General features: G+C 71.6%; 53 protein-coding genes and 5 tRNA genes (2 of these 58 cut by a window edge). 22 read left to right on the forward strand and 36 right to left on the reverse strand.

Features of this window, described 5'->3' with window-relative positions:
- Positions 1-243: the 3' portion of a bifunctional DNA primase/polymerase gene (locus tag ACFYQQ_RS36070; RefSeq protein WP_355793679.1), read on the forward strand. It extends 420 nt beyond the left edge of the window; only the last 243 of its 663 coding nucleotides appear in the window; its start codon lies beyond the left edge, outside the window; it ends in the stop codon at positions 241-243.
- 108 nt (positions 244-351) lie between these two features.
- Here the strand turns inward: ACFYQQ_RS36070 and ftsY are convergent, their stop codons facing one another.
- Entirely contained in the window at positions 352-1,557 is a 1,206-nt protein-coding gene (gene ftsY / locus ACFYQQ_RS36075; protein ID WP_355793681.1) for a signal recognition particle-docking protein FtsY, read from the reverse strand.
- A 364-nt stretch (positions 1,558-1,921) separates the two neighbouring features.
- Here ftsY and ACFYQQ_RS36080 point away from each other — a divergent pair, with 364 nt between their 5' ends.
- Positions 1,922-2,902 (forward strand): LLM class flavin-dependent oxidoreductase, encoded by a 981-nt coding sequence (locus ACFYQQ_RS36080; RefSeq protein ID WP_356243157.1) that lies wholly within the window; start codon positions 1,922-1,924, stop codon positions 2,900-2,902.
- A gap of 78 nt (positions 2,903-2,980) precedes the next feature.
- On the opposite strand, the gene ACFYQQ_RS36085 is transcribed toward ACFYQQ_RS36080, so the two are convergent.
- The 4 genes from ACFYQQ_RS36085 to ACFYQQ_RS36100 form a co-directional block, all read right to left on the reverse strand.
- Entirely contained in the window at positions 2,981-4,393 is a 1,413-nt protein-coding gene (locus ACFYQQ_RS36085) for a sugar porter family MFS transporter (RefSeq protein ID WP_355791950.1), read from the reverse strand.
- Positions 4,394-4,742: 349 nt separating this feature from the next.
- The gene (locus tag ACFYQQ_RS36090; RefSeq protein ID WP_388906754.1) at positions 4,743-8,411 is read right to left on the reverse strand and encodes an AAA family ATPase; all 3,669 of its coding nucleotides are present in this window, start codon (positions 8,409-8,411) and stop codon (positions 4,743-4,745) included.
- A 207-nt stretch (positions 8,412-8,618) separates the two neighbouring features.
- Positions 8,619-8,819: a hypothetical protein gene (locus ACFYQQ_RS36095; RefSeq protein ID WP_355791117.1), complete on the reverse strand. Its 201-nt coding sequence runs from the start codon at positions 8,817-8,819 to the stop codon at positions 8,619-8,621.
- Between the two features lie 380 nt (positions 8,820-9,199).
- A complete protein-coding gene (locus ACFYQQ_RS36100) occupies positions 9,200-9,481 on the reverse strand; it encodes an acylphosphatase (RefSeq protein WP_355791120.1) in 282 nt (93 codons plus the stop codon).
- A gap of 142 nt (positions 9,482-9,623) precedes the next feature.
- Between ACFYQQ_RS36100 and ACFYQQ_RS36105 the strand changes: the two genes are divergently transcribed.
- A complete protein-coding gene (locus tag ACFYQQ_RS36105; RefSeq protein ID WP_356172015.1) occupies positions 9,624-10,574 on the forward strand; it encodes a CAP domain-containing protein in 951 nt (316 codons plus the stop codon).
- A 140-nt stretch (positions 10,575-10,714) separates the two neighbouring features.
- Positions 10,715-11,041 carry a hypothetical protein gene (locus ACFYQQ_RS36110; protein WP_388906767.1) on the forward strand — a complete coding sequence of 109 codons (327 nt, stop codon included), beginning with the start codon at positions 10,715-10,717 and terminating at the stop codon, positions 11,039-11,041.
- A gap of 36 nt (positions 11,042-11,077) precedes the next feature.
- On the opposite strand, the gene ACFYQQ_RS36115 is transcribed toward ACFYQQ_RS36110, so the two are convergent.
- Complete coding sequence (locus ACFYQQ_RS36115; protein ID WP_355786451.1) at positions 11,078-11,512, reverse strand: NUDIX hydrolase; 435 nt, start codon at positions 11,510-11,512, stop codon at positions 11,078-11,080.
- Positions 11,513-11,697: 185 nt separating this feature from the next.
- Positions 11,698-12,285 (reverse strand): flavodoxin family protein, encoded by a 588-nt coding sequence (locus tag ACFYQQ_RS36120; RefSeq protein ID WP_355786449.1) that lies wholly within the window; start codon positions 12,283-12,285, stop codon positions 11,698-11,700.
- Between the two features lie 132 nt (positions 12,286-12,417).
- Between ACFYQQ_RS36120 and ACFYQQ_RS36125 the strand changes: the two genes are divergently transcribed.
- Entirely contained in the window at positions 12,418-12,843 is a 426-nt protein-coding gene (locus ACFYQQ_RS36125; protein ID WP_355786446.1) for a helix-turn-helix domain-containing protein, read from the forward strand.
- Between the two features lie 71 nt (positions 12,844-12,914).
- Here the strand turns inward: ACFYQQ_RS36125 and mutM are convergent, their stop codons facing one another.
- The 8 genes from mutM to recG all read right to left on the reverse strand — a co-directional run bounded on the left by mutM (position 12,915) and on the right by recG (position 20,285).
- Complete coding sequence (gene mutM, locus ACFYQQ_RS36130; protein WP_355786444.1) at positions 12,915-13,775, reverse strand: bifunctional DNA-formamidopyrimidine glycosylase/DNA-(apurinic or apyrimidinic site) lyase; 861 nt, start codon at positions 13,773-13,775, stop codon at positions 12,915-12,917.
- 63 nt (positions 13,776-13,838) lie between these two features.
- Complete coding sequence (gene rnc / locus ACFYQQ_RS36135) at positions 13,839-14,720, reverse strand: ribonuclease III (RefSeq protein WP_355786442.1); 882 nt, start codon at positions 14,718-14,720, stop codon at positions 13,839-13,841.
- A 19-nt stretch (positions 14,721-14,739) separates the two neighbouring features.
- Positions 14,740-14,913: a 50S ribosomal protein L32 gene (gene rpmF, locus ACFYQQ_RS36140; protein WP_006139588.1), complete on the reverse strand. Its 174-nt coding sequence runs from the start codon at positions 14,911-14,913 to the stop codon at positions 14,740-14,742.
- Positions 14,914-14,915: 2 nt separating this feature from the next.
- Positions 14,916-15,569, reverse strand: coding sequence for a YceD family protein (locus ACFYQQ_RS36145; RefSeq protein ID WP_355786440.1), 654 nt, complete (start codon positions 15,567-15,569; stop codon positions 14,916-14,918).
- Between the two features lie 134 nt (positions 15,570-15,703).
- On the reverse strand, positions 15,704-16,780 hold the full coding sequence (locus tag ACFYQQ_RS36150) for an ATP synthase F0 subunit B (RefSeq protein ID WP_355786438.1): 1,077 nt from the start codon (positions 16,778-16,780) through the stop codon (positions 15,704-15,706).
- A gap of 110 nt (positions 16,781-16,890) precedes the next feature.
- Positions 16,891-17,370, reverse strand: a complete 480-nt coding sequence (gene coaD / locus ACFYQQ_RS36155) for a pantetheine-phosphate adenylyltransferase (protein WP_355786456.1) — start codon at positions 17,368-17,370, stop codon at positions 16,891-16,893.
- 26 nt (positions 17,371-17,396) lie between these two features.
- The gene (gene rsmD, locus ACFYQQ_RS36160; RefSeq protein ID WP_356171928.1) at positions 17,397-17,984 is read right to left on the reverse strand and encodes a 16S rRNA (guanine(966)-N(2))-methyltransferase RsmD; all 588 of its coding nucleotides are present in this window, start codon (positions 17,982-17,984) and stop codon (positions 17,397-17,399) included.
- Between the two features lie 93 nt (positions 17,985-18,077).
- Positions 18,078-20,285 carry an ATP-dependent DNA helicase RecG gene (gene recG / locus ACFYQQ_RS36165; RefSeq protein WP_355788536.1) on the reverse strand — a complete coding sequence of 736 codons (2,208 nt, stop codon included), beginning with the start codon at positions 20,283-20,285 and terminating at the stop codon, positions 18,078-18,080.
- Between the two features lie 161 nt (positions 20,286-20,446).
- Here recG and ACFYQQ_RS36170 point away from each other — a divergent pair, with 161 nt between their 5' ends.
- Complete coding sequence (locus tag ACFYQQ_RS36170) at positions 20,447-22,291, forward strand: HSP90 family protein (protein ID WP_355788533.1); 1,845 nt, start codon at positions 20,447-20,449, stop codon at positions 22,289-22,291.
- A complete protein-coding gene (locus ACFYQQ_RS36175) occupies positions 22,288-25,254 on the forward strand; it encodes a tetratricopeptide repeat protein (protein ID WP_388906776.1) in 2,967 nt (988 codons plus the stop codon). The genes ACFYQQ_RS36170 and ACFYQQ_RS36175 overlap by 4 nt, the downstream gene beginning before the upstream one ends.
- Before the next feature lie 9 nt (positions 25,255-25,263).
- Here the strand turns inward: ACFYQQ_RS36175 and ACFYQQ_RS36180 are convergent, their stop codons facing one another.
- Positions 25,264-27,084 (reverse strand): DAK2 domain-containing protein, encoded by a 1,821-nt coding sequence (locus ACFYQQ_RS36180; RefSeq protein WP_388906779.1) that lies wholly within the window; start codon positions 27,082-27,084, stop codon positions 25,264-25,266.
- 258 nt (positions 27,085-27,342) lie between these two features.
- On the opposite strand from ACFYQQ_RS36180, the gene rpmB reads away from it, so the two are divergent.
- Entirely contained in the window at positions 27,343-27,528 is a 186-nt protein-coding gene (gene rpmB / locus ACFYQQ_RS36185) for a 50S ribosomal protein L28 (RefSeq protein WP_004924906.1), read from the forward strand.
- Positions 27,529-27,714: 186 nt separating this feature from the next.
- Here rpmB and ACFYQQ_RS36190 read toward each other — a convergent pair whose 3' ends face one another.
- Positions 27,715-28,680: a thiamine-phosphate kinase gene (locus ACFYQQ_RS36190; protein ID WP_355785655.1), complete on the reverse strand. Its 966-nt coding sequence runs from the start codon at positions 28,678-28,680 to the stop codon at positions 27,715-27,717.
- 206 nt (positions 28,681-28,886) lie between these two features.
- On the opposite strand from ACFYQQ_RS36190, the gene ACFYQQ_RS36195 reads away from it, so the two are divergent.
- Both ACFYQQ_RS36195 and ACFYQQ_RS36200 read left to right on the forward strand, forming a co-directional pair.
- Positions 28,887-29,120 (forward strand): Lrp/AsnC ligand binding domain-containing protein, encoded by a 234-nt coding sequence (locus ACFYQQ_RS36195; RefSeq protein WP_121406178.1) that lies wholly within the window; start codon positions 28,887-28,889, stop codon positions 29,118-29,120.
- Between the two features lie 20 nt (positions 29,121-29,140).
- Complete coding sequence (locus tag ACFYQQ_RS36200) at positions 29,141-29,632, forward strand: DUF3515 domain-containing protein (RefSeq protein ID WP_355791001.1); 492 nt, start codon at positions 29,141-29,143, stop codon at positions 29,630-29,632.
- A gap of 16 nt (positions 29,633-29,648) precedes the next feature.
- Here ACFYQQ_RS36200 and ACFYQQ_RS36205 read toward each other — a convergent pair whose 3' ends face one another.
- The 3 genes from ACFYQQ_RS36205 to ACFYQQ_RS36215 form a co-directional block, all read right to left on the reverse strand.
- Positions 29,649-30,806, reverse strand: a complete 1,158-nt coding sequence (locus ACFYQQ_RS36205) for a D-alanine--D-alanine ligase family protein (RefSeq protein WP_356171914.1) — start codon at positions 30,804-30,806, stop codon at positions 29,649-29,651.
- A 153-nt stretch (positions 30,807-30,959) separates the two neighbouring features.
- Positions 30,960-31,970 (reverse strand): NAD(P)H-dependent glycerol-3-phosphate dehydrogenase, encoded by a 1,011-nt coding sequence (locus tag ACFYQQ_RS36210; RefSeq protein ID WP_355784670.1) that lies wholly within the window; start codon positions 31,968-31,970, stop codon positions 30,960-30,962.
- Complete coding sequence (locus tag ACFYQQ_RS36215) at positions 31,967-32,737, reverse strand: lysophospholipid acyltransferase family protein (protein WP_355784667.1); 771 nt, start codon at positions 32,735-32,737, stop codon at positions 31,967-31,969. The genes ACFYQQ_RS36210 and ACFYQQ_RS36215 overlap by 4 nt, the downstream gene beginning before the upstream one ends.
- Positions 32,738-32,880: 143 nt before the next feature.
- Here ACFYQQ_RS36215 and cofC point away from each other — a divergent pair, with 143 nt between their 5' ends.
- Complete coding sequence (gene cofC, locus ACFYQQ_RS36220; protein WP_388906784.1) at positions 32,881-33,549, forward strand: 2-phospho-L-lactate guanylyltransferase; 669 nt, start codon at positions 32,881-32,883, stop codon at positions 33,547-33,549.
- 75 nt (positions 33,550-33,624) lie between these two features.
- Complete coding sequence (locus ACFYQQ_RS36225; protein WP_388906787.1) at positions 33,625-33,828, forward strand: hypothetical protein; 204 nt, start codon at positions 33,625-33,627, stop codon at positions 33,826-33,828.
- An 85-nt stretch (positions 33,829-33,913) separates the two neighbouring features.
- Here the strand turns inward: ACFYQQ_RS36225 and ACFYQQ_RS36230 are convergent, their stop codons facing one another.
- From ACFYQQ_RS36230 to leuC, 4 genes are all read right to left on the reverse strand, one after another.
- Entirely contained in the window at positions 33,914-34,588 is a 675-nt protein-coding gene (locus ACFYQQ_RS36230) for an HU family DNA-binding protein (RefSeq protein ID WP_355790782.1), read from the reverse strand.
- Positions 34,589-34,725: 137 nt separating this feature from the next.
- Positions 34,726-34,956, reverse strand: coding sequence for a hypothetical protein (locus ACFYQQ_RS36235; protein ID WP_355790779.1), 231 nt, complete (start codon positions 34,954-34,956; stop codon positions 34,726-34,728).
- A 277-nt stretch (positions 34,957-35,233) separates the two neighbouring features.
- Entirely contained in the window at positions 35,234-35,827 is a 594-nt protein-coding gene (leuD, locus tag ACFYQQ_RS36240; RefSeq protein ID WP_355790776.1) for a 3-isopropylmalate dehydratase small subunit, read from the reverse strand.
- 6 nt (positions 35,828-35,833) lie between these two features.
- Positions 35,834-37,267 (reverse strand): 3-isopropylmalate dehydratase large subunit, encoded by a 1,434-nt coding sequence (gene leuC, locus ACFYQQ_RS36245; RefSeq protein ID WP_355790773.1) that lies wholly within the window; start codon positions 37,265-37,267, stop codon positions 35,834-35,836.
- Between the two features lie 191 nt (positions 37,268-37,458).
- Here leuC and ndgR point away from each other — a divergent pair, with 191 nt between their 5' ends.
- A complete protein-coding gene (ndgR, locus tag ACFYQQ_RS36250) occupies positions 37,459-38,175 on the forward strand; it encodes an IclR family transcriptional regulator NdgR (protein WP_028806673.1) in 717 nt (238 codons plus the stop codon).
- 287 nt (positions 38,176-38,462) lie between these two features.
- On the opposite strand, the gene ACFYQQ_RS36255 is transcribed toward ndgR, so the two are convergent.
- Positions 38,463-39,074 (reverse strand): DUF4188 domain-containing protein, encoded by a 612-nt coding sequence (locus ACFYQQ_RS36255; protein WP_356171902.1) that lies wholly within the window; start codon positions 39,072-39,074, stop codon positions 38,463-38,465.
- A gap of 81 nt (positions 39,075-39,155) precedes the next feature.
- Between ACFYQQ_RS36255 and ACFYQQ_RS36260 the strand changes: the two genes are divergently transcribed.
- Positions 39,156-39,800, forward strand: a complete 645-nt coding sequence (locus tag ACFYQQ_RS36260) for a MerR family transcriptional regulator (protein WP_355792840.1) — start codon at positions 39,156-39,158, stop codon at positions 39,798-39,800.
- Positions 39,801-39,849: 49 nt separating this feature from the next.
- Here the strand turns inward: ACFYQQ_RS36260 and ACFYQQ_RS36265 are convergent.
- The 9 genes from ACFYQQ_RS36265 to ACFYQQ_RS36305 all read right to left on the reverse strand — a co-directional run bounded on the left by ACFYQQ_RS36265 (position 39,850) and on the right by ACFYQQ_RS36305 (position 43,949).
- Positions 39,850-39,922, reverse strand: a tRNA-Glu gene (locus tag ACFYQQ_RS36265).
- A 20-nt stretch (positions 39,923-39,942) separates the two neighbouring features.
- A tRNA-Gln gene (locus tag ACFYQQ_RS36270) sits at positions 39,943-40,014 on the reverse strand.
- A gap of 21 nt (positions 40,015-40,035) precedes the next feature.
- Positions 40,036-40,108, reverse strand: a tRNA-Glu gene (locus ACFYQQ_RS36275).
- A 62-nt stretch (positions 40,109-40,170) separates the two neighbouring features.
- A tRNA-Glu gene (locus ACFYQQ_RS36280) sits at positions 40,171-40,243 on the reverse strand.
- A gap of 42 nt (positions 40,244-40,285) precedes the next feature.
- Positions 40,286-40,357: transfer RNA gene (locus tag ACFYQQ_RS36285), tRNA-Gln, on the reverse strand.
- A gap of 91 nt (positions 40,358-40,448) precedes the next feature.
- Positions 40,449-41,183, reverse strand: coding sequence for an HAD family hydrolase (locus ACFYQQ_RS36290; protein WP_355795648.1), 735 nt, complete (start codon positions 41,181-41,183; stop codon positions 40,449-40,451).
- 117 nt (positions 41,184-41,300) lie between these two features.
- Positions 41,301-42,776, reverse strand: a complete 1,476-nt coding sequence (gene gltX / locus ACFYQQ_RS36295; RefSeq protein ID WP_355793606.1) for a glutamate--tRNA ligase — start codon at positions 42,774-42,776, stop codon at positions 41,301-41,303.
- Positions 42,769-43,557, reverse strand: a complete 789-nt coding sequence (locus ACFYQQ_RS36300) for a fumarylacetoacetate hydrolase family protein (RefSeq protein ID WP_355793608.1) — start codon at positions 43,555-43,557, stop codon at positions 42,769-42,771. The genes gltX and ACFYQQ_RS36300 overlap by 8 nt, the downstream gene beginning before the upstream one ends.
- 203 nt (positions 43,558-43,760) lie before the next feature.
- Positions 43,761-43,949, reverse strand: a complete 189-nt coding sequence (locus ACFYQQ_RS36305; RefSeq protein WP_355793610.1) for a hypothetical protein — start codon at positions 43,947-43,949, stop codon at positions 43,761-43,763.
- A 597-nt stretch (positions 43,950-44,546) separates the two neighbouring features.
- Between ACFYQQ_RS36305 and ACFYQQ_RS36310 the strand changes: the two genes are divergently transcribed.
- The 8 genes from ACFYQQ_RS36310 (at position 44,547) to ACFYQQ_RS36345 (ending at position 55,045) form a co-directional block, all read left to right on the forward strand.
- Entirely contained in the window at positions 44,547-48,317 is a 3,771-nt protein-coding gene (locus ACFYQQ_RS36310; RefSeq protein ID WP_388906795.1) for a nitrate- and nitrite sensing domain-containing protein, read from the forward strand.
- Between the two features lie 9 nt (positions 48,318-48,326).
- Entirely contained in the window at positions 48,327-48,740 is a 414-nt protein-coding gene (locus ACFYQQ_RS36315) for a roadblock/LC7 domain-containing protein (protein WP_010984127.1), read from the forward strand.
- 111 nt (positions 48,741-48,851) lie between these two features.
- On the forward strand, positions 48,852-49,250 hold the full coding sequence (locus tag ACFYQQ_RS36320) for a DUF742 domain-containing protein (RefSeq protein WP_059131717.1): 399 nt from the start codon (positions 48,852-48,854) through the stop codon (positions 49,248-49,250).
- On the forward strand, positions 49,231-49,809 hold the full coding sequence (locus ACFYQQ_RS36325) for an ATP/GTP-binding protein (protein WP_356171890.1): 579 nt from the start codon (positions 49,231-49,233) through the stop codon (positions 49,807-49,809). The genes ACFYQQ_RS36320 and ACFYQQ_RS36325 overlap by 20 nt, the downstream gene beginning before the upstream one ends.
- 364 nt (positions 49,810-50,173) lie before the next feature.
- A complete protein-coding gene (locus tag ACFYQQ_RS36330) occupies positions 50,174-53,374 on the forward strand; it encodes a nitrate- and nitrite sensing domain-containing protein (RefSeq protein ID WP_356171887.1) in 3,201 nt (1,066 codons plus the stop codon).
- A 10-nt stretch (positions 53,375-53,384) separates the two neighbouring features.
- Positions 53,385-53,798: a roadblock/LC7 domain-containing protein gene (locus ACFYQQ_RS36335; protein WP_030948713.1), complete on the forward strand. Its 414-nt coding sequence runs from the start codon at positions 53,385-53,387 to the stop codon at positions 53,796-53,798.
- Between the two features lie 94 nt (positions 53,799-53,892).
- Positions 53,893-54,483 carry a DUF742 domain-containing protein gene (locus ACFYQQ_RS36340; protein ID WP_355786605.1) on the forward strand — a complete coding sequence of 197 codons (591 nt, stop codon included), beginning with the start codon at positions 53,893-53,895 and terminating at the stop codon, positions 54,481-54,483.
- A complete protein-coding gene (locus ACFYQQ_RS36345) occupies positions 54,464-55,045 on the forward strand; it encodes an ATP/GTP-binding protein (protein ID WP_121406158.1) in 582 nt (193 codons plus the stop codon). Before ACFYQQ_RS36340 ends, ACFYQQ_RS36345 begins: the two co-directional genes overlap by 20 nt.
- A 158-nt stretch (positions 55,046-55,203) precedes the next feature.
- On the opposite strand, the gene ACFYQQ_RS36350 is transcribed toward ACFYQQ_RS36345, so the two are convergent.
- Both ACFYQQ_RS36350 and ACFYQQ_RS36355 read right to left on the reverse strand, forming a co-directional pair.
- On the reverse strand, positions 55,204-55,395 hold the full coding sequence (locus ACFYQQ_RS36350; RefSeq protein WP_356171884.1) for an acyl-CoA carboxylase epsilon subunit: 192 nt from the start codon (positions 55,393-55,395) through the stop codon (positions 55,204-55,206).
- Positions 55,396-55,452: 57 nt separating this feature from the next.
- A protein-coding gene (locus tag ACFYQQ_RS36355) for an acyl-CoA carboxylase subunit beta (RefSeq protein ID WP_356243188.1) crosses the window boundary here: on the reverse strand, positions 55,453-55,939 show its end. Its footprint extends 1,106 nt past the window's final position; only the last 487 of its 1,593 coding nucleotides appear in the window; its start codon lies off the right edge, out of view; the stop codon is at positions 55,453-55,455.

Genomic DNA, 55,939 nt, shown 5'->3' on the forward strand with positions numbered 1-55,939 from the left:
GTCGCCCCGGGCGCCGCCGCCGAACTGCCCCGGTTGCTCTACCGCATGGGCTGGGACGACGCGGACCTCGACCTGCACGGCCTCGGCCCCGGTACGTACGTCACCGCCCCGCCCTCCGACCGCGGGGGCCTCGGCCCGGTCCGCTGGCTGCGCCCGCCCGCGCTGGACTCGGCGACCCGGCCGCCACAGGCACGGCTGCTCCTGGGGACCCTGGCGTACGTGGCCCACCGCTCACGCGTCTAGGACCGCACAGCGAAGCGCCCGTCCCCCACCGCAGCCTGGGGACGGGCGCTTCTCCGCGCACCTGCCGAGGCGGGTGCGTCCTGTCCATCCGCCGGTCTCAGCGGGTGGTCACTCTCCGATAAGGGCGTCAACGAACGCCTCCGGCTCGAACGGCGCCAGGTCGTCCGCGCCCTCGCCGAGGCCCACCAGCTTGACCGGCACGCCCAGCTCGCGCTGGACGGCGATGACGATGCCGCCCTTGGCGGTGCCGTCGAGCTTGGTCAGCACGATGCCCGTGATGTCCACGACCTCCGCGAAGACCCGGGCCTGCACGAGACCGTTCTGCCCGGTCGTCGCGTCGAGGACGAGCAGCACCTCGTCGAGCGGCGCGTGCTTCTCGACGACGCGCTTGACCTTGCCGAGCTCGTCCATGAGGCCGGTCTTGGTGTGCAGACGCCCGGCGGTGTCGATGAGGACGACGTCGGCGCCGGTCTCGATGCCCTCCTTGACCGAGTCGAAGGCCACGGAGGCGGGGTCGCCGCCCTCGGGACCGCGCACGGTGCGGGCGCCGACGCGCTCGCCCCAGGTCTGGAGCTGGTCGGCGGCGGCGGCACGGAAGGTGTCGGCCGCGCCCAGCACCACGTTCCTGCCGTCGGCGACGAGCACCCGGGCGAGCTTGCCGGTGGTGGTGGTCTTGCCGGTGCCGTTCACCCCGACGACCATCACGATGCCCGGGGTGTCGAGGTTCGAGTCGGTCTTGACCTCGCGGTCGAACTCGGGGACGAGGAGCGTGAGCAGTTCCTCGCGCAGCAGGCCGCGGAGCTCCTCGGGCGTGCGCGTGCCGAGCACCTTCACGCGCTCGCGCAGCCGCTCGACCAGCTCCTGTGTGGGCTGCACGCCGACGTCGGCGGTGAGCAGGGTGTCCTCGATCTCCTCCCAGGTGTCCTCGTCGAGGTGTTCGCGCGCGAGGAGCGTGAGCAGCCCCTTGCCCAGCGCGTTCTGCGAGCGGGAGAGCCGGGCACGCAGCCGCACGAGGCGTCCGGCGGTCGGCTCCGGGATCTCGATCGGGGGTGCGACCGTCGGGGGCTCCTCGACGGCGACGGGCGCCGAGGCCGAGCGGTCCGGAAGGTCCACCTCCTCGATGGTTCTGCGCGACTCGTCGCGCGGTGTCTCGGCCTCGTCGCCGACGTGCGGTTCGGCCGGAGGGGCGGTGATGTCGGGCGTGGAGGGCGGCGGCGGGGGCAGCTGCTTGCGCTTGCGGCTGCCGACGACGAGCCCGCCGAGCGCGCCGATCACGACCACGGCGATGACTACAGCAAGGATGACGGTTTCCATAACCTCCTCAGTATCGGCCATGGCCCTCCGGGGAGCCCAGCCTGTGACGCCCGCCCGGGCGCCGGGCCCCGCGGCGTCCCGCCAGCCGGTGCCGTGCCGGGCCGCCGATCGGGGCCGCCGGTCCCGGTGCCCGGCTCCCCCGCCGTCCCGGGCGCGCCGCCGCCCCGGCGGCCGGGAGGACCCGGGCCGACGCGTACGGGTGCGAGGCGCGGCGCGGCGAGAAACAGACACGAGTGCCGTGGCGGGTACGCGAGCGCCGAGCCGGTACGCGAGCGGCGACGCGCACCCCTGGCCGTCTGACGCCCCGTCAGCTAACGTCCCCCTGCACCGGCACCCCGCCCGCCCGGCGAAGGGGGACTTCTCCATGCCCGTCACGGTCGTACGCTTCAACCTCGTCGAGCCAGACGCCACGCCCGCGTCGCTGAGCGCCCGCTACCGGGCGGCTGTCGAGATGGCCGCGTATGCCGACGACCGCGGGATCAGCACCGTGCAGACCGAGGAACACCACGGCGTCGCCAACAACTGGCTGCCCTCCCCGTTCACCTTCGCGGGGGCGGTGCTCGGCGCGACGCGGCGCCTCGCGGTCACCGTCTCGGCGGTGATCGGCCCGCTGCACGATCCGCTGCGGCTCGCCGAGGACATCGCCGTACTGGACCTGCTGAGCGGCGGCCGTCTGGTGACGGTGGCCGGCATCGGCTACCGGCCCGAGGAGTACGCCCTCTTCGACGTGGACTGGAAGCGGCGCGGCGCCCTCCAGGACGAGCTCCTGGAGACGGTGCTGAAGGCGTGGACCGGCGAGGAGTTCACGTACCGGGGCCGTACGGTTCGGGTCACCCCGCGGCCGTACTCCGACCCGCATCCCCTGCTGCTGGTCGGCGGGTCCTCGAAGGCGGCGGCGCGGCGGGCCGCCCGGCTGGGGCTGCCGTTCTTCCCGAGCGCGCACCTGCCGGAGCTGGAGGCGTACTACAAGGACCGGCTGGCCGAGTACGGGACCGAGGGCTGGACCATGATGCCGTCCGCCGTGACACCCCTGCTGCACATCGCCGAGGACCCGGACCAGGTGTGGGCGGAGTACGGCGAGCACTTCCTGCACGAGGCGCGGACGTACGCCTCCTGGCAGTCCGGCGGCATCCGCTCGGCGGTGAAGTCGGGGGCGACGACCGTCGACGAGCTGCGCGGGGAGGGCGTGTACCGGATCCTCACGCCCGACGAGTGCGTGGCGCAGCGGCTGGACACCCACGTGCTGCACCCGCTGTCGGGCGGGATGCCCGTGGACGAGGGCTGGCGCAGCCTGCACCTGTTCTGCGAGAACGTACTGCCCCGGCTCACTGACCTCACGGTCTGAGCCGGGGCGGTACGCCTTCACGGATACGGGGAGAGGGGCAGCGGGGACTTGGCCACTCCCCCCCGAGACTCGGGGCGGTCAGCCCATCTCCTCCAGGGCCTTGCCCTTGGTCTCCTTCACGAACTTGAGCACGAAGGGGATGGAGAGCGCGGCGAAGATCGTGTAGATCACGTAGGTCGCGGAGAGGTTCCAGTCGGCCAGCGACGGGAAGCTCGCAGTGATGGCCCAGTTGGCGATCCACTGCGCGGAGGCGGCGACGCCGAGCGCGGCGGCGCGGATCCGGTTCGGGAACATCTCGCCGAGGAAGACCCAGACGACGACACCCCAGGAGAGGGCGAAGAAGAGCACGAAGACGTGGGCGGCGATCAGGGCGACCCAGCCCTGGGTGGTCGGCAGCTTGCCGTCGACCAGGTCGAACGAGAAGGCCCAGGCCTCCAGGGCGAGACCGACGACCATACCGGCGGAACCGATGAGCGCGAGGGGCCTGCGGCCGACCCGGTCCACGAAGATCATGGCGATCACGGTGCCGATGATGTTGATGATCGACGTCGTGAACGAGTAGAAGAACGACTGCGAGGGGTCGACGCCGACGGACTGCCACAGCGTGGAGGAGTAGTAGAACGCCACGTTGATGCCGACGAACTGCTGGAAGACCGAGAGGCCGATACCGATCCAGACGATCGGCAGGAAGAAGAACTTGCCGCCGAGCAGGTCCTTGAAGGTCGACTTGTGCTCGCGCTTCATGGCGAGCTCGATCTCGGCGACGCGGGCGTCCAGGTCGACGTCCTTGCCCTCCACCTCGGCGAGCACCTCGCGGGCGCGGGCATCCTTGCCGGCGGAGATCAGGTAGCGCGGCGACTCGGGGATCGCGAAGGACAGCAGGCCGTAGAGGACGGCGGGCACGACCATCACGCCGAGCATGACCTGCCAGGCCTCCAGGCCGAGCAGCTCACCGCGCTGGTCGCCGTCGGCGGCGTTCAGGATGCCCCAGTTGACCAGCTGGGAGATCGCGATGCCGATGACGATCGCGGCCTGCTGGAAGGAGCCGAGCCGTCCGCGGTAGGCGGCGGGCGCGACCTCGGCGATGTAGGCCGGGCCGATCACGGAGGCCATGCCGATGGCGAAGCCGCCGACCACGCGCCAGAAGGCCAGGTCCCACAGGGCGAAGGGCAGCGCGGACCCGATGGCGCTGACGGTGAACAGCACGGCGGAGATCTGCATGCAGCGGATGCGGCCGATGCGGTCCGCGATGCGGCCCGCGGTCGCGGCGCCGATGGCACAGCCGATCAGCGCGATGGCGATGACCTGGGCCAGGGCCGCGGAGCCGACGTCGTAGCGGCTGCGGATGGCCTCGACGGCACCGTTGATGACAGCACTGTCGTAGCCGAACAGGAAGCCGCCCATCGCGGCCGCCGCCGCGATGAAGATGACGTGCCCGAGATGATCGGGGTGAGCCGTCCTGGCTCCTGACGCCTGCGCTGTGCTGGTCACGTGAACTCCTCGGGCCACCGGCCTCACTGCCGGGGGTGGGGGCGAGCCCTTCAGTGGTCCTACCAGTGGCGCACACCTTCGCGCCGCCCACCACCTGAAGGTAAAAACAACGTTGCAGAGCCTATGCCTTCAAGTTTCGAAGTCAATAGTCGCTTGCTGTGAATTTTTTCCCTGCACGTGCCGGACTTGCATTCAAGAGTTGAACTCAATCCGACGGCATGGTTCGTCTACCCCGAGGCGCCGAGGACAAGCGGGGTGGCGGGGCGCGACATGGTGGAGGGGCCGCGGGAGGCGGACGGCACCGTGGTTCCGCCTTCGGCGGGCGGGCTTCGTCCGCGCGGCGCCGGGTTCAGCGCAGGCGCTGGCTGATGACCTTCGAGACGCCGTCGCCCTGCATCGAGACGCCGTACAGCGCGTCGGCGACCTCCATCGTGCGCTTCTGGTGCGTGATCACGATGAGCTGCGACGCCTCCTGGAGCTCCTGCATGATCCGGATCAGCCGCTGGAGGTTGGTGTCGTCGAGCGCCGCCTCGACCTCGTCCATGACGTAGAAGGGGCTGGGCCGCGCCTTGAAGATCGACACGAGCAGCGCGACGGCGGTCAGCGACCGCTCGCCGCCCGACAGCAGGCTCAGGCGCTTGACCTTCTTGCCCGGGGGACGCGCCTCGACGTCCACACCCGTGGTGAGCATGTTGTCGGGGTCGGTCAGGATCAGCCGCCCGTCCCCGCCGGGGAAGAGCCGGCTGAAGACGCCCTCGAACTCGCGGGCCGTGTCCCGGTAGGCCTCGGTGAACACCTGCTCGACGCGCTCGTCCACCTCCTTCACCACCTGGAGGAGATCGGCGCGCGTCTTCTTGAGGTCCTCCAGCTGCTCGCTGAGGAACTGGTGGCGCTCCTCCAGCGCGGCGAACTCCTCCAGCGCGAGCGGATTGACCTTGCCGAGCTGCTGGTACGCCCGTTCGGCGGCCTTGAGCCGCTTCTCCTGCTCGGCCCGGTGGAACGGCCGGGGCCGGTTGCGCGGGTGCTCGGGGTCCTCGGGCAGCTCCTCGCCCTCGGCCGGGAGGGAGGGCGGCACGAGCTGCTGCGGTCCGTACTCGGCGACGAGCCCCTCCGGCTCGACCCCGAGCTCCTCCAGCGCCTTCGACTCCAGCTGCTCGATCCGCAGCCGCTTCTCCGCGCCGAGCACCTCGCCGCGGTGCACCGAGTCGGTGAGCTTGTCGAGCTCCCCCTTCAGCTCCCGGCCGGTGCTGCGTGCCTCGGCGAGCTCCCGCTCGTACCGGGCCTTGGCGGCGTCGGCGGCGGTGCGCTCCTCCTCGGCGCGGGCGAGGGAGACCTCGACGTGCGCCAGGAGCTGGCGTGCGCCGGACGCCACGGCACCGGCGACCGCCGCCTCGTGCCGCAGCCGGGCCCGCCGCTGCTCGGCACGCGCGCGTGCCTCGCGTTCGGCCCGTGCGGCCCGGTCGAGTCCGTCGGCCCGCCCGGCGAGCCCCTTGACCCGCTCCTCGTGCGTACGCACCTGGAGCCGGGCCTCCATCTCGGTCTGCCGCGCGTTGGCGCCGTCTGCCGCGAGCCGGTCCCGTACGGAGGTGTCCGGTTCCTCCTCCACCGGCAGCTCCTCGGCGACGGCCAGTCGCTCGGCGAGTTCCTCCGCCTCCTCCACGGCCCGGTCGAGCGCTTCCTGCGCCCGCGCGGTCGCCGCGGCGCTGCGCTCGGCCTCCCCGGCGGCTCCGCGCGCCTGCCCGGCCAGCCGGCCGAGCTGCTGCGCGACGGACGACTTCTCGCGCTCGGCGGCCCGTCGCCGCTCCCCCAACTCCTCGACCAGCGCGGCCCGTTCCGCCCGCAGTGCGGTGGCGCGGCGCTGCGCCTCGCCGAGTTCGTCGCACCGTACGGCGAGCTCTTCCAGCTCCGCCGCGGCCTCGTCGACGGAGGCCTGCACCTCCAGCAGACTCGGTGCCCCGGCGGAGCCGCCCTGCGCGAAGTGCGCGCCCAGCAGGTCACCCTCGGCGGTCACCGCGGTCAGCTCGGGACGGGCGTACACCAGGTCCTCGGCGTCCTCCAGCGTGCCGACGACGACGATCCCGCGCAGCAGCCGCCGCACGGCGGGCATCAGCTCGGCGGGCCCCCGGACGAGATCGGCGGCGTACGGCGGTCCGCCGTGCCGGATCGCGTCCTCGTCGGCACCGGCCACCGCGGCCTCCCGCCCACCGGAGTCCACGGGGGACGGCTCTCCGGTGCCGTCCGCGGCACCGTCCCGCAGTACGTCCGCGCGCGCGGCGTCGCCCGCCGGCGGTTCCTCGGGGGCGCCCGCGAGCAGCAGGGCCGCGCGACCGGCGTCCTGTTTGCGCAGCAGGCGGATGGCCTCCGCGGCCGAGGCTGGCGTGGTCACGGCGATGGCGTCCGCCGCGGCGCCGAAGGCCGCGGCGAGGGCGACCTCGTGTCCGGGGGCGACGTTGAGCAGTTCGGCGGCGGGGCCGAGCAGGCCGCCCAGCCGGTCCTTCGCGCCGAGCAGCGCGCCCGTGCCGTCCTTGCGGCGCAGCCCGAGGGCGAGGGCGTCGCGGCGGGCCTGGGTGGCGGCGCGTCTGCGTTCCGCCGTCGTGAGCGCCTCGCGGGCGGCCGTGAGGTCGGCCTCCGCCTCGGCGAGGGCGGCCTTGGCCGCCTCGTGCCGTTCGGCCAGTTCCTGGTCGCCCGCGTCGAGGCCGTCAACCTCCGCCTTCAGCTGCTCGTACTCCTCCTGCGCCGCGACCGCCCGCTCCTGCGCCTCGTCGCGGCCGGCGGCCAGGCGGTCGATCTCGGCCTGGGCGGACGCGGCCCGCGAACGGGCGGCGTTGACCTGGCCGTTGAGCCGGGCGAGACCCTCACGCCGGTCGGCGATGGCGCGGGCGACGTCCCTGAGGCGGCGTTCCTCGACGGCGAGCTCGCGCTCCAGCTCCGCCCGGTGCGCGACGGTGTCCTCCAGGGCGTGCTGGGCCGCCTCCAGGGCCGCTTCGAGCTCGGCCTCCTGCTCGCGGATCCGGGCGGCCTCGCGCTCCAGGTCCTCGGGGTCGCGCCCGCGCCGTTCCTCGGCGGGAGCGGACGTGGCGCTCTTCACGCGCGCGTCGGCCAGCGAGACGGTGCCGCGCACCCGCTCGGCGAGCTGGGAGAGTTCGTACCAGGTCTGCTGGGCGCGCTGGAGGCGCGGGGCGAGCCGCCGGACCCCGTCCTCCAGCAGGGACTCGCGCTGAAGGGCCTTCTTCAGTTCGGCCTCGGCGCTCTCCTTGCGTTCCTTGAGGGCCGCTTCGTCGGCGATCTCGGCCCGGAGCGCCTGGCGCAGCCGCACGAGGTCGTCGGCGAGCAGCCGCAGCCGCGCGTCCCGCAGGTCGGCCTGGATGACGGCGGCGCGGCGGGCGACGGCGGCCTGGCGTCCCAGCGGCTTCAGCTGTCTGCGGAGTTCGTCGGTGAGGTCCTGCACGCGCGCGAGGTTCGCCTTCATCGCGTCCAGCTTCCGCAGCGCCTTCTCCTTGCGCTTGCGGTGCTTGAGGACGCCGGCGGCCTCCTCGATGAAGGCGCGCCGCCCCATGGGGTCGGCGTGCAGGACGGAGTCGAGCTGGCCCTGGCCGACGATGACGTGCATCTCGCGGCCGATGCCGGAGTCGGAGAGCAGTTCCTGGATGTCGAGGAGGCGGCAGGTGTCGCCGTTGATCTGGTACTCGCTGCCGCCGTTGCGGAACATGATCCGCGTGATGGTGACCTCGGCGTACTCGATGGGGAGGGCCCCGTCGGAGTTGTCGATGGTCAGGGACACCTCGGCCCGGCCGAGCGGCGGGCGCCCGGTGGTGCCGGCGAAGATGACGTCCTCCATCTTGCCGCCGCGCAGCGACTTCGCGCCCTGCTCGCCCATGACCCAGCTCAGCGCGTCCACGACGTTGGACTTGCCCGAGCCGTTGGGTCCCACGACACAGGTGATGCCCGGCTCGAACCGCAGCGTGGTCGCCGAGGCGAACGATTTGAACCCGCGGAGGGTCAGGGCCTTGAGGTGCACGCCGCCGGACTCTACCTTTCGCGCCCGTCTCACTCCATGAACGCGCGGTTTCACCCATGAACGTGCAGGGCACACCATCCGTTAAGAGAGTGGGGGTGCGTGGGGGGCAAGAAGAAGGGACGCCGGAGAGGCGTCCCTTGCAATTCTGACAGCGCGGCGGCCGACCGGTACTGCTTCGACCACTGCTGTCGTAGTGCGGCCCAGCGATCAGGTGAGCGCAGGCTCCGCCTGGGGTACGTCGATGCTCTCAAAGGAGTCGTGAGAAGCGGCAGCCGCGAGCGCGTCCTTCTCGGCCTGAATCCGTACGAGCTCGGATTCGAGGTCCTGGACGCGCTGCTGGAGCCGTCGCATCTCGGCGATGAGCCGCGGGTCGGAGCCGCCGACGTAACCGAGAAGCGCCTTTGCCATGATGGATGGTCCTCCACACTGAGTGACCGACCGAAGCGGTGTGGGTCGTGAGGGAATCGCACCCGCGATGCTTGACACTCTTGAGTTCTGCTGCCGTTCCTACATGCCAAACAGCTAAGGTGCGCGGGGCTTTCAGAGTCTCACCAAAAAGTTTGACGGTCAACACGATCACGCCCCGTATCGGCGGGCGACCCGGGGGCACGCGGCCCCGACCGGGCGGCGCGACGACTCCTGCGGGGCCCTCAGGGCGTGGAGATCAACGTCAATGGCGGAGCCTGCCATGACGAGCCGTTCTTGGCAACCACCAGGTCATTCCCGCTCCGGACGGGCTCCGGTGGCGGCGCCGGGACGCCGCTTCGCCGGGGTCGCCGGCGTCTCCGTCAGCGGATGGCGAAACCGTCGTAGATGCCGCGGGGCGTGTCCCATATCTCAGTGACTCCGTCCACGCGCCCGGGTGTGTCGTCCCCGCGGAGCCACTCCAGGAGTCCGTCGCACGCCTTGCGGGGGCCCTCGGCGACCACCTGGACGCGTCCGTCCTCCAAATTGAGAGCAAAACCACTCAGCCCGCCGATCTCCAGGGCCCTGGCACGCGTGAACCAGCGGAAACCCACTCCCTGGACCCTGCCGCGCACCCATGCGACGAGCCGCACATCCTCGTTCATGAGTGCACGCTAACCGGACAATGTCCCTCGGAGCACCTCCTCCCCCTGCGCCATGGGGTACCGTCCCGACCCAATGAGTCTCATGTGAAACTCACTCGTTCGAGTGAGTGATGGTGACCGCAAGGACGAGGAAGGCCAGGAGATGGGACGCCACCGACGCTCCGCCGCCGGCGCCGCCGCCACGGGCCGCGCCACCGGTGTCACGGACACGCACCGGGTACACACGGAGAGCTACGGGCCGGAGAACCTGTACGGCTACGCCGCAGTGGCCGACCTCCCGCAGAACGCCGCCGCGCGCTCGCACCGCAAGAAGAAGGCCGGGGCGCCGGTGCGCACCGGTCTGCTCGGGGTCTCCGCGGCCGTCGCGCTGGGGACCGTCGCGGTGGCCGCCGGCGTGCTGCCGGGCAGCGACAACTACTCGGTCGGCGGCGGCAACGCCTCGGACAAGGTCCAGGCCGCCGACTCCCCGTCCGGCCTGGAGACCGAGCAGGGTGGCTCGACCGCCGCCGCGGAGGACCGCGAGGACACCGGCACGAGCCGTGACGCCCAGCGCTCCGTCTCGCCCTCCGCCGCTCCGTCCAAGACGGCCGAGAAGCCGTCGGCGACGCCGTCCGAGAAGCCTTCCGAGAAGCCCGGCAAGTCGCAGGCGACGAAGAAGCCCGGCCAGGCCGCCACGAAGGCGCCCAGGAAGCCCGCCCCGGCGAACGTGTCGGCCGAGACGGCCGCCGAGACCGCGGTGCTGAAGCTCGTCAACGAGGAGCGGGCCAAGGTCGGGTGCAGCCCGGTGGCGGCCAACAGCGGGCTGTCCGAGCTGGCCGCCGCGTTCAGCGAGGACATGGCCACGCGCGGCTTCTTCGACCACACCGACCCGAGCGGGGCCTCGCCCTGGGACCGGGCGGCGAAGGCCGGCATCACCGACCTGGGCGGCGAGAACATAGCCCGGGGCCAGGCCACCGCCGAGGCGGTCATGGAAGCCTGGATGAACAGCCCCGGCCACCGCGCCAACATACTGAACTGCGACTTCAAGACCCTGGGAGTAGGCGCCCACTTCGGCTCCGGCGGCCCTTGGTGGACGCAGGACTTCGGCTACTGAGCCACCCGCGGAACACGGCCCGGACCCCTGCGGCCCCCTGCCGCGTCCGGGCCGACCGCACGCTTCCCTCGGGGCGCGGCGGCCTGGTCCGCCTTCCAGAGCCGGGCGGGATGTCGGAGCCCGGTGAGAGCGTGTCCGGCGTGGAGACGCCCACAGCTCCTTGTGACGGGGACGAAGAGCACGCCGTCATCGCCCGCTTCCGCCTTGCCGCCGACGGTTTCGGCGACGCCGATCAGCGCGAACGGATCTACGAGGCCGAGGACGCCCTGACCGTGGCGGTCGGGGAAGCCGGAGCCGGAGAGTTCGACGGCAACGAGTTCGGGCAGGGCGAGGCCGCGCTCTACGCCTACGGGCCGGACGCGGATCGCCTGTTCAAGGCGATGGAGCCCACCCTTCGCGACCTGCCGTTCAGGCCGGCGCACGTGGTGCTTCGCCGAGGCGACGGTGAGTCCCGCGTCGAACTGTGAGACGGTCCCGAGACCGTCGGCGACCGTCCGGACCCGTCAGACCCCCCACCCCTTCGCCTCCTCACGCAGGTAGTCGGCGAGTTCGGGTGGATGCAGTTCGAGCGCTGCCACGGCGGACGCGACCAGGGCGACCCGGACCGGTGCGAAGTCGCCCAGGTCGGGATCGTCGAGTTCGGGGCCCCCGCGGCGGCTCGCATCCGTGTCCAGCACGTCCGCCCGGAAGTAGTGCTGGACGACAGTGACCTTCTCGCCCGGTTCGGTCAGCGTCAGGAACTCGGTGGCGGGGCCGATCGTGGCGCCGATCTCTTCCATGACTTCACGGCGCAGAGCCGCTTCGAGGTCGGCGTCGCCGGGCTCGACCCCTCCACCCACGGTCGTCCAGTACGGGGAGCCGCCCGGCCATCCCCGGCGCAGGAAGACCAGGCAACCGTCATCGAACAGGACCGCGCGAACGTTGTGACGGACCTTCATGGGCCGAAGGTAGGCCCGGCCCCGTGCCGGGCGGTAGCAGTCCCGCGGCCCTAGGCCCCGGGCCCGGTCGGACCGAGGTCGGACTCCGGGGCCGCAAGCTCCCGCGTATCGCGGCCCCCGGGCCCGCCCCCGCATCCGCGAAGTGAGGCGGGGCACCCCCTACCGAGGCCCCCCGCCCGCGCGCGTCACGCGGCTGCCGTGCGGCCCAGGGCGAAGACTCGCGCCGTCTGCGCGACCCGGCGGCCCAGGTGCTCCGCCGTCGCGACGTCGGACTTGTGGACGCCCTCCGGGCCCTGGTCGTTGTTGGACTGGGCGGCGGCGCCGGCGAAGAAGCCGAGGCGGTTGAGGTCGTTCTCGGAGGCGGTGCTGCTGTTCCAGCCGGGGAGCAGGCCGAGGCTCACCCAGTTCATGCCGTGCTGCGCGGCGAGCGTCTGGAAGAACTGGAGCGTGTGCAGCTTGTCGCCGCTCTTGGACGCGGAGTTGGTGAAGCCGGCCGCCAGCTTGTCCTTCCAGTCCTGCCCGAACCAGCGCTTCGAGGACTCCTCGGCGAACGCGTGGAAGGCGCCGGACGCGGTGCCCATGTACGTGGGCGAGCCGAAGACGATCGCGTCCGAGGCGTCGAGCAGCGCCCACTGCTCCTCGGTGATCTCGTCGACCTTGACCAGGTGGACCTCCGCTCCGGCGTCGGCGGCGCCGGCACGGACGGCCTCGGCGAGGACGGCGGTGTGGCCGTACCCGGAGTGGTAGGCGATGGAGACAACAGGGGTCGTCACGATGGGCTCCTGTGGTGAGGGAGACGGGAGCGGCCGGGATCGGCGCCGCTCCTCGGCGATGACGAAAGGAAAGCACTAACTTCTAGTTAGCGCAACCGACCAGTTAGCGCTGCGGCGCAGTATGCTGACTCCATGGAATCCATCGCGCAGGCAGCCAAGGCCGCGGAAGGCGTCGAGTCCCCGGGCCTCGCGTACGACGTGTTCGCCCGCAGCTGCCCGTCCCGGGGCACGCTGGAGCACGTCACCGGCCGCTGGGGCGCGCTCACGCTCGGGGCGCTGCACGAGGGCTCGTTCCGCTTCAACGAACTGCGCCGCCGCGTCGACGGCGTGAGCGAGAAGATGCTGTCCCAGACGCTGCACGCCCTGGAGCGGGACGGTCTGGTGCACCGCGAGGCCCAGCCGACCAACCCGCCGCGCGTGGACTACGAACTGACGCCGCTGGGCCGCGAGGTCGCCGAGCGCCTGCTGACGCTCATCCACTTCGTGGAGGGCCGCATGGACGACGTACTGGAAGCGCGCGGGCGTTACGACGAGACGCGCGGCGCCACAGCCGTCTGAGAGTCGGCACGCGTGCCGACGGGGCCCGTCGACTCGCGTCGCTCACGCGGAGCCCGGCTCCCCCGCGCCGTTCAGACCGTGACGCGTGGCGCCCGCTGGCACTTGGGGCAGAAGTAGCTGGACCGGTTCATCCAGGCGCGCCTCCGCATCGGCGTGGCACAGCGCCGGCAGGGCAGGCCCTCACGTCCGTACGCGTCGAGCGAGCGGTCGAAGTAGCCCGACTCCCCGTTCACGTTGACGTAGAGGCTGTCGAAGCTGGTGCCTCCGACCGAGAGGGCCGCGTTCATCACGTCCCGTACGTGGCCGAGGAGTTCGGCGGTGCGCGGGCGGGTGAAGCCGGCCGTGGGGCGCTCGTAGTGGATGCGGGCGCGCCACAGCGCCTCGTCCGCGTAGATGTTGCCGACGCCACTGATCAGCGACTGGTCGAGCAGCGCCCGCTTGATGGTCGTACGGCGTCGGCGCAGCGCCTCGTGGAACGCCGCGTCGTCGAAGAGCGGGTCGAGGGGGTCGCGCGCGATGTGGGCGATGACGTCGGGCAGCCCGTCGGGGGTCGTCTCGTGCAACGAGAGCCCGCCGAAGGTGCGTTGGTCGACGAAGCGCAGTTCGGTGCCGAGGTCGTCGGCGAAGCGGACCCGGATCCGCAGGTGCTTCTCGTCGGGGGCTTCGTGCGGCTGTACGAGCAGCTGGCCGCTCATGCCGAGGTGGGCGAGGACCGCGGTGCCGGTGGTCTCCAGCGGGATCCACAGGTACTTGCCGCGGCGGCTCGGGACGCCGACGCGCTGCCCCTGGAGCCGGTGGGCGAAGTCCTCGCCGCCCGCGGTGTGGCGGCGTACGGCACGCGGGTGCAGCACGTGGGCCTCGGCGACGGTGCGGTGGGCGACCCACCGTTCCAGTCCTCGCCGGACGACCTCGACCTCGGGCAGTTCGGGCATGTCTGCTCCCCGCACACCATGACGCCCGCCCCCGTGACAGGGGCGGGCGCTCGGTGTGACTCGTCAGGCGGACGCCGAGGAGGCGTCGGCGTTCCCCTCGGCGTGCTCGACGGCTTCGTCAGCCGCCGATTCGGCCTTGTCCGCGGCCTGAGCCTCGGCTTCGGCCTTCGCGACCTCGGCCTGGGCCTCGGCCGCCGCCTTCTTGCGTTCGTCCGAGGCGGAGCGGATGGAGCGCCACGCGGACTCCGCGGCCTGCTGCTCCGCCTCCTTCTTGCTGCGGCCGGTGCCGGTGCCGTACGAGACGCCTCCGACGCGGGCGGCAGCAGTAAAGGTCTTCTCGTGGTCCGGCCCCGTCTCCGAGACCAGGTACTCGGGAACCCCGAGGCCCTCGGTCGCGGTGAGTTCCTGGAGACTGGTCTTCCAGTCCAGGCCGGCACCCAGATTCGACGACTTTTCGATCAGGGGATCGAAGAGCCGGTGGACGAGTTCGCCCGCCGCCTCGAGCCCCTGGTCGAGGTAGACCGCGCCGATCACCGCTTCGAGGGTGTCGGCGAGGATGGACGCCTTGTCCCGGCCGCCCGTGCCTTCCTCGCCCCGGCCCAGCCGGATGAAGGAGCCGAGGTCGAGCCCGCGGCCCACCTCCGCCAGCGCACGCGAGTTGACCACCGCGGCCCGCAACTTGGCCAGCTGGCCTTCGGGCAGGTCGGGGTGGGTGCGGTACAGCGTGTCCGTGACCACCAGGCCGAGCACGGAGTCCCCGAGGAACTCCAGGCGCTCGTTGGTGGGCAGGCCGCCGTTCTCGTACGCGTAGGAACGGTGCGTCAGTGCACGCACCAGAAGGGCGGACTCCAGCTTGTAGCCGAGCCGCCCTTCCAGAAGCGTGTGGGACGAGGCTGTGTTGTCCGCCTTTTTCTTGGCGTTTGAATCCGCCTTGGCGTCAGACATCAGACCTCTCACCGGCCGCTCAGACCTCGAGGACCTGGCGCTTGTTGTAGGTGCCGCAAGCGGGGCACGCGATGTGCTGCAGCTTGGGCTCGTGGCAGCGCTCGCACGCAACCAGGGTGGGGACCGCAGCCTTCCACTGCGACCGGCGGTGGCGCGTGTTGCTGCGCGACATCTTCCGCTTCGGAACAGCCACGGCTACTTCTCCTGCTTCTCGTCGGCGCGTGCTGATCGAGGCGCGCCGCCGCTCATCTCGTCCTTCTCGCCATCTTCGAGTGAACCGGCGAGTCCCTGCAGTGCCGCCCAACGGATGTCGACGGCGTCGTGGTGGTGGCCCGGGTCGTCAGCCAGCCGTGCTCCGCACTCGGAACACAGGCCTGGGCAGTCTTCCCGGCACACCGGCTGCATCGGCAGTGCGAGCACCACCGCATCCCGCAGCACGGGCTCGAGGTCGAACAGGCCGTCCTCGATGAAGAGAGTGTCCTCGTCTTCCTCGGCGTCGTCGGCCGGCTCCGCTTTCACACGGCCCCGGTCATCGGCGTCAGGGTACGAGAACATCTCCTGGAATTCCGCTTCGAGCTCCAGCTCGAGCGGCTCCAGACACCTTACGCACTCCCCCTTGGCCGATGCACGGGCGGTGCCTGTGACAAGCACCCCTTCCATGACCGACTCCAGGCGGAGGTCCAACTCCACCGGGGCGCCTTCCGGCACTCCGATGACTCCCTGGATGCCCAGATCCGCGGGAGCGTCGATCGAACGGGTCAGGCGCTGCAGCGCGCCAGGACGCCGCCCCAGCTCGTGTGTGTCGAACACAAGAGGGTTGCGGTGGTCGAGGCGGGCGTTCAGAGCCATTCCTGCTTTCGATCTTCGATGTGGGGAGCGCCGCCCTGATCTTCCGGGCAGCTCTGATCGCGGACGTACACGCGACCGAAGAGCCAGGATACTGGACCATTCGCTCACGGCCCAATCCGGTGCGTTCGGGGCCCTCAGTGGCCGCCGCGCCCCTGCTCGTAGGCCCGCAGCTGCTCCGCGCTGATCATGCCGGTGTCGAAGAGGCTGGTCTCGTCGAGGGCCTGGGCCTGCGGCTGCTGGTACGCCTGCTGGTCCTGGTCCTGCCCGTACGCGGACTGCTGGTCCTGGCCGTACGCGGGCTGCTGGTCGTAGCCCTGCTGCTGGTAGCCGTAGGGGTCGGCCTGCTGGTAGCCGTACGCGTCCTGCTGGCCGTACTGCTGCGGGTAGCCGTACGGATCCGACTGCTGCTGCTGGTAGGCGTACGCCTCCTGCTGCTGCTGGTAGGACGGCTGGGCCGGCACCTCGGGCGCCTGGGCGGGCTGCTCGGGGGCGTCGGAGAGGTCCGCGAGGCCGGCCAGGTAGTCCGCGTCGCTGGTGTGCTGGACGGCGGTCCCGTCGTCCGTGAGGGAGCCGAGGTCGTCGCTGGCGATGCGGCCGTGCAGCTTCTGGCGGCCCCGGCCGACGGCCTCCAGGGTCTTGGCGAGGACAGCCTCGAAGGCACCGAGCTTGACCCCAACGTACTCGTCCGCGGCGCGGCGCAGCGTCTCCGGGTCCTGGCTGCGCTCGGGGGCGTCCTCGTCCTCGTAGCCCTGCTCGTCGAGGCCGGGCCCGGTGCCGAGGAGCTTCTCGCGGCCGCGGCCGACGGAGCCGAGGGTCTTGGTGAGGACGACCTCGAAGTTGGCGAGCTTGGAGTCGACGTAGTCGTCGGCCTCGGCGCGGATCTCCTCGGCCTCCTGGCGGGCCTCGGCGAGGATGCGGTCGGCCTCGTTCTGGGAGCGGCGGGCGACCTCGGTGTCGGAGATCAGAGAGCCGCGCTCGGCGTGCGCGTTCTCGATGATCCGCTCGGCCTCCTGGCGGGCCTGCTCGACCAGCTGCTCGCGGCCGCCGATCAGCTCCTGGGCCTGGGCCAGCGAGCCCGGCAGGGCCTGGCGCAGCTCTTCGAGCATCGAGAGCAGTTCGGCGCGGTTGACCACGCACGAGGCCGACATGGGCATGGAACGGGCGCCGGAGACCGACGCGACGATCTCATCGAGCTTCTTCTGCACGTCCACCGTGTGCTCGCCACTCTCTACAGCTGTGATGGAGACGGACGGGTCGACTGTACGACCACTCCCGCCACCTCCGACACCGGGTGACGGGCCGTCAGCTCCCGGCGGCCGTCTCAGCTCTGCGCGAGGCGCTCGGTGAGGGCTTCCAGGACCAGCGGCGGGACCAGGTGCGAGACGTCGCCGCCCCAGGCCGCCACTTCCTTGACCAGGGAGGAGGACAGGAAGCTGTAGGTGGGGTTCGTGGGGACGAACAGCGTCTCGACGCCCGACAGGCCGTTGTTCATCTGGGCCATCTGGAGTTCGTAGTCGAAGTCGCTGACGGCGCGCAGCCCCTTGACGATGGCCGGGATGTCGCGCTGCTTGCAGAAGTCGACGAGCAGGCCATGGAAGGACTCGACCTCGACGTTCCCGAACTCGGCGGTGACCTGGCGGATCAGGTCGATCCGCTCGTCGATCTCGAACAGGCCCTTCTTGGACTGATTGATCATCACCGCGACATGCACCACGTCGTACAGCTTGGAGGCGCGGGCGATGATGTCGAGGTGTCCGTTGGTGATCGGGTCGAATGACCCGGGACAGACGGCGCGGCGCAACTGAGGTCCCTCGCTCTCCGGTCCGGTCATCGTGCGTCTTCGCACGTAGAGGCGGCGCGACCGTACCAAAACGTTCCCTCGCCGTAACGACGGCTCCGGAGCGCCTCGAAGCCGTCCGGCCACCCGAATTCGCCGCCTCTGGTGCTGCGCTCCACGGTGACGAGCGCATCGTCCGCGAGCCAGCTTTCCGTACGGAGTGTGAGCAGGATCTCGCGAAGATCGTCGTCCGAGACGGCGTACGGCGGATCGAGGAACACCAGGTCATAGGGGTCGGCCGGGGCCGCACCGCGGATGATCTGCTCCGCTTTGCCCGATCTGACCTCGGCGCCGGGCAGCGCCAGCGACGCGACGTTCTCCCGAATCACCCGGGCCGCCCGCGCGTCGGCCTCGACGAGGAGGGTGTGGGAGGCGCCGCGGCTCAGGGCCTCCAGGCCCACCGCGCCCGAGCCGGCGTACAGGTCGAGGACGCGCTCGCCGTCCAGGGGGCCGCCGAGGAGGGACTGCCAGGTGGAGAAGAGGCCCTCGCGCGCCCGGTCGGAGGTGGGGCGGGTGCCGGTGCCCGGCGGGACGGCCAGACGGCGTCCGCCGGCCCGGCCGGCGATCACGCGGGTCATCTCTTTCGTCCTTCGTGCGTGGGGGCCTTCGCGGGCGGGGTGTGACCGCTCCAGTCTGTCAGCCCAGGCCGCGGCGGCGCGCTCCGACCTCGCTCAGCCCTTGTCCAGGTACTGCTCGCGCTCCTCGTCGAGCAGGGCGTCCAGCGCGGTGCGCAGGCCGGGAAGGCGCTCCAGCTCCGGATCGGCGGCGACGACCGCGGCCGCCTCCTCGCGGGCCTCGGCGATGATCTCCTCGTCGTCGATGACGGTGAGCATGCGCAGCGAGGAGCGGACACCGGACTGGGCCTGGCCGAGGACGTCGCCCTCGCGGCGCTGCTCCAGGTCGATGCGGGAGAGCTCGAAGCCGTCGAGGGTGGACGCCACGGCGGTCAGCCGCTGTCGGGCCGGGCTCGCCTCGGGCATCTCGCTGACCAGCAGGCACAGGCCGGGTGCGGAGCCTCGGCCGACCCGGCCGCGCAGCTGGTGCAGCTGCGAGACGCCGAAGCGGTCGGCGTCCATGATCACCATGGCGGTGGCGTTCGGCACGTTGACCCCGACCTCGATGACCGTCGTCGCGACGAGGACGTCCGTCTCGCCGGCGGCGAAGCGGCGCATCACGGCGTCCTTGTCGTCGGGCGGCATCCTGCCGTGCAGGACCTCGACCCGCAGTCCCTGGAGCGGGCCCTTGGCGAGCTGGTCGGCGATGTCCAGGACGGCGAGCGGCGGGCGCTTCTCGGCGTCGTCCTCGGGGGACTTCTTCTTCGCCTTGCCCTCCTCCTCGTCGCCGATGCGCGGGCAGACGACGTACGCCTGATGGCCGTTCGAGACCTCCTCGCGCACCCGCTCCCAGGCGCGGGCCAGGAAGTGCGGTTTGTCGGCGGCCGGGACGACGTGGCTGGCGATGGGTGAGCGGCCGGCCGGGAGCTGGTCCAGCACGGAGGTCTCCAGGTCACCGAAGACGGTCATCGCCACCGTGCGGGGAATGGGGGTGGCGGTCATGACCAGCAGGTGCGGGGGCTGCTTGCCCTTGCCGCGCAGGGCGTCGCGCTGCTCGACGCCGAAGCGGTGCTGCTCGTCCACCACGACCAGGCCCAGGTCGTGGAACTGCACCTTGTCCTCGATCAGCGCGTGGGTGCCGATGACGATCCCGGCCTCGCCGGTGACCAGGTCCAGCAGGGCCTGCCGCCGGGCCGCCGTGCCCATGGAGCCGGTGAGCAGCACGACCTTGGTGGAGTCCTCGGCGCCGCCGAGCATCCCGCCCTCGGCCAACTCTCCCATCATCTCCGTGATCGACCGGTGGTGCTGCTGGGCGAGCACCTCGGTGGGCGCGAGCATCGCCGCCTGGCCCCCCGCGTCGACCACGGCGAGCATGGCGCGCAGGGCGACCAGGGTCTTTCCGGAACCGACCTCTCCCTGGAGGAGCCGGTGCATCGGGTGTTCGGTGGCGAGGTCGCCGAAGATCTCCGCGGAGACCTTCCGCTGGCCGTCGGTGAGGGTGAACGGCAGCTTGGCGTCGAAGGCCGTGAGCAGGCCGTCGGGCCGCGGTCTGCGGGCGACGGCGGGGAGCTGGGCGTCCGCGTGCCGGCGGCGGGCCAGTGCGACCTGGAGGACGAACGCCTCGTCCCACTTCAGGCGGGCGCGGGCGTCCTCGACGTCCGCCTTGGTGTGCGGGCGGTGGATCTTGAGGAGGGCCTCGGGGAGGGAGACCAGGCCGCGGCCCTCCCTGAGGGAGTCCGGCAGCGGGTCGACGGCCTCCTGGGCGCTCGGCAGGACCGTCTGCACGGCCTTCGCGATCTTCCAGGACTCCAGCTTGGCGGTGGCCGGGTAGAGGGGGATGAGGGAGCCGGCCCAGGTGTCGACCGTCTCCGCCGCCTCGTCCCCGTCGCCGCGCAGCAGCTCGTAGGCGGGGTGGGCGAGCTGGAGGCGGCGGTTGAAGACGGAGACCTTGCCGGAGAACATCGCGCGCGTGCCCGGCAGGAGGTCCTTGTGCGGCTTGTGCACGCCGTTGCCGAAGAAGACGAGCTGGAGGCGGCCGCTGCCGTCCGTGATCGTCACTTCGAGGCGCTGGCCCTTGCCGCGGGGCGCCTTGGACGAGGCGAAGGTCATCAGGCGGGCGTCGGCGACCTGGGCGACCACCGTGGCGTGCTCGTCCATGGGCAGGTCGGCGAGGTGGGTGAGCTGCCCGCGCTCCTCGTACCTGCGGGGATAGTGGTGCAGCAGGTCGCCGACGGTGTGCAGGCCGAGATGCTCGGCCATCACCTTCGCGGTGGCGGGACCGAGCACCTTCTTCAGTGGTTCTTCGAGCGCGGGCACGAGATCCATTGCACACCACGGCACTGACATTGCCGCATACGTCCTGGAAATCCGCTGGTCAGGCGGGTCGTTCGCGGCCTAGGATGACGCGCCCGCCCTGTTCGCGGTCACCGTGCCCCGGGACCGCCCGACCCCGCGCCGTCGCCCGTCCCCCCACCGGCGCTGCGACGATGGACTCACAGACTTCTCAGTCATCCCAGGCACCCCAGTCACCTCACACGTTCCAGGTCGACCTGCGCGGCCTCGTGGACCTCCTCTCCCATCACCTCTACTCGAGTCCCAAGGTCTATCTGCGCGAGCTGCTGCAGAACGCCGTGGACGCCATCACCGCGCGGCGCGCCGAGCAGCCTGACGCCCCGGCCACGGTCCGGCTGTTCGTCGAGGGCGACGGGGGCGCCCTGCGCGTGGAGGACTCCGGCGTCGGACTCACCGAGTCCGACGTGCACAGCCTCCTCGCGACCATCGGCCGCAGCTCCAAGCGCCGCGAGGGGCTGGAGTCGGCGCGTTCCGACTTCCTGGGGCAGTTCGGCATCGGTCTGCTGGCCTGCTTCGTGGTCGCCGAGCGCATCCGCGTCGTCAGCCGCAGCGCCCGTACGCCCGGGGCGCCGCCCGTGGAGTGGACGGCGACCGACGACGGTTCGTACACCGTGCGGACGCTGCCCGACGCGGCGCGGCCCGAACCGGGCACGACCGTGCACCTGGTGGCGCGCGCCGGGGCGGGCGAGTGGCTGACCGAGGAGCGGGTGCGCTCGCTGGCCCGGGACTTCGGGTCGCTGCTGCCGTACGACGTCCGGGTGGGCGAGGAGGCGGTCACGGACCTGCCGGCGCCCTGGGACCGCCCGTACCCGAGCCCCGCGACCCGGCGGGTGGCGCTGGCGCGGCACTGCCACGACCTGTTCGGGTTCACGCCGCTGGACTCGATCGACCTGGACGTGCCGCTCGCCGGGGTCCGCGGTGTCGCCTACGTGCTCCCGTCGGCGGTCAGCCCCGCCCAGCGCGCCGGGCACCGCGTCCACCTCAAGGGCATGCTGCTCACCGAGCGGGCCGAACAGCTCCTGCCCGACTGGGCGTTCTTCGTGCGCTGCGTCCTGGACACGGACAGCCTGCGGCCCACCGCCTCGCGCGAGTCGCTGTACGAGGACGAGACGCTGGCGGGCGTGCGGGACGCGCTCGGCGAGCGCATCCGGTCCTGGCTGACCGGGCTCGCCGCGGGCGACCCGGAGCGGCTCGCGGCCTTCCTGTCCGTGCACCACCTGGGCGTGAAGTCGCTGGCCCGGCACGACAGCGAGATGCTGCGCACGATGCTGCCCTGGCTGCCCTTCGAGACCACCGACGGACGGCTGTCCCTGGAGGAGTTCGCGCAGCGGCACCCGGTGGTGCACTTCACGCGGACCGTGGAGGAGTACCGGCAGGTCGCGCCCATCGCGTCCGCGCAGGGCGTGGGCGTCGTCAACGGCGGCTACACGTACGACGCCGAACTCGTCGCCGCCCTCCCCTCGGTGCGTCCGGGGACGGTCGTCGCCGAGCTGGACGCGGACACCGTCACGGCGCACCTGGACACGGTCGACCCGGCGGAGGAGCTGGCCCTCGCCGGCTTCCTGGCCGCCGCCCGCGCCAAGCTCGACCCCCTGGGCTGCGACGTCACCCTGCGCTCCTTCCACCCCCTGTCCGTACCGGCGCTGCACCTGGACGACCGGGCGGCCCGGCACGAGCAGGCCCGCGCGGACGCCGAGGAGCAGGCCGACGACCTGTGGGCGGGCATCCTCGGCTCGCTGCGCGGCAGCGCCCCGCGCGCCCGGCTGGTCCTGAACCACCTCAACCCGCTGATCCGCAAGGTCAGTTCGCTGCGCGATCCCGAACTGATCGGCACGGCCACCGAGTCCCTCTACGGGCAGGCCCTGCTGATGGCGCAGCGCCCGCTGCGGCCCGCGGACTCCGCGCTGCTCAACCGCGCGTTCCTCGGCCTCCTCGAATGGGCCACGCACACCGAGTCCGGGGAGGACGACCGCCGATGAGCCAGGTCATGGACTTCGACATGCTGCGCCACGCGATGGCGGAGAACTACGAGCAGCCCGAGGGCCCGGCCCGCAACGCGCGCGCGGAGCAACTGCTCGCCGAGGCGGAGAAGCTGAACATCCCGCTCGCCGTGATCGAGGCGCTCGGACACCAGCTGAAGGTCTACAACTACAGCTCCGAGAAGGACAAGATGTTCGTCCCCTTCGCGCGCCTGCTGCGCATGTGGGACGAACACCCCGAGGACTTCGACGAGTACGAGACCCACTCCCTGCACTGGGTGTTCAAGTGGATGTCCGCCGGCATGCTGGGCCAGCCGCACATCCCGCTCGCCTCCATCGAGAAGTGGCTCGGCGAGATGGAGCACCGCTACCGCCTCGCCGGGCACTCCGAACGGGCCGTGCGCAGCGCCGAGTTCAGCGTGGCTCACCACATCGGCGACCTGGAGCGGGCCGAGCGCGCGTACACGGCGTGGCTGGCCGCGGACCGGGACAGCATGGCCGACTGCCACGCCTGCGAGTTGCACGACCAGGGCTGGTGGCAGGCGCTGCGGCACGGGGACGCGCAGGCGCTGGAGATGTGGGGGCCGGTCCTGGAGGGCCGGTACACGTGCGCCCACGAGCCGCACGCGGTCCTGGCGTCCTCGCTGCTGCCGCTGCTGCGGCTGGGCCGGCTCGACGAGGCGCGCGCCCACCACCTGCGCGGCCTGCGGCTGGTGCGCGCCATGGAGAGCATGCGCGGCGCCTACGCGGACCACGTCGAGTTCTGCGCGCTGAGCGGCAACGAGGCACGCGCCCTGGAACTCCTCGCGGAGCGGCCGGCGTACTTCACCGACTCCGGGGAGCCGCGCAGCAGGCTGGACTTCATGGCGGTGGTGGCGCTGCTGATGGACCGGCTGACCGAGCTGGGGCTCGGCGGTCAGCCGGTCCCCGGGCCGGCCGGACGCACCTGGACCGCGGCCGAACTCGCCGTCCACGCGCGCGGGGAGGCCCTCGCGCTGGCCGCCCGCTTCGACGCGCGCAACGGCACCTCGTACGTCGGTGAGCGCGCCCGCGCCCGCATGGACCGGCGGCCCCTGGTGGACCGGCTGCCGCTGGGCGTACGCAGCACCCGTCCCGCCCCCGCGCCGCGCCCTGCGGCGGCCGTCGCCGCGTCCGGGGAGCCGGCCGCCGAGCCGGACCTGCCCGCGCTGCTCGCGCGGGCGCGGCGGCTGTCCGAGGAGATGGCTCCGGAGGCCGTCGCGGCCTGGGCCGAGGTGGCCCGCGCGGCCGAGGGCGCGGAGCTGGGCCCGCACGACCGCGCGGAGATCGCCGAGCACGAGGCGATGGGCCTGGGCCCGGAGGGCGCGGCGCTCTTCGAACGGGCCGCCGCCCTGTACGCGGAGGCGGGCGACCCGGGTGAGGCGCTCGCGGCACGCGCGCGTGCCGCGTACGCCCACGCCGGGACGGGCCGGACCGAGGAGACGCTCGCGGCCGTACGGGAGCCGTACGAGCAGGTGCTGGCCCTGCTCGCGGCGGACGCCACGGGCGTACGCCAGGCGGCCTCCGTCCTGGTGGCCCGCGCGCGGATCCTGATGCAGCGCGTGCACGAGGCCGCCGACGAGGAGGCCGGGGACGGTGACACGGGCGCCGCCTCCGCCGAGGCCGAGACGGCCGTACGGGAGCTGCTTGCGCTCGCGGGGCCGCACACCGACCGGACCTGGCTCGCCGCCCGGGCCGCGGAGGCGCGGGCCATGCTCGCGGAGCTGGCCGCGCACAGCGGGGACGCCCCGGCGGCCGCCGAGCTGTACGAGCGGGCGGTCGCGGAGTTCACGGCGGCCGGGCTGCCGTGGTTCGCCGTGGAGTACCAGGCCCGCCTCGCCGGGATCGCGCGGCACCTCGGCGACCCGGAGACGGCGGAGCGGGCGGTACGGGCGGCGCTGGACGGCGGCGGCCCCTACCTGGAGGCGGTAGGACACGCGCAACTGCACCTCCAGCTGGCCGAGATCCTCGCCGCCGACGGTCGGCCCGGCCCCGCGGCGGAGCACGCCCTGGAGGCGGCGCACTGGGCCGACGAGGGCGGCGAGGGGCCGACGCTCGGCGCCTGGGCGCGGCACCAGCTCGGCGGTTTCCTGCTCGCCCAGGGGCGTTGGGCGGAGGCCGCGGAGGTCCTGGAGTCGGCGCTGCCCGACCTGACGGCGGAGACCCACGGCGACGGCGCGATCGTGCAGACCCGGTGGTGGCTCGGCGACTGCCTCACCGAGCTGGGCGAGCACCGGGCGGCGGCCGAGCACTGGCTGCGGGCCGCCGACATCGCCCGGCACTGGCCCGAGCAGCGCGACCACGCGATGCTCGCCCACCTCGCCGCCGAGGCCCTCGGTCACGCGGACCTGCCCGTCGAGGCCGCCCGGGCGTACGCCCGCGCCGGTGACCTCTGGCGGTCCCTGGGCAACGTCCACGGCCTGGTCCGCTCGCTGCGGGCCCGCGCCTGGATCGCGGCGCGCGGGGAGGCCGGCCTGGACGGGGCCCGGGAACTCATGGCGGAGGCGGTACGCGTGTGCGAGCTGGCGCTGGAGGAGCTGCCGGCGCCCGACTCCGGTGCCTCGGGTGAGGACGACGGCGCGGAGGACCGGGTCCGGCTCGTCTCCGAACTCGGGCAGACGCACCGCCAGTTCGGCGACCTGATCGCCCGCTCCGTCCAGGACGACGCGGCCGAGGACGACGCGCACGCGGCGTTCGAGGAGGCGCTCGGCCAGGTCACGCGGGCGGTCGCGGCCTTCGCGTCCCTCGGTGCCGACGGACTCGACTCCCGCACGGGGTCCGAACTCGCCACCGGGTGGCTGGAGGCCGACCTGGGGCGTCCCGCCGCGGCCCGGGCACGCGCGCGTGCGGTGCTCGCCGCCTGTGAGGGGCTCGACGGGGACGTGCCGCGGGCGCGGCGGGGCGAGGCGGAGAAGATGCTGGAGCTGATGGCCGGAGCCGAGTAGGCAGGGCCGCTACTCCACCCCGATGAGCAGCAGCGCTCCCTGGCGTCCGCCCCGGTAGACCACGGTGTCCACCGCGAGGTAGGACTCCCGGACGCACGCCTCGAGGTGGGCGGCGACGGTCTCGGGCGCCTCGTCGCCCAGCACGAGGGTGACCATCTCGCCGCCCGCCGACAGCATGCGGTTCAGCACGACCTCGGCGGTGTCGGCGAGGTCGGAGCCGATGACGGCGACGTCGCCGTCGATGAGCCCGAGGATGTCGCCGGCCTGGCAGATGCCCGCCATGGTCCAGGACTGCCGCTCGGCGACCAGGACCTCCGCATGGCGGGTGGCACCGGCGGCGGACGTCATCGCGACGACGTCCTCGTCGAAACGGCGGTCCGGTTCGTGGACGGCGAGCGCGGCGATGCCCTGCACCGCGGACCGGGTCGGGATCAGGGCGACCCGGACGCCCTCCGCGCGTGCCTGTTCGGCGGCGGCGGCCGCGGTGTGGCGCAGTTCCGGGTCGTTCGGCAGGAGCACCACCTCGCGCGCGTGGGCACGCCGTACCGCCTCGACCAGCTCACCGCTGGCGGGCGGCTCCCCCGGTCGCGCGAGCACGCTCGTCGCCCCGGCCTCGGCGTACAGGCCCGCCAGGCCCTCGCCGGGCACGACCGCTACGACGGCCCGCTGGGTGCGCTCCCGGGGCGGGCGCACCGCCCGCCCGCCGGCCGTGTGAGCGTCGTCCAGCCCGAAGTGGGTGATCCGGATCCGGTACGGCCGTCCCGCCTCGATGCCCGCCTCGACGGCGGCGCCGGCGTCGTCGACGTGCACGTGGACGTTCCACAGGCCGTCGCCGCCGACCACGACGAGGGAGTCCCCGAGCCGGTCGAGCCGCTCCCTGAGCCGCGCGACGGCCGCGTCCTCCGCCTCCAGCAGGTAGATCACCTCGAAGGCCGGGCCGTCGGCGTCGGGCGTCGCGTCCGCGCACACCTCGGCGGGGCTCTCCTCGTCGCCGCTCCCGACGGCCACGCGTGCGTGGGCGCCGTCGTCGGCCACGCGCGCGTGGCGGTCGTCCGCGGCGCGCGCCTCCCCCTCCGCCGGCGCGTGCTCCGTCCGCACGGCCAGGACGGATATCGCCGCTCCCCCGGGCGCCTCACCGGTGAACGTCTGCACCAGGGCGGCGAGGACGGCCACGAGGCCCCGGCCGCCCGCGTCGACCACTCCCGCCCGCTCCAGGACGGCCAGCTGCCCCGGTGTCGCCGCCAGGGCCGCCCGCGCTCCCTCGTACGCCGCCCGCGCGACCGCCCCGCAGTCGCCCTCGGCGCCGGTGGCCGCGTCGGCGGCGGCCGAGGCGACGGTGAGCACCGTGCCCTCGACGGGGTGGGCGACGGCCCGGCGGGCGGAGTCGGCCGCGTGCCGAAGGGCGAGCCGCAGCCCCGGTCCGTCGGTGTGAGAGGTGTCACTGTCGGCGGCGAGCACCTGTGCCATGCCGCGCAGCAGCTGCGCGAGGATCGTCCCGGAGTTGCCGCGGGCCCCGATCAGGGCGCCGTGCGCCATGGCCCGCGCGGCCTCCGCCAGGCTGGGCCGCCCGGCCGGGTCCGACGCGGCGCTGTGGCCCTTCTGGCGTGCGGGGTCCGTCACGTACATCGCGTGGTGCCCGGCGAAGACCGCCTCGACGGCCGTGGCCGCCGACTCGACGGTCAGATAGAGGTTCGTCCCGGTGTCACCGTCGGCCACGGGATAGACATTGATGGCGTCGATCTCCTCGCGGGCCCGTCCCAGGGCCTCCAGCGCGAGACCGCACCAGGTGCGCACCGCGGATGCGTCCAATGTCTGCGGCACCTGCGGCACCTGCGCCTCCTTGAGCTGCCGGACGTGGGACGCAGCGTAGACCCAGGACGGGTCCCCGACGGAAGAGGGCCCTGATGAGGCCGGGGAAGGTCCGCGCGCCGCCATGGTAGTTTCGTTGTACGGACGCAGTCGTTGTATGCTGCTCCGGTTGCCCGATCCGATCGGGCCTTCCCCCTGGCACCGCCACTCAGATCCTAGATCTTGATCCCGGCATGCCGGGATCCACCGTAAGAGCATCTGAAGTCTTTGGAGTGACCCGTGGCTGCCAACTGCGACGTCTGCGGCAAGGGGCCGGGCTTCGGCAACAACATCTCGCACTCGCACCGCCGTACGCCCCGTCGCTGGAACCCGAACATCCAGCGCGTCCGTACCGTGGTGGGCGGGACGCCGAAGCGCGTGAACGCTTGCACCTCGTGCATCAAGGCCGGCAAGGTCTCGCGCTGACGCAACTTCCCCACGCTCTGGCTCCGCTCGAGCAGGGGGGATCCCCGTCGCGCGCGGCCACTGCTGGTTCGCTGCTCTGAGCCGGTCCACTTCCCAGTGGACCGGCTTTTTGCTGTCCCCGCGCGCGCGTGGGCCACGGCGCCGCCCGGAAAGGTGCTCACCGCCCCCGCGATGAGCACCTCGGCGTCACGACTCGATGTCCCCGAAGTGGTCCCAGCCGCCCTTGTTCGTCCAGGGCGCCCCGTCGACCGTCACCTGCGGCAGCGCCGACGGGTTGAGCACCTCGCCGATCACCTTCCAGCGTGCGGGCAGCTTCACGTCCGGCGGGAACGTCGCCACGATGGCGTGGTCCTCGCCACCGGTGAGCACCCACTGGATCGGGTCGACGCCGACGGCCTGCCCGATGTCGTTCATCTGCGAGGGGATGTCGATGTCCCCGGAGCGCACGTCGATGCGCACCTTGCTGGCCTCGGCGATGTGCCCGAGGTCGGCGATCAGGCCGTCGCTGACGTCCGTCATCGAGGTCGCGCCGAGTCCGGCGGCGGCGGGGCCCGCGTGGTACGGCGGTTCGGGGCGCCGGTGCGCCTCCACGAACGCGCGCGGCGAGCGGAAGCCGCGGGACAGCACGGCGAACCCGGCCGCCGACCAGCCCAGCCAGCCCGTCACGGCGACGACGTCGCCGGGCTGCGCGCCGGCCCGGGTCACCGGCTCGTGGTTGCGCAGGTCGCCGAGCGCCGTGATCGCGACGGTGATCGTGTCGCCCCGTACGACGTCGCCGCCGACCACGGCCGCCCCCGCGACCTGGCACTCGTCGCGCAGCCCGTCCATCAGCTCCGACGGCCAGGTGGCGGGCAGTTCGGCCGGCACGACCAGGCCGAGCAGCAGCGCGGTCGGCACGGCTCCCATCGCGGCGATGTCCGCGAGGTTCTGCGCGGCCGCCTTGCGTCCCACGTCGTACGCCGTGGACCAGTCGCGGCGGAAGTGCCGCCCCTCCAGGAGGATGTCGGTGCTCGCCACGACCCTGCGGTCCGGGGCGGCGACGACCGCGGCGTCGTCACCGGGACCGACCCGGACCGCCGGGGTGGTGGTAAGACGCGACGTGAGCTCTCTGATGAGCCCGAACTCCCCCAACTCGCCCACGGTGCCCTTCATCGTCGTACTGCTCCCTCTGCCGCGGCCGGTGCCCGGTCGCGAGCCGTCTCTGTACTCGGTACGGTCGAGTTGACCGTCAACTTGTGCAGTCCGTGCACCCCGGCGCGCAAGCCCCAGGCCCCGCGGGTCTCCCCGTGGCGAGCGGCGACGCGATACCGTGGCGTTCCTTTTCCCCACATGATCCTCGTGGCCGCCCTGGAGGTTCCGTGGTACAGGCGTACATCCTGATCCAGACGGAGGTCGGCAAGGCGTCGACCGTCGCCGAATCGATCAGCAAGATCCCGGGGGTGATCCAGGCCGAGGACGTGACAGGGCCGTACGACGTGATCGTGCGGGCCCAGGCCGACACCGTCGACGAACTCGGCCGCATGGTGGTCGCCAAGGTCCAGCAAGTGGACGGCATCACCCGCACCCTGACCTGCCCGGTCGTGCACCTGTAGCCCCCGTCTACCCTTGGCCGGTGAACATCTTCCGTCACCGGCCGAACGCTGCCCCCGGGCTGTCCGTGCTCGCCCTGTTGATCGCCGTCACCGGCTGCTCCTCAGCAGACGACAGCGCAGCCGCCGCGGTTCCCAGCCCGGGCGAGAACGCCGCCCGGCTGTGCCGGAACCTGGACAAGGTGCTGCCGGAAAAGGTGGACGGCCTGGAGCGGGAGGACCCCGAGCCCCGGTCCGCGCTGACCGCGGGCTGGGGAGGCCCGGCGATCATACTGCGCTGCGGTGTCGTACGACCCGCCGAGATGCTCGATCCGAAGGCGTCCAGCACCGTGATCAACGGCGTGGGCTGGCTGGTGCAGGAACGGGACGACGGCTCGTACGTCTTCACGTCGAGCCTGCGCAGGGCGTACGTCGAGGTACGGCTCAGCGCGGAGCACTCCAAGAACGGGGCGGGGGCGCTCGTCGATCTGGCGAAGCCCGTCAAGAAGGCGATCCCCGAGGGGATCGCCGACTGACGTCGCGGACGGACGGTCAGCGCAGTCCGGTGGACCGCCGCAGCGCCGCCCGGATCAGCAGGTCCACGAGCTCCGGGTAGCCGATGCCGCTCGCCTCCCACATCTTCGGGTACATCGAGATCGGCGTGAAGCCGGGCATGGTGTTGACCTCGTTGATCACGAACTTCCCGTCCTCGGTGAGGAAGAAGTCCGCGCGCACCAGGCCCTCGCAGGACACGGCCTCGAAGGCGTCGACCGCGAGCCGCCGGACGTCGGCGGTCTGCTCGGGCGTCAGCGGGGCGGGCACGATGCCGGGGGTGGAGTCGATGTACTTGGCCTCGAAGTCGTAGTACGCGTGCGACTGGGCCGGCGGGATCTCGGCGGGCAGGCTGGCCCGCGGACCGTCCTCGAACTCCAGGACCCCGCACTCGATCTCGCGGCCGCGCAGCAGCGCCTCCACGATGATCTTCGGGTCGTGGCGCCGGGCCTCCTCGATCGCCTCGTCCAGAGCGCCGAGGTCGTCGACCTTGGTGATGCCGATCGACGAACCCGCGCGCGCGGGCTTCACGAACAGCGGCCAGCCGTGCTCGCCGGCGAAATCGATGATCTTCTTGCGGGCGGCGGAGCGGTCGCCGTCCCACTCGCGCGGCCGGATCACCACGTACGGGCCCACCTCCAGCCCGAAGGAGGTGAACACCCGCTTCATGTACTCCTTGTCCTGGCCGACGGCCGAGGCGAGCACACCGGCGCCGACGTAGGGCACGCCGGAGAGTTCCAGGAGGCCCTGGAGGGTGCCGTCCTCGCCGTAGGGGCCGTGCAGCACGGGGAAGACGACGTCGACCTCGCCGAGGGCCTTGGGGACCGAACCCGGCTCGCTGTAGACGACTTCGCGGTTGGCCGGGTCGACGGGGAGCACCACGCCGCCCTCGCCGGCGTCGGCCAGCTCGTCGACGCTGGGCTGGCGCCGGTCGACGATCGCCATCCGTTCCGGCTCGTCCGCCGTGAGCGCCCAACGGCCGTCCTGGGTGATGCCGATCGGCAGTACGTCGTACTTCGTACGGTCGATGGCGCGCAGGACCGCGCCGGCCGTGACCACGGAGATCCCGTGTTCGGAGCTGCGACCGCCGAAGACGACGGCCACGCGCGGCTTGCGAGGCGGCTGCTCGGGGCTCTGGGGGAGGTTCTCGGTGCTCATATCGCGTTGAGAGTACCCGGTGGTAGGCGGTGAGTCAGCGCCCCACGGCGGCGTTGCCCGAGACCGTCCGCCTGCCGTCGCTCACTGTCGCCCCGACGACAGCGGAGCGTCGCGGCACGCCGCCGCGGGCAGGTCGGGCGGTGCGGGGAGGCGTCAGCGGCGTTCCGGTTTGGCGCTGCGCGACATGAGTTCCTTGAGCGCGACCACCGGCGGCTTGCCCTCGTGGACGATGCCCACGACTGTCTCCGTGATGGGCATGTCGACCCCGTGCCGGCGCGCCAGATCCAGCACCGATTCGCAGGACTTGACGCCCTCGGCGGTCTGCCTGGTGACGGCGATGGTCTCCTGGAGGGTCATGCCCTTGCCGAGGTTGGTGCCGAAGGTGTGGTTGCGCGAGAGCGGCGAGGAGCAGGTGGCCACCAGGTCGCCCAGGCCCGCGAGTCCGGAGAAGGTGAACGGGTCGGCGCCCATGGCGAGGCCGAGCCGGGTGGTCTCGGCGAGCCCGCGGGTGATCAGCGAGCCCTTGGCGTTGTCGCCGAGCCCCATGCCGTCCGCGATGCCGACGGCGAGTCCGATCACGTTCTTGACGGCGCCGCCGAGTTCGCTGCCGATGACGTCGGTGATGGTGTACGGGCGGAAGTACGGCGTGTGGCAGGCGGCCTGGAGGCGCCGGGCGACGGCCTCGGAGCGGCAGGCGACCACGGAGGCGGCCGGCATCCGCGCGGCGATCTCACGGGCGAGGTTGGGCCCGGTGACCACGGCGACGCGGTCCTCGCCGACCTTGGCGACGTCCTCGATGACCTCGCTCATCCGCATGGCGGAGCCGAGTTCGACGCCCTTCATCAGGGAGACGAGGACGGTGTCGGGGGCGAGCAACGGCACCCACTCGGCGAGGTTGCCGCGCAGGGTCTGCGAGGGCACGGCGAGCACGGTGAAGTCGGCGTCGGCCGCGGCCTCGGCGGGGTCCGTGGTGGCGCGCAGGTTCTCCGGGAGTTCGACGCCGGGCAGGTAGTCCGGGTTCGTACGCGTGGAGTTGACCGCTTCGGCGAGTTCGGCGCGGCGCCCCCACAGGGTGACGTCGCACCCCGCGTCGGCGAGCACCATGCCGAAGGCCGTGCCCCACGATCCGGTCCCGAAGACGGCCGCCCTGACCGGCTTGCTCACGCGCCTTGCCCCTCTTCCTGCTGTGTCTTCGCCTTCGCCGCGGCCCTGCGGCGCTGTTCGATGCGTACCTGGCGGGGGTCGTAGGGCGTCTCGGGCGCCTTCTCCCCGCGGATCTCCTCCAGCAGCGCGGTGACGGCGGCCATGATGACCTCGGTCGCCTCCTTGAGGAGGTCGGGGGTCATGTCCTTGCCGTAGAAGCGCGAGAGGTCCACCGGCGGGCCCGCCAGCACCCGGTGGGTCTTGCGGGGAAGGAGGTTGGGCTTCTTGGCGTAGGGCGGGAGCAGTTCGTTGGCTCCCCACTGGGCGACCGGGATCACCGGGCACTTGGTCTGCAGCGCGACCCGCGCGGCCCCCGTCTTGCCGGTCATGGGCCAGCCGTCGGGGTCACGGGTGAGGGTGCCCTCGGGGTAGAAGGCGACGCATTCGCCGCGCTCCACGGCCTCGATCGCGGCCCGGAACGCGCTCAGCGCGTCGGTGCTCTCGCGGTAGACGGGGATCTGTCCGGTGCCGCGCATCGCGGCGCCCACGAACCCCTTGCGGAAAAGCGCCGCCTTCGCCAGAAATCGGGGAACCCGCCCGGTGTTGTACTGGAAGTGTGCGTAGGCGAACGGGTCCACATGCGAATTGTGGTTCACCGCGGTGATAAATCCGCCCTCAGCCGGAATGTTCTCCATTCCACGCCAGTCCCGCTTGATCAGAACCACCAGTGGCGGTTTGCACAGGACCGCTGCGAAGCGGTACCAGAAGCCGATTCTGCGGCGGGGCACGCGGACACCTTCCTCTAGGGCCTGGGGGCCCGCACAAGTGTCACCCCGGGCCGCCGGTCTGTCGAGAACACCGTACGCCCCGGTCGTGGGCGTCCCCGGGGGCACGGGTCACAATGGGCGCGACAAGAGGGGACGGAACGCTCGTGCAGTGGACGTTGGTCATACCGCTCAAAGCGCTGGCGCGGGCCAAGAGCAGGCTCTCGGACACCGCTGGGGACGTGCTGCGTCCGGGCCTCGCCCTCGCTTTCGCCCAGGACACCGTGGCGGCCGCGCTGGCCTGCGCCGCGGTCCGCGATGTGGCGGTCGTCACGGACGATTCCCTGGCCGGGCGGGAGCTGGCGTCGCTGGGAGCCCGGATCGTCCCCGACGAACCGGCGGGCGGCCTGAACGCGGCACTCGCGCACGCGGCGGCGGTGGTGCGTTCCCGAAGTCCCGAAAGCGCGGTGGCCGCTCTGAACGCGGATCTGCCGGCGCTGCGGCACACGGAATTGGAACGGGTACTCGACGCCGCCGCGGAATTCCCCCGCGCTTTTCTCGCGGACGCCGCGGCAATCGGCACCACCCTGCTGGCCGCCGCCCCGGGCCGGGAATTGCTGCCGTCGTTCGGGACCGCCTCCCGCGCCCGCCACCGGGCGTCGGGAGCCGCGGAACTGGACCTGGAAGCGGTGGATTCGGTACGCCAGGACGTCGACACCGGCGACGACCTGCGGGCGGCGCTGGCACTGGGCGTGGGCGCGCGTACGGCGGCCGCGGCGGCCCGGCTGCTGATCCCGGGCCGTCCGGTGGGGACCGCGGGTCCGCCGGCCCCCTGAAGTCCCCCCGTAGCACGGCGCCCGGGACGGGTCCTCGGGGAAGTGCGCCCGCGCCGCAGGCCCTAGGCTTCCCTCATGCAGGCGACCGCGTACACGTACGACCCCGAGACCCGCAGCGGCCAGGTGCTGCTCGACGACGGCACCCCGGTGCCCTTCGACGCGCCGGCGTTCGACGCGGGCGCCCTGCGGCTGCTGCGCCCGGGGCAGCGGGTGCGCGTCGAGTTCGAGGGCGAGGGCGCCTCGCGCCGGATCACCCTGGTCACGCTGCACACGTTCTGAGCGGGCGCCCGCCGCGCCCGGACACGCCGCGGGCCGGGCTCCCGGTGGGAGCCCGGCCCGGCGCGTGAGTTGCCCTGCGCCCCTGCTACCTGCGGGCGGTGGCCTTCTTGGCGGTGGTCTTGCGAGCCGTCGACTTCTTGGCGGGGGCCTTGGTGGCCGTCGCCTTCTTGGCCGCCGGGGCCTTCTTCGCCGTACCCGTCGCCTTCTTGGCGGTGGTCTTCTTGGCGGCGGCCTTCTTGGTGCCGGTGGCGGCCTTCTTGGCGGTGGTCTTCTTCGCCGTGGCCTTCTTCGCCGTGGCGGTGGTCTTCTTCGCCGGCGTCGCCGTCGTCTTCTTCGCGGTGGCGGTGGTCTTCCTGGCGGCGCCTGTCGCCTTCTTGGCGGTGGTCTTCTTGGCCGCGGCCTTCTTGACCGTCGCGGAAGCGCCGCCGGACAGGCTGCCCTTGGGGGCCTTCTTGACGGCGACCTCGCCGCCGCGCGGCAGCTTCTTCGAGCCGCTCACCAGGTCCTTGAAGCCCTGACCGGCGCGGAAGCGCGGCACCGAGGTCTTCTTGACCCGAACACGCTCTCCCGTCTGCGGGTTGCGGGCGTAGCGGGCCGGGCGGTCGACCTTCTCGAACGAACCGAAGCCGGTGACCGAGACCCTTTCGCCGCTGACGACCGCACGGACGACCGCGTCCAGTACGGCGTCGACCGCGTCGGCGGCCTGCTGACGGCCGCCGACCTTGTCCGCAATCGCTTCTACGAGCTGCGCCTTGTTCACGTCTTCCCCTTCGGAGACATTGCCAGAACGAAAGTGTTCAAGCGTTTTCGCACGTTAGGCAGATATATACCGCAAATCAAACACGAAACGGGCTAATCACCCTTGTGCCGCAACGAACTCGGGCTGTCGCGGAGTTCTCAGCGTTCCTCTTCCGGGAATCGACCCTCGTCGAGGTCCGCCATGAACCGCTCCAGACGCCTTGTCGCATCGGCGAGATCGTGCTTGGCCACGGCCGTAATGACCAGCAGCTTCCGGGCCAGCGCCATCCGTACGCCCTCCGGGACTTGCAGTGCGCGCACTTGTGTGTGCGCTTCCTTGAGTTGGGCCGCGACCGCCGTATAGAGCTCGAGTTGGCCGTCGTGTTCCATGCACAGATTGTGCCATCTGGGGCGAGTTGTCGCCTGCGCAGGGGGCAACTGCGGCCTGTGGCGGCCTCCCGAACACCCCGGCGCCACGCGGCTTTCAGGTTCGCCTACCCCGCCAACCACCGCCGTAACGTGGGAAGTTGGCAGGCCGAAGGGGTGCCGGGAAGGTGTTCCGGGGGCAGACACCGCTGTACCCCCAACCGTCCACGATTGGGGGTACAGAGGGGTGTTGCGGGTGGCTGAAACCAGCCTTGTGTCAGCCGTTCGTCCGGCCCACCTGTCAGACCTGGAGCGTCTTCGGCTTGTACGAGGGGCGCTTCGCCTCGTACGCGGCGATGTCGCCCTCGTTCTGCAGGGTGATGGAGATGTCGTCCAGCCCGTTCAGCAGCCGCCAGCGGGCGTTCTCGTCGAGCTCGAAGGCGGCGGTGATGCCCTCGGCGCGCACCTCGCGGGCCTCCAGGTCGACCGTGATCTCGGCCTGCGGGTCCTTCTCGGCGAGGTCCTGCAGCGCGTCCACGGTCCGCTGCTCCAGGACCACGGTGAGCAGGCCGTTCTTCAGCGAGTTGCCCCGGAAGATGTCGGCGAAGCGGGACGAGATCACGGCCTTGAAGCCGTAGTTCTGCAGGGCCCAGACGGCGTGCTCGCGCGAGGAGCCCGTACCGAAGTCGGGACCGGCGACCAGGACCGTGGCGCCCGCGCGCTCGGGCTGGTTGAGGATGAACGACGGGTCCTTGCGCCAGGCCTCGAACAGCCCGTCCTCGAAACCGTCCCGCGTCACCTTCTTGAGCCAGTGAGCAGGGATGATCTGGTCGGTGTCGACGTTGCTGCGGCGCAGCGGGACGGCCCGGCCGGTGTGCGTGGTGAATGCTTCCATGACTTCTCAGACTCCAGCGGGCGTACGGGCGGCAGGCGCGTCGGACAGGTCGGCCGGCGAGGCCAGATGGCCCAGCACGGCGGTGGCGGCGGCGACCTGCGGCGAGACCAGATGCGTACGGCCGCCCTTGCCCTGCCTGCCCTCGAAGTTGCGGTTGGAGGTGGACGCCGAGCGCTCACCGGGGGCCAGCTGGTCCGGGTTCATGCCCAGGCACATCGAGCAGCCCGCGTGCCGCCATTCGGCGCCGGCCTCCTTGAAGACCACGTCCAGGCCCTCGGAGACGGCCTGCAGACCGACCCGTGCGGAGCCGGGGACGACCAGCATGCGTACGCCGTCGGCGACTTTGCGGCCCTCGACGATGGAGGCGGCGGCGCGCAGGTCCTCGATGCGGCCGTTGGTGCACGAACCTACGAAGACCGTGTCCACCTTGATCTCGCGCAGCGGCTGCCCCGCGGTCAACCCCATGTACTCCAGGGCCTTTTCGGCGGCGTGGCGCTCCGAAGCGTCCTCGTACGAAGCCGGATCGGGGACGGCCGCCGAAAGGGGTGCGCCCTGGCCCGGGTTGGTGCCCCAGGTGACGAACGGCGCCAGCGAGGCGGCGTCGATGACGACCTCGGCGTCGAATTCCGCGTCCTCGTCGGACTTCAGGGTCTTCCAGTACGCGACGGCGGCGTCCCAGTCCTCGCCCTCGGGGGCGTGGTCGCGGCCCTTGATGTACTCGAAGGTCGTCTCGTCGGGAGCGATCATGCCCGCACGGGCGCCGGCCTCGATCGACATGTTGCAGATGGTCATCCGGGCCTCCATCGAGAGCTTCTCGATGGCCGAGCCGCGGTATTCCAGGATGTAGCCCTGGCCGCCGCCGGTGCCGATCTTCGTGATGATCGCCAGGATCAGGTCCTTGGCGGTGACGTCCTCGGGCAGTTCGCCGTCGACCGTGATGGCCATGGTCTTGGGGCGGGCCAGCGGCAGCGTCTGGGTGGCCAGCACGTGCTCGACCTGCGAGGTGCCGATGCCGAACGCCAGCGCGCCGAAGGCGCCGTGCGTGGAGGTGTGGGAGTCGCCGCAGACCACGGTGGTGCCCGGCTGGGTCAGGCCCAGCTGCGGTCCCACCACGTGGACGACGCCCTGCTCCACGTCGCCCAGCGAGTGCAGCCGGACACCGAACTCCGCGCAGTTCTTGCGCAGCGTCTCCAGCTGGACCCGGGAGACCGGGTCCGCGATGGGCTTGTCGATGTCGAGGGTCGGGGTGTTGTGATCCTCGGTGGCGATGGTGAGGTCGAGGCGGCGCACCGGACGGCCGGCCTGACGGAGGCCGTCGAAGGCCTGCGGGCTGGTCACCTCGTGCAGCAGGTGCAGATCGATGAAGAGGAGGTCGGGCTCGCCCTCGGCGCGCCGGACGACGTGGTCGTCCCAGACCTTCTCCGCGAGTGTCCTACCCATCGCTTTCCCTCCGGCCGGCTTGTGTGGCGCCGGCCCAACTAGAGATCTCCGGGGCGGCGCGACGTGCGTACCCCTCGTCCGGACGTCTGCCACCGGGCCCGTTGGTCCGCGGGCCGCTGTGACTACCAGGGTGGCGCGTTCCACGGAAAATTGAACTTGCGTTTCACAGAGTGAGACGCGAGTATCGTTTCATGGACAACAGTAGCGGCGTAGGAGTTCTGGACAAGGCAGCCCTTGTCCTGAGCGCCCTGGAGTCCGGTCCGGCCACCCTCGCAGGGCTGGTCGCGGCGACCGGGCTGGCACGACCCACGGCACATCGCCTGGCCGTGGCACTTGAACACCACCGCATGGTGGCGCGCGACATGCAGGGCCGTTTCATCCTCGGTCCGCGGCTCGCCGAGCTGGCCGCGGCCGCGGGCGAGGACCGCCTGCTCGCGACGGCGGGCCCGGTGCTCACGCATCTGCGCGACATCACGGGCGAGAGCGCGCAGCTCTACCGCCGGCAGGGCGACATGCGCATCTGCGTCGCCGCCGCCGAGCGCCTCTCGGGCCTTCGGGACACGGTCCCGGTAGGTTCCACGCTCACGATGAAGGCGGGCTCCTCGGCCCAGATCCTGATGGCGTGGGAGGAGCCCGAGCGTCTGCACCGCGGCCTCCAGGGCGCGCGCTTCACGGCCACGGCCCTGTCGGGCGTACGGCGCCGGGGCTGGGCCCAGTCGATCGGTGAGCGCGAGCCGGGCGTCGCGTCCGTCTCCGCGCCGGTCCGCGGCCCCTCGAACCGCGTGGTCGCCGCCGTCTCGGTCTCCGGACCGATCGAGCGCCTGACCCGCCACCCGGGGCGGATGCACGCCCAGGCGGTCATCGACGCCGCCGGACGACTCTCCGAGGCCCTGCGCCGCACGGGCTGACCCGACCGGGGTGGGGCCGGCCTCAACGCCGCGGCAGGCCCTCCCCCCCCTCACCACCGCCCCGCAACCCCGCACCCCGCACCCCGGGCCGTCTCCCGCCCGCGACCGGCCGACGGAAGCCCCTTCACGAGGGTGGCCCGCCGCCGGCCGCCGTCTCTGTCACAGCCCCTGTCACCGCCAGGCAGCCCTACCGGGCGCGGCTCCCCCACCGGACCGCCCCCGCCCGGCACCCCGTCGCGTCGCGCCACCTGGCCGCCGGCCCCCGAGTCGGCATCCGTCCCGCCCGGCTACCCGGCCCCCGGCCCGCCCTCGGCCCGCGGAACTGCCGGAACGGCCTCCGGAACGGCCTCTGCCGCCGGACACACCTCCGGCGCCGCTCCCCGCGCCTCTCCCCCCGCCGCCCCGGACGACCGGTGCGCGAAGCGGTCGGCCGCCCTCCGTCCCCGCTTCTCCAGCGGCAGGACACCGTGCGCGGCGGCGAGACCGAAGGGCGGCATGTCGACGTAGATCGACTCGTACGACCCCTCCGGGACGACGTACGCCTCGTGCCAGAGCCCCACGTGCTGACGGACCTTGCCCGCCCGCTCCTTGCGGTTGACCATCGCCCACGCCCGGTGGTGGAACATGTCCGGCGCCGCCGCGTACGCGTAGAGCTTCTCCTTGGACTCCCAGTACTGGACCACGTAGTACGTGCGCGGGGAGGCGGTCAGCAGGACGTGACCGAGCAGCCCCCGGCCCGGGTCGCGGGCCAGTTCGCGCAGCATCCGGGGCATCGCCGCGAGCACCGGCAGCCAGTGGTGCACGGCCCAGAAGTGGTTGATGCGCATACCGATCAGCAGGACGGTCACGTCCCCCTCGGTGTCCGCGGTGATCCGGCCCGGGATCGGCTTGGCGAACATGTGGCCCCCCGTATTGGATAACGGCACTATCCAAGTGCCTGGTGCTTGGATAGTGCCGTTATCCATGGAGGGGCGCAAGACATGCGGCTGACGGAACTGAGCGAGCGCAGCGGAGTCTCCGTCGCGACCATCAAGTACTACCTGCGGGAAGGCCTGTTGGCGCCCGGCCGCCGGATCGGCGCGACGACCGCCGAGTACGACGAAGGCCATCTGCGCCGGCTGCGGCTGGTCCGCGCGCTGATCCAGGTGGGCCGGGTGCCGGTGGCGACGGCGCGGGAGATCCTCGGTCATGTCGACGACGACTCGCTGGGCCGCACGATCCGGCTGGGCGCGGCACTCTGGGCGCTGCCGCAGGAGCCCGAGCCGGACGAGGAGGACCCGGCCGTGGTCACCGCCCGGCGCGAGGTGGACCGGCTGCTGGAGAGGCTGGGCTGGGAAACGGCACGGGAGTTGAGCACCCTCTCCCCCGTGCACCGCTCGCTGGTGGTGGCGGTGGCCACGCTCATCCGGCTCGGCTATCCCTGGAACGCCGAACTCATGGCGCCGTACGCGGAGTTGATGCACCGGGCGGCCGTGCGCGACCTGGACTTCGTGGAGACGCACCCGTCGGAGGCGGAGAAGGTGGAGACGGCGGTCGCGGCCGCGGTCCTCTTCGAGCCGGTGCTGAAGGCGCTGCACCGGCTGGCGCAGGAGGAGGAGTCGGCGCGGCGGTACGGCATCGAGTGACCGGGAACGCCGCAGGGCCCCCACCGGAGTGGGGGCCCTGCGGACTGCGTACCCCCGACCGGATTCGAACCGGCGCTACCGCCTTGAGAGGGCGGCGTGCTAGGCCGCTACACAACGGGGGCGAGGATCACGAGTGATCCAGCTGGGCTACCAGGACTCGAACCTAGAACAACGGAACCAGAAACCGTCGTGTTGCCAATTACACCATAGCCCAATGATGGTCTAGACCACCGAGTACCCCCGACCGGATTCGAACCGGCGCTACCGCCTTGAGAGGGCGGCGTGCTAGGCCGCTACACAACGGGGGCCCTAGCGATCCTGCATGAGAGTCAGCGGGTGCGACCCGGACTGTCCCCCTGGGAAGGATCTGTACCCCCGACCGGATTCGAACCGGCGCTACCGCCTTGAGAGGGCGGCGTGCTAGGCCGCTACACAACGGGGGCCTTGCAGAGACTGGACTCTGCGATGCAGATAAGCTCTGCGAGCTGGCCTACCAGGACTCGAACCTAGACTAACGGAACCAGAAACCGTCGTGCTGCCAATTACACCATAGGCCACTGAAACGCCATCCCCCACGGGGATTTTGTTTTAGCTTGCGCCTCGGGGGTCCGGCCTTTCGGCCCGCTCTCCGGCGGCGCAGGAAGAACATTACCCGAAGGTGGACGGCGCTCCAAAACGGGTATCGGCGCCGAGCAGCGCGGGGAGTTCGGCCAGCGAGGCGATCCGGCGCGGGCCCGCGGCGGGCACGGCCGTGACGGTGTGGGCGCCGTCACGGTCGATCCACACGGAGAGCAGCCCCGCCTCGTGGGCGCCGCGGCCGTCGATCTCCGGGTGGTCGCCGACGTACGCGACCTGCCCCGGCGGCAGTCCGAGGGCGTCGCAGGCCGCGTGGAAGGCCTCGGGGGCGGGCTTGGAGACGCCCAGCTCGGCCGCGCACAGGACGGCCTCGAAGCGGTCGCGCACCCCGAGGACGCGCAGCTTGCGTTCCTGCACGTGCAGGCTGGAGTTGGAGAGCACGGCGTGGCGGTGGCTGCCGGCGAGCGCGTCCAGGACGGGCAGCACGTCCGGGAAGAGGGCCCACCCGGACTCGTAGTGACCGAGATAACGGTGGAACCAGGCGTCGGCCTCGGCGTCGGTCAGCTCCCGCCCGAGGAAGGCCCGCACACGGTCCCGGCGCTGCTCCTCGAAGGTCGCCTCGCCGGCCGCGAACCGCGCCCACTGCCGGTCGGTGTGCTCCCGCCAGTAGGCGAGGGCCAGCTCAACGGTCCCGTACGCGTCGAGCAGGCCCTCGGCGGCCAGGTGCCCGCGCATGCCGGAGCGGTCCGCGGCCGTGTAGTCGAAGATCGTGTCGTCGATGTCCCAGACCACGGCCCTGATGCTCATGCCCCGACGGTAACTCCGGCCGCACCCGCCTGTCCGGGGGTCGGGGAAGGGCGTACGACGACGGAAGGGGGCGGCGTCCGGTCCGGACGCCGCCCCCCCCTTCGGTGTGCCGTGCGGTTACGCGGCCAGCCGGGCCAGGGCCGCGTCGACGCGGGCCAGGGTCTTCTCCTTGCCCAGGATCTCCAGGGACTCGAAGAGCGGCAGGCCGATCGTGCGGCCGGTGACGGCGACGCGGACCGGGGCCTGGGCCTTTCCGAGCTTGAGGCCGTGCTCCTCGCCGGCGGCCAGGACGGCCTCCTTGAGGGACTCGGGGCTCGACCAGTCGGCCGCCTCCAGCTTGGCGCGGGCCGTGCGCAGCAGGGCGTCCGAGCCCTCCTTCATCGCCTTGGTCCAGTGCGCCTCGTCGAAGACCGGCTCCGGAAGGAACAGGAAGTCGACGTTGTCCGTGATCTCGGAGAGGACCTTGAGGCGGGTCTGCGCGTGCGGCGCGACGGCCTGCCACTTCGCCTCGTCGAAGTCCTCCGGCGCCCAGGGGGCGAAGGGGGCCTTCAGCCAGGGCGCGCAGCGCTCGGTGAAGTCCTTCACGTCGAGCAGGCGGATGTGGTCGGCGTTGATCGCCTCGGCCTTCTTGAGGTCGAAGCGGGCCGGGTTCGGGTTCACGTCCGCGATGTCGAAGGCGGCGACCATCTCGTCCACGGAGAAGATGTCGCGGTCGGCGGAGAGCGACCAGCCCAGCAGCGAGAGGTAGTTGAGCAGGCCCTCCGGGAGGAAGCCGCGCTCGCGGTAGAGGTTCAGCGAGGACTGCGGGTCGCGCTTGGAGAGCTTCTTGTTGCCCTCGCCCATCACGTACGGCAGGTGGCCGAAGGCGGGGGTCTCCTTGGCGATGCCCAGCTCCGTCAGCGCCTTGTAGAGGGCGATCTGGCGGGGGGTGGAGGAGAGCAGGTCCTCGCCGCGCAGGACGTGGGTGATCTCCATCAGGGCGTCGTCGACCGGGTTGACCAGCGTGTAGAGCGGGGCGCCGTTCGCGCGGACGATGCCGTAGTCCGGCACGTTCTCCGGGAGGTAGGTGATCTCGCCGCGGACCAGGTCCGTGAAGGTGATCGGCTCGTCGGGCATGCGGAAGCGGACGATGGGCGTACGGCCCTCCGCCTCGTAGGCCGCCTTCTGCTCGGCGGTCAGCTCGCGGCAGTGGCCGTCGTAGCCGGACGGCTTGCCGGCGGCGCGGGCGGCGTCGCGGCGCGCGTCCAGCTCCTCGGTCGAGCAGTAGCAGTGGTACGCGTGACCGGCGTCCAGCAGCTTCGCGGCGACGTCCTTGTAGAGGTCCATGCGCTGCGACTGGCGGTACGGAGCGTGCGGGCCGCCCACCTCGGGGCCCTCGTCCCAGTCGAAGCCCAGCCAGCGCATCGAGTCGAGCAGCTGCAGGTACGACTCCTCGGAGTCGCGGGCCGCGTCGGTGTCCTCGATGCGGAAGACCAGGGTGCCCTCGTAGTGCCGGGCGAACGCCCAGTTGAACAGGGCGGTGCGGACCAGGCCCACGTGGGGGTTGCCGGTCGGGGAGGGACAGAAACGTACGCGGACGGAGCCGTTAGCCACGCTTGATCACCTTGTTGGTGAGAGTGCCGATGCCTTCGATGGTGACGGCGACCTCGTCGCCGACGTTGAGGGGGCCGACCCCCGCGGGGGTGCCCGTGAGGATCACGTCGCCGGGGAGCAGCGTCATGGCCTCGGTGATGTTGACGATCAGGTCCTCGACGGAGTGGATCATCTCGCTGGTGCGGCCGAGCTGGCGCTGCTGCCCGTTGACCGTGCACTGGATGGTGATGCCCTCGGCGATCGCCTGCAGTTCGAGGTCCGTCTCCACCCAGGGGCCGAGCGGGCAGGAGGTGTCGAAGCCCTTGGCCCGCGCCCACTGCTTCTCGCGCTTCTGGACGTCGCGCGCGGTGACGTCGTTGGCGCAGGTGAAGCCGAGGATGACGTCCTTGACGCGCTCGCGCGGGACCTCACGGCACATGCGGCCGATGACCACGGCGAGTTCCGCCTCGTGGTGCAGCTCGTTCGAGAAGGAGGGGTAGGCGATCTCGTCGCCGGGGCCGGTGACGGACGTCGACGGCTTGAAGAAGGCGAACGGGGCGTCCGGCACGTCGTTGCCGAGCTCCGCCGCGTGCTCCGCGTAGTTGCGCCCGAAGGCGACGACCTTGTTCGGGAGCACCGGGGGCAGCAGCCTGACCTTGCTCAGCGGGACCTTCGTACCGGAGAGCTCGAAGTCCGCGAACGGGATGCCCTTGATGATGTCGAGGACGAGCTCGTCCGGCCTGTCGCCCTCGACCGCGCCGAAAGCGACGTTGCCGTCGATGGAGAATCTGGCGATGCGCACGGGATCGTTGCGCCCCTCTGCTGAGCCGGCTGGAGTCTGACGCTCCAGGCTAACGCGGCCGGGGGCGGGCCACCCACGCGTGTCAGCGGTGCCGCGGGGGTGCCGGGCGGAGGAGCCGTGCGGGTCCCCCGGTCGGCGCCGGGAGGGGGCGTCCTCCGGGGTCCGGGGCCGCTCCGGTGAACGGGTGGCGGCCCCGGCGCGTACTACTCGGCGACGGCGGCCGTGACGGGGGCTTCCATCAGGACCGTGCGGCGGGGGTTGGCGGTCTGCGCGGGAAGTTCCACGGAGTGCTCCGGCCGGTCCGGCGTCTGCAGCTCTTCGGCGTCGGTGAGGTGCGCCAGCGTCGTGCGTCGCGGGTTGGCAATGTTGTGGAACATCATCGTGGTCTTCACTGTTGTTCTGGACCTCGCGGGTGCGGGCGCCGGGCGGGCCCCAAGGGGCGCCGCAGAAGCGCGGGTTGTCGGATTCGCCATCCCTGTAAAGCGTCAGGCTAAACATTCAATTCCCTGGCGATGGCGTGAAGGCGCCATGATTTCCGTGTGAGTTTGCTCACTGGGGAGCGGATAAAAGCCGTAAACCAGACTCTCGACCCCATCGGGCGAAACGGACATTGCGCCACTGAACCGCGTATTCCGCTCCTGATCATGGCGACTGGGACACCCGGTCCACCGCAGGGAGTCGTACTGATACGCCCCTTATGTACGAGATCGCTTTGTACGTCTCGTGACGCGTCCCTCACAAGGTGTCACAGTGGTCACAGGCCGGTACTCGGGCCTTGTTGGAGATCCTGCACTGTGCTGGAATTCCACGGACCGCCGCGGGATGGAACCGGCGCGCAGGGGCGCAACGCAGCGCCGAGTGGCGGCGGGAAGGGGGAGCCAGCGCCGGTCACTCACGACCACCAGGGGGCGCACTGCGCCCTTGAACGACGCCGACACCGTCCTAGCCGCCTGTGCGGAGGGACGCCTGGTCCAGAGGTTGCGACGCTAGTGCAGGGACGTTTCAAGAGGGATGGCAGCGCTTCGGCGGAGCCGGAGCCGCACGGCGGGACTGGCCCCATGGCCGTCAGCTCCTCGCCCCAGCACGCCCAGAACCCGGGACCGGCCGAGTCCGGCGGTGGCAGCGGCGACCGCTCCACGCGGCCCGGTGCGACGGGCAGCGGCGCGACGGCCGGGACGGTGAAGAGCCCGACGGGACCCGGTTCGCGAATAGCGCTGCGCAACTGGCGCATCTCGACCCGTCTGGTCTCGCTGCTCGCGCTCCCCGTGGTCGCCGCGACCTCGCTCGGCGCGCTGCGCATCAACCAGTCCATGGACGACATCCAGCAGCTCGACAACATGAAGCTGCTGACGGACATGACGAGGCAGGCGACCGAACTCGCCGTCGCGCTCCAGGACGAGCGCGACCAGTCGGCCGGCCCGCTCGCCCACGGCAACACGGCGACGGACTTCACCGTCAAGGGCGTCCGCAGCAAGACGGACGACGCGACCAAGGCCTTCCTCACCGGCACCCAGGAAGTCGACGACGCGAGCGCGAACGGACAGCTCACGGGCGTCCGCGACAGCGTCGTCGGCATCGCGGAGCAGTTGGGCAACCTCAACACCATCCGCAACGGCGCCTACAAGGACCCCAAGAACTCCTCGCAGACCGTCGAGGCGTACCACCGCCTCATCTCCCAGCTGCTCGACCTCTCCCAGGACATGGCCGAGGCGACCAGCAACCCGGAGATGATCCAGCGCACCCGCGCCCTGTCCGCCTTCTCCTCCGCCAAGGAGTACGCGTCCGTCCAGCGCGCCGTCATCGCCGCGTCGCTGCCCGCGAACGACGACACCTTCGGCTCGCTGTCCTCGAACGACCGGTTGTACGCCCTCTCCGCCCAGACCAGCCAGAAGTCCGAGCTGGACGCCTTCAACAACATCTACGGCGAGGGCGCCGAGGACCTGACCAAGCTCATGGACTCGAACAACCCCACCATCGAGGCGGCGGACCGCTACGCGAGCCGTGTGCTGAACAGCGAAGCGGGCATGCGCTCGCAGGGCAAGCTCTCGTACAGGGACTGGATCGACGACGACTCGACGAAGATCGAGACGATGTCCAGGCTCGAGCTGACCCTGCTCAACCAGATGGAGCAGAAGGCCCGTGAGCTGCGCAGCGAGTCCGAGCGCGAGGCGCTCATCTCCGGTGCGCTGATCCTGCTCGTCCTCGGTGTCTCGCTGGTCGGCGCCTTCGTCGTCGCCCGGTCCATGATCCGCTCGCTGCGCCGGCTCCAGGACACCGCGACCAGGGTCGCCCAGGACCGCCTGCCCGAGCTGGTCAAGCAGCTCTCCGAGTCCGACCCGCAGGACGTCGACACCTCCGTCGAGTCGGTCGGTGTGCACTCCCGGGACGAGATCGGCCAGGTGGCCGCGGCGTTCGACGACGTGCACCGCGAGGCCGTCCGACTGGCCGCCGAGCAGGCCCTCCTGCGAGGCAACGTCAACGCGATGTTCACCAACCTCTCGCGCCGTTCGCAGGGCCTCATCCAGCGTCAGCTCTCGCTCATCTCCGAGCTGGAGTCCCGCGAGGCCGACCCGGACCAGCTGTCCTCGCTGTTCAAGCTCGACCACCTCGCGACCCGCATGCGCCGTAACGGCGAGAACCTGCTCGTCCTCGCCGGTGAGGAGCCGGGCCGCCGGTGGACCCGCCCGGTCCCGCTGGTCGACGTGCTCCGCGCCGCCGCCTCCGAGGTGGAGCAGTACGAGCGCATCGAGCTGGCCTCCGTGCCGACCACCGAAGTGGCCGGCCGTGTGGTCAACGACCTCGTGCACCTGCTCGCCGAGCTGCTGGAGAACGCCACCTCGTTCTCCTCCCCGCAGACCAAGGTCAAGGTCACCGGTCACGCGCTGCCCGACGGGCGGGTGCTGATCGAGATCCACGACACCGGTATCGGCCTCTCCCCCGAGGACCTGGCCGCGATCAACGAGCGGCTCGCGTCGCCGCCCACCGTGGACGTGTCGGTCTCCCGCCGCATGGGTCTGTTCGTGGTCGGCCGCCTGTCGCAGCGACACGGCATCCGCATCCAGCTCCGCCCCTCCGACTCCGGCGGCACGACGGCCCTCGTCATGCTGCCCGTGGACGTCGCCCAGGGCGGCAAGAAGCTCCCCGGCAAGCCGGGACAGGGCGGTCCGGGCAGCGGTGGCCCGGCGGCGGCGCAGGCCGCGGCCGGTGTCGCGGCGGCCCGCCGCGGCAACGGCCAGGGCGGTCCCTCCCTCGGCGCGGGTGCTCCCGCGGCCGGCGGCGGTCTCCTCGGCTCCGCTCCGCAGCGCGGACAGGTGGGTGCCGGCCAGGGGCCGCGCGCCGCACTGCCCACCAGCAACCAGGGCCCTCGCCCGGGTGGCCAGGGCGGGGCACGCGGGCCGCAGGGTCCCGCCGCGCCGCAGCACGGCCAGGGCGGCCCGGCGCAGGGCAGGCCGGCTCCGGCCGGTGCCGGTGCCTTCGGCCAGAGCGCGCCGGGCGCCCCGCAGGGCCTGCAGGCCGCCGGGACCGGCGCACCGCAGAACTTCAACGACGGCGGCACCGGCTCACGCCGGGGCGGCTTCGGTGACGCCGCACCCGGCGGTTTCGGCGACACCGGAACCGGCACGCAGCAGGCCGCCCCCGCGGCCACGCCCCCGCAGCAGCCGAAGGAGTCCCGTCGGCGCAGGCCGCAGCTGCCCGGCCGCGGTGGCGGTGCCCGGGCCGAGCTGCCCGGCGGCAACGCCCAGCAGCGGCCGAGCTGGAGCGACGAGAACGCCCAGCCGCCGGTGCCGCGCGCCTCGCTGGACACCCCGCGCGGACACGAGGAGCCGGACCCGCTGTCCTCGACCTCGCGGCTGCCGCGGATCGACGACCGTCAGGGCCCGGGCGCGACCTCGGAGATCCCCCGGATCGACGACCGCCAGGGCATCGGCTCCACCTCCGAGTTCCCCCGCCCGGACTACGACGCCCCGCGCCCCGGCGTGGCGGCGCCGCAGAACACCGGGTCGTTCGCCCGCCCCGACCTGTACGGCGGTGCGGCCTCACCCTCCGCCACGGGCCAGTTCCCGGTGCAGGGCTACGGCGCGCAGGACCCGTCGACGACCGGCCAGTTCGAGCGGCCGCAGGTCAACGGCGGCGGTCCGGCCGACTTCGGCGCCCCGCGTCCGCCCGCCCAGCGCCAGCAGGCGCCGCAGCAGCGTCCGGTGCGCCCGCAGGAGCCCGAGGCCCTGCCGCCGGCGGGTCCGGGCGACGGCCGCACGCCGCTGTACGACACGCTGGAGACCAACTGGTTCCACGGTCAGGCGCAGGGCGGTCAGGCACAGGGCGGTCAGGCGCAGCCGCAGGGCGGACCGGCCCAGGGCGGTCAGCACCAGGGCGGCCGGCACAACGGCTCGCAGGGTTCCGCGCAGGGCTTCCAGCCGCAGTCGCAGGCACCCGCACCTTCCCGGCAGGCAAGTCCGCCTGCCGCCTCCTCGTGGCGCAGCTCTCCGAACGACGACCTCGTCCGGCAGGCAGAGCGCGTCCGTCAACCGTCGGCAGGCGGGGTCACCACCTCAGGCCTGCCGCGCCGGGTACCGCGTGCGAACCTCGTCGCGGGCACGGCTCAGCAGCAACAGCACCAACCCGGTCCGCAGGTATCGCGTGCGCCCGATGACGTACGCGGCCGGCTGACCAATCTCCGTCGGGGCATCCAGCAGGGTCGCCAGGCCGGTAGTGGCCAGACCGGCAGCTTCCCCAGCCCCACTCACCAGCAGGAGCACTAGTTGAGCCCGATGAGCCAGGCGGCACAGAACCTGAACTGGTTGATCACCAACTTCGTGGACAACACCCCAGGGGTGTCCCACACCGTCGTCGTGTCCGCCGACGGACTCCTTCTGGCGATGTCCGAAGGCTTCCCGCGCGATCGCGCCGACCAGCTCGCGGCGGTCGCGTCCGGGCTCACCTCGCTCACGGCCGGGGCATCCCGGATCTTCGAGGGCGGCACGGTGGCCCAGACCGTCGTCGAGATGGAGCGCGGCTTCCTCTTCCTGATGTCCGTCTCGGACGGATCGTCGCTGGCGGTCCTCTCCCACCCCGAGTGCGACATCGGCCTTGTCGGCTACGAGATGGCACTGCTCGTCGACCGCGCGGGCGCTGTGCTCACGCCCGACCTGCGTGCCGAACTACAGGGAAGTCTGCTGCACTGACGGCCCTGGTTCCAGCGAACTCACGCAATCACCGTCCGGCCGACACAATCCCCCCACCGGCCCTTCCCCGACGGCACGACTGACCGACTTGCTGTCCCGCCCGGAGGATTCATGACCCCGCCCACCGCCTCTCATGATCCGTACGCTGAGCCGTACGGAGACGAGGGCGACCAGCCGCTGGTACGTCCGTATGCGATGACCGGCGGCCGGACCCGGCCGCGTTACCAGCTCGCGATCGAGGCGCTGATCAGCACCACGGCCGACCCGGCGCAGCTGATGGGGCTGCTCCCCGAGCACCAGCGAATATGCCACCTCTGCCGAGAGGTGAAGTCGGTGGCCGAGGTCTCGGCCCTGCTGTCGATGCCTCTTGGTGTGGCCAGGATTCTTGTCGCGGACCTCGCCGAGGCGGGACTCGTCGCCATCCACCAGCCGGGCGGCGACGAGAACAACGGCGGTGCACCGGACGTGACACTGCTCGAAAGGGTGCTCAGTGGACTTCGCAAGCTCTGACGGAGGCGGCCGGGCGACCACCTCCGCGAAGATCGTGGTGGCAGGTGGCTTCGGCGTGGGCAAGACCACGTTCGTCGGCGCCGTCTCGGAGATCAACCCCCTGCGCACCGAGGCCGTCATGACGTCCGCGTCCGCGGGGATCGACGACCTCACCCACACCGGGGACAAGACCACCACCACGGTGGCCATGGACTTCGGCCGTATCACTCTGGACCAGGACCTGATCCTGTACCTGTTCGGCACCCCCGGACAGGACCGCTTCTGGTTCATGTGGGACGACCTGGTCCGCGGCGCCATCGGTGCCGTGGTCCTGGTGGACACCCGCAGGCTCGCCGACTGCTTCCCGGCGGTCGACTACTTCGAGAACAGCGGTCTGCCGTTCGTCATCGCCCTCAACGGCTTCGACGGACACCAGCCGTACTCGCCCGAAGAGGTGCGCGAGGCGCTCCAGATCGGTCCGGACGCCCCGATCATCACGACGGACGCCCGGCACCGCGCCGACGCGAAGAGCGCGCTGATCACCCTGGTCGAGCACGCCCTGATGGCCCGCCTGCGGTAGCCGCCCGGGCCCATACCATTCAAGTCGGCAACGCCATACGGCAGTTGTCGTAGATTCGCTGGAGCCGGCTGTGTCCTTTGACACGGTCGGCCTCAGTGTTCATAACGTTTCGACAGAGATATCCGCTCGGGCCGCCACGCGTCGCGGTCGCTCGGTGTCGCTGTGCTCATGAACGCCCCGCCATTTGACGGGGCTCGTTCTTTATGACCGTTTTATCTAGGGCTTACATCACACGGAATGTTGGGTTCCGAGTGTTTGGAAGAGCGCTGCCTGACGTGCTGGAATGCCTGAACTGCCCAGTAGACAGGGCGCTGGAGACACCGCGGCACAACGTAGGTGCCGACGCCGAGAGGTTGTTGGTCGAGTGAGGCGAAGCAAGAACGGTCCCGAGCCGTCGGCACGGGGCAACTTCACCCCGCCGCCGCGCGGAGCGGCGCCCGCACAAGTGTCCGGCCCCGAGCCGACGGCGGCGCCCGCCCCGAGCGGCGGTCGTCTCTCCCCGCGCAACTGGCGCGTGCCGACCCGGCTGAACGCGATCCTGCTCATACCCGTGCTGGTCGGCCTGGTCATGGGCGGCTTCCAGGTGAAGAGCTCGATCGACACCTGGCAGGAGGCCGAGGACGCGCAGAACACCGCACGCCTCGTGCGGGCCTCCCTGACCTACGCCAACCAGCTCATCGAGGAACGCGACCTCACCGCCGCCCCGCTGCTGGGCGGCGCGGGCGAGAAGAACGCGGACGTGGTCAAGGCCCGCGCCGCCACGAACCGGGCCGCCGACGCCTTCGACGAGGCCGCCCGGAACATGCCCGACAAGCCGGGCCTGGAGCGCCGGCTCGGACTGTTCCGCAAGGTCGAGCCCACCCTGGTCACCCTGCGCAAGAACGCGTACACGAGCAAGCTCCCCGGCGTGAAGACCGAAGAGGGCTACGTCCAGATCCAGCACCCGCTGATGGAGTTCGCCAACGAGCTGGGTCTCGGCACCGGAAACATCACCAGCTACGGCCGGACCGTCTACGCGATCTCGCTCACCAAGGCCGCCCTGTCCCTGGAGCGGTCCATCGGCACGCACCTGCTGGTCAAGCCCGGTCCGGGCAACGGCAGCCTGACGAGCCAGCGCGTCGCCCTGTCCTCCTACGCCTACCTCGAGGGCATCGCCGTCGAGGAGTACATCGGCGGTGGCACCGCGGCCGACGCGGCCAAGCTCGACGCGGCCAAGAAGAAGCTCCAGGCCGACGGCGAGAACCAGGCCAAGGAGGCGGCTGCGGCCGCCCAGGCCGAGGGCAAGACCTACGTACCGCCGCCGTCCGAGCCCACCGCGATGGTCTCGGCCCTCGCGAAGCTGTCGTCCACGGACCCCGCGGAACGCCAGGCGCTCGCCACCAAGGGCATCACCGCCCAGAACTGGTGGGCGGTCAACACCGCCAAGTTCAACGCCTACCGCACGATCGAGTCGGACCTCGCCGACAAGGCCGTGACCGAGGCCTCCGGCATCGCCGACGACGCCAAGCGCGACGCGATCATCACCGGTGCCGCCGTGGTCGTCGCCCTGCTGGCCGCCTTCATCCTGGCCGGCATGGTGGCCCGCCAGATGAGCCGCTCGATGCGCCAGCTGCGCAACGCCGCCTTCGCGGTCGCCGAGCAGCGCCTGCCGATGCTGGTCGACCAGCTCTCGCGCACCGACCCCGGACGCGTCGACACCCGGGTCACGCCGATCCCGATCACTACGACGGACGAGATCGGCGAAGTCGCCCGCGCCTTCGACCAGGTCCACCGCGAGGCCGTCCGGCTCGCCGCCGAGCAGGCCCTCCTGCGGGGCAACATCAACGCGATCTTCACGAACCTGTCGCGCCGCAACCAGTCCCTGATCGAGGGCCAGCTGACCCTGATCACGGACCTGGAGAACAACGAGGCCGACCCGGACCAGCTGGAGAACCTCTTCCGCCTGGACCACCTCGCGACCCGTATGCGCCGCAACGGCGAGAACCTCCTGGTCCTCGCCGGCGAGGAGCCGGGCCGCCGCTGGGACCAGCCGGTCCCCCTCGTCGACGTGCTGCGCGCCGCCTCCTCCGAGGTGGAGCAGTACGAGCGCATCGAGCTGTCCGGCGTCCCGGAGGCCGAGATCCACGGCCGCGCTGTGACCGACCTCGTGCACCTGCTGGCCGAGCTGCTGGAGAACGCGACCACGTTCTCCTCCCCGCAGACCAAGGTCCGCGTCACCGCGACCCGGCTGCCCGACGGCCGCATCATGGTCGAGATCCACGACAAGGGCATCGGCCTCACCGCCGAGGACTTCGCCGACATCAACCACAAGCTGGCCAACCCGCCGACCGTGGACGTCGCGATCTCCCAGCGCATGGGCCTGTTCGTGGTCGGACGGCTGTCCGACCGGCACGGCATCCGCGTCCAGCTGCGCCCCTCGGGCGAGCAGGCCGGCACCACCTCGCTGGTCATGCTCCCCGACGCGATCACCCACGGTGGCGGCGGCGAGCAGCAGATGCAGCGCGACGAGTTCACCGTCTCGCAGATCATCCCCGAGCAGCAGTCGTTCCAGGGCGAGCCCTTCCAGGGCCAGCCGATGCGCACGGCGGCCGAGCTCGGCTTCGACGACAGCCGCTACGAGGTCCCGGACGACATCCGGGAGCTGGACCCCGTCGGCCGCTCGCTGATGCGCGAGGAGCGCCGTGCGGCCCTTGAGGCGCAGGCGCAGGGTCCGGAGGCCATCGAGGCCCCCCGGTACCAGGACGGCTTCGACGCCCAGCAGCACCCGTACGACAGCGGTCAGCAGCCCGGGTACGACAACGGGCAGGGCACGTACGAGGACCAGCAGACGACGTACGACCAGCAGACGGCGTACGAGGGACAGCAGCAGCCTGCGTACGACGAGACGTACTTCCCGTCGAACGGCGGCTATCCGGAACCCTCGTACCAGGAGCCCGTCCAGGAGGAGCGGCCCACCGGCCGCGGTGCCGCCTCGGAGACGTTCTCGGCCTTCGAAGAGCAGTCCTACCAGGACGACTGGCCACAGCAGGACGGTTACCAGGGCGGGTACCGGTCCGAGTACGCTCCGGAAACGGAATCGTCGCAGGCCGCTGACGTCAGCGAGCGGGACCGCGTAGGCTTCGAGCGTCCGGGACCGGCACCCTCCGCCGTCCACGAGCTGACCGACGCCGGACTTCCCCGCCGCGGATCCACCGGGAGCGGGGACGACGGCCAGCAGCGCGTGAACCAGGATCCGCCCGCGGCCGCGCAGAGCAACGGCGACTGGCGCTCGTCGAACGACGACCGGTGGCAGCGCGCCGAGCAGCTCCGCAAGCCCAAGGCGGGCGGGGTCACGTCCTCGGGTCTGCCCCGGCGGGTGCCCAAGGCCAATCTGGTCGAGGGAACCGCCGAGTCGACCCCCCAGGGCGGCCCCCAGGTCTCCCGCGCTCCCGAGGACGTCCGGGGCAGGCTGAGCAATCTGCGCCGGGGCGTCGAGCGGGGACGCAATGCAGGTAGTGACACGAACGGCCAGGCCACTGGGAATCACCGCAGTGGGCCTGACAGCACCTACAACCAGGAGCGTTAGTGTGAGCCCGATGAGCCAGGCGGCACAGAACCTGAACTGGTTGATCACCAACTTCGTGGACAACACCCCAGGGGTGTCGCACACGGTGGTGGTCTCCGCCGACGGACTCCTTCTGGCGATGTCCGAAGGCTTTCCGCGTGACCGCGCCGACCAGCTGGCGGCCGTCGCGTCCGGACTTACCTCGTTGACCGCGGGTGCCTCCCGCATCTTCGAGGGTGGCAGCGTGAACCAGACGGTTGTGGAGATGGAGCGGGGATTCCTCTTCCTGATGTCCATTTCCGACGGTTCGTCGCTCGCGGTCCTCGCACATCCCGAAGCGGACATCGGCCTCATCGGGTACGAGATGGCGCTTCTCGTGGACCGTGCGGGCACGGTTCTGACCCCGGATCTCCGTGCGGAGCTCCAGGGGAGCCTTCTCAACTAACAGACAGACGGTGCGTTTTGGCGTCCTCAGGCCATAAGGTTTCGGGACGCGGCATCACGGTGATGGGTGCCCGGCACAGTCGGAGGAGGAGAAAGTGGCAACACCCCCAGGCAATTCGTCTTCGGGTAACTGGTCCTACGGCCCCAACCAGGGGCAGGGTCAGGGTGAGGGTTCGCAGAACCCGAACCGGTACAACTTCCCCTCCGCACCGAGCCACCGGCGTCAGCCGTACGCGCCCCAGGGCCCCCAGGGCCCCGGTCCCTCGCCGTACGACCAGCCGCCGGCGCCGCGCATCCAGCCCGTGCAGCCGCAGCGACGCGCACCCGAGCCGGCGCCCGCGGCGTCGAACCCGCTGGTACGTCCGTACGCCATGACGGGCGGCCGTACCAGGCCCCGCTACCAGCTCGCCATCGAGGCGCTGGTGCACACCACCGCTCAGCCGCACCAGATGCAGGGCCAGTTGCCCGAGCATCAGCGGATCTGCAATCTCTGCCGAGAGATCAAGTCGGTGGCCGAGGTCTCGGCGCTCCTGACGATCCCCCTCGGCGTGGCCAGGATTCTCGTCGCCGACTTGGCGGAGGCGGGCCTGGTCGCCATCCATCAGCCCGGCGGCGACGAGAACGCCGGCGGTCAGCCAGACGTGACTTTGCTCGAAAGGGTGCTCAGTGGACTTCGCAAGCTCTAGCGGAGGGCCTTCCCGCTCCACCACGTCCGCGAAGATCGTGGTGGCGGGCGGCTTCGGCGTGGGCAAGACCACGTTCGTCGGCGCCGTCTCGGAGATCAACCCGCTGCGCACCGAGGCCGTCATGACGTCCGCATCCGCGGGCATCGACGACCTCACCCACACCGGAGACAAGACGACGACGACCGTCGCCATGGACTTCGGCCGTATCACCCTGGACCAGGACCTGATCCTGTACCTGTTCGGCACCCCCGGACAGGACCGCTTCTGGTTCATGTGGGACGACCTGGTCCGCGGCGCCATCGGTGCCGTGGTTCTCGTGGACACCCGGAGGCTCGCCGACTGCTTCCCGGCTGTGGACTACTTCGAGAACAGCGGCCTGCCGTTCGTCATCGCCCTCAACGGCTTCGACGGCAACCAGCCGTACGGCCCCGACGAGGTCCGGGAAGCGCTGCAGATCGGCCCCGACACCCCGATCATCACGACGGACGCCCGGCACCGCGCCGACGCCAAGTCGACGCTCATCACGCTCGTGGAGCACGCGCTGATGGCCCGCCTGCGCTAGGCGCGGCCGCACCGCAGCCAGGGGGCGCCCTCTCCGCCGGAGAGGGCGCCCCCTATCGTGTGCCGTGCCCCGGGGGCCCGGCGCATGCCGAGAGGGCCCGTTCCGTGGCGGAACGGGCCCTCTCGGGGTGCTCGGTGTGCTCGGTGAGCGGTCGGCGGCTAGCGCCAGCTGTGCGGGGCGCGGAAGCCGGGCTCGCGCTCCAGGCGGCGCCAGCCGGCCCGGCGGCGGCCGCGGTGGACCGGGACGTCGGCGGGCGCGGCTGCGGCGCGGGCCAGGAGGATCGCCGTGATGGCGGCGACCTCCTCGGGCTCGGCGTGGCCCTTCTCGACGCGGATGTCAGGGGTGCTCATAGGTCTCAGTCTCCGTGAGAGAGGTTTCCGCGGGGGCACCGCGGAGGGTCCGCGGGGTTACTGCGGGGGGTTGCCGTGCTTGCGGGAGGGCAGGTCCGCGTGCTTGCTGTGGAGCATCGCCAGCGAGCGGATGAGCACCTCGCGCGTCTCGGCCGGGTCGATGACGTCGTCGACCAGGCCGCGCTCGGCCGCGTAGTACGGGTGCATCAGCTCGGACTTGTACTCCTTGACCATGCGGGCCCGCATGGCCTCGGGGTCCTCGGCCTCGGCGATCTGGCGGCGGAAGATGACGTTGGCGGCACCCTCGGCGCCCATGACGGCGATCTCGTTCGTCGGCCAGGCGTAGGTGAGGTCGGCGCCGATGGACTGGGAATCCATGACGATGTACGCACCTCCGTAGGCCTTGCGCAGGATCAGCGAGATCCGCGGCACGGTGGCGTTGCAGTAGGCGTAAAGGAGCTTCGCGCCGTGGCGGATGATCCCACCGTGCTCCTGGTCGACGCCCGGGAGGAAGCCGGGGACGTCCAGAAGGGTGACGATCGGG

The sequence above is a fragment of the Streptomyces sp. NPDC005496 genome (assembly GCF_042872045.1).
Lineage (GTDB): Bacteria > Actinomycetota > Actinomycetes > Streptomycetales > Streptomycetaceae > Streptomyces.

What these genes read in the sequence shown, in the direction of transcription:
- ftsY (WP_355793681.1), bottom strand. Translation starts at nt 1,557, where the DNA reads ATGGAAACCGTCATCCTTGCTGTAGTCATCGCCGTGGTCGTGATCGGC.
- ACFYQQ_RS36080 (WP_356243157.1), top strand. Translation starts at nt 1,922, where the DNA reads ATGCCCGTCACGGTCGTACGCTTCAACCTCGTCGAGCCAGACGCCACG.
- ACFYQQ_RS36095 (WP_355791117.1), bottom strand. Translation starts at nt 8,819, where the DNA reads ATGGCAAAGGCGCTTCTCGGTTACGTCGGCGGCTCCGACCCGCGGCTC.
- ACFYQQ_RS36100 (WP_355791120.1), bottom strand. Translation starts at nt 9,481, where the DNA reads ATGAACGAGGATGTGCGGCTCGTCGCATGGGTGCGCGGCAGGGTCCAG.
- ACFYQQ_RS36105 (WP_356172015.1), top strand. Translation starts at nt 9,624, where the DNA reads ATGGGACGCCACCGACGCTCCGCCGCCGGCGCCGCCGCCACGGGCCGC.
- ACFYQQ_RS36115 (WP_355786451.1), bottom strand. Translation starts at nt 11,512, where the DNA reads ATGAAGGTCCGTCACAACGTTCGCGCGGTCCTGTTCGATGACGGTTGC.
- ACFYQQ_RS36125 (WP_355786446.1), top strand. Translation starts at nt 12,418, where the DNA reads ATGGAATCCATCGCGCAGGCAGCCAAGGCCGCGGAAGGCGTCGAGTCC.
- mutM (WP_355786444.1), bottom strand. Translation starts at nt 13,775, where the DNA reads ATGCCCGAACTGCCCGAGGTCGAGGTCGTCCGGCGAGGACTGGAACGG.
- rnc (WP_355786442.1), bottom strand. Translation starts at nt 14,720, where the DNA reads ATGTCTGACGCCAAGGCGGATTCAAACGCCAAGAAAAAGGCGGACAAC.
- ACFYQQ_RS36145 (WP_355786440.1), bottom strand. Translation starts at nt 15,569, where the DNA reads ATGGCTCTGAACGCCCGCCTCGACCACCGCAACCCTCTTGTGTTCGAC.
- rsmD (WP_356171928.1), bottom strand. Translation starts at nt 17,984, where the DNA reads ATGACCCGCGTGATCGCCGGCCGGGCCGGCGGACGCCGTCTGGCCGTC.
- recG (WP_355788536.1), bottom strand. Translation starts at nt 20,285, where the DNA reads ATGGATCTCGTGCCCGCGCTCGAAGAACCACTGAAGAAGGTGCTCGGT.
- ACFYQQ_RS36170 (WP_355788533.1), top strand. Translation starts at nt 20,447, where the DNA reads ATGGACTCACAGACTTCTCAGTCATCCCAGGCACCCCAGTCACCTCAC.
- ACFYQQ_RS36175 (WP_388906776.1), top strand. Translation starts at nt 22,288, where the DNA reads ATGAGCCAGGTCATGGACTTCGACATGCTGCGCCACGCGATGGCGGAG.
- ACFYQQ_RS36190 (WP_355785655.1), bottom strand. Translation starts at nt 28,680, where the DNA reads ATGAAGGGCACCGTGGGCGAGTTGGGGGAGTTCGGGCTCATCAGAGAG.
- ACFYQQ_RS36205 (WP_356171914.1), bottom strand. Translation starts at nt 30,806, where the DNA reads ATGAGCACCGAGAACCTCCCCCAGAGCCCCGAGCAGCCGCCTCGCAAG.
- ACFYQQ_RS36225 (WP_388906787.1), top strand. Translation starts at nt 33,625, where the DNA reads ATGCAGGCGACCGCGTACACGTACGACCCCGAGACCCGCAGCGGCCAG.
- ACFYQQ_RS36235 (WP_355790779.1), bottom strand. Translation starts at nt 34,956, where the DNA reads ATGGAACACGACGGCCAACTCGAGCTCTATACGGCGGTCGCGGCCCAA.
- leuD (WP_355790776.1), bottom strand. Translation starts at nt 35,827, where the DNA reads ATGGAAGCATTCACCACGCACACCGGCCGGGCCGTCCCGCTGCGCCGC.
- leuC (WP_355790773.1), bottom strand. Translation starts at nt 37,267, where the DNA reads ATGGGTAGGACACTCGCGGAGAAGGTCTGGGACGACCACGTCGTCCGG.
- ndgR (WP_028806673.1), top strand. Translation starts at nt 37,459, where the DNA reads ATGGACAACAGTAGCGGCGTAGGAGTTCTGGACAAGGCAGCCCTTGTC.
- ACFYQQ_RS36255 (WP_356171902.1), bottom strand. Translation starts at nt 39,074, where the DNA reads ATGTTCGCCAAGCCGATCCCGGGCCGGATCACCGCGGACACCGAGGGG.
- ACFYQQ_RS36260 (WP_355792840.1), top strand. Translation starts at nt 39,156, where the DNA reads ATGCGGCTGACGGAACTGAGCGAGCGCAGCGGAGTCTCCGTCGCGACC.
- ACFYQQ_RS36290 (WP_355795648.1), bottom strand. Translation starts at nt 41,183, where the DNA reads ATGAGCATCAGGGCCGTGGTCTGGGACATCGACGACACGATCTTCGAC.
- ACFYQQ_RS36315 (WP_010984127.1), top strand. Translation starts at nt 48,327, where the DNA reads ATGAGCCAGGCGGCACAGAACCTGAACTGGTTGATCACCAACTTCGTG.
- ACFYQQ_RS36320 (WP_059131717.1), top strand. Translation starts at nt 48,852, where the DNA reads ATGACCCCGCCCACCGCCTCTCATGATCCGTACGCTGAGCCGTACGGA.
- ACFYQQ_RS36335 (WP_030948713.1), top strand. Translation starts at nt 53,385, where the DNA reads ATGAGCCAGGCGGCACAGAACCTGAACTGGTTGATCACCAACTTCGTG.
- ACFYQQ_RS36350 (WP_356171884.1), bottom strand. Translation starts at nt 55,395, where the DNA reads ATGAGCACCCCTGACATCCGCGTCGAGAAGGGCCACGCCGAGCCCGAG.